The 57,671-nt window shown below is 55.1% G+C and carries 42 protein-coding genes (2 of these 42 only partly in view); 16 read left to right on the forward strand and 26 right to left on the reverse strand.

The annotated features are described in order from the left end of the window. The 3 genes from H5P30_RS16210 to H5P30_RS16220 form a co-directional block, all read left to right on the forward strand. On the forward strand, positions 1 to 1,924 hold the 3' portion of the coding sequence (locus H5P30_RS16210; protein ID WP_185693959.1) for a vitamin B12-dependent ribonucleotide reductase. 971 nt of this gene lie to the left of the window's left edge; only the last 1,924 of its 2,895 coding nucleotides appear in the window; its start codon lies beyond the left edge, outside the window; its stop codon occupies positions 1,922 to 1,924. 514 nt (positions 1,925 to 2,438) lie between these two features. After that, the gene (locus tag H5P30_RS16215; RefSeq protein WP_185693960.1) at positions 2,439 to 4,013 is read left to right on the forward strand and encodes an FAD-dependent oxidoreductase; all 1,575 of its coding nucleotides are present in this window, start codon (positions 2,439 to 2,441) and stop codon (positions 4,011 to 4,013) included. Between the two features lie 65 nt (positions 4,014 to 4,078). Then, positions 4,079 to 5,134, forward strand: coding sequence for a hypothetical protein (locus H5P30_RS16220; RefSeq protein WP_185693961.1), 1,056 nt, complete (start codon positions 4,079 to 4,081; stop codon positions 5,132 to 5,134). Here the strand turns inward: H5P30_RS16220 and H5P30_RS16225 are convergent. The 9 genes from H5P30_RS16225 to H5P30_RS16265 are packed head-to-tail and all read right to left on the reverse strand — an operon-like array spanning position 5,085 to position 16,913. Then, a complete protein-coding gene (locus H5P30_RS16225) occupies positions 5,085 to 6,341 on the reverse strand; it encodes a lipopolysaccharide biosynthesis protein (RefSeq protein WP_185693962.1) in 1,257 nt (418 codons plus the stop codon). The genes H5P30_RS16220 and H5P30_RS16225 overlap by 50 nt on opposite strands. Further along, positions 6,338 to 7,567: a glycosyltransferase gene (locus tag H5P30_RS16230; protein WP_185693963.1), complete on the reverse strand. Its 1,230-nt coding sequence runs from the start codon at positions 7,565 to 7,567 to the stop codon at positions 6,338 to 6,340. The genes H5P30_RS16225 and H5P30_RS16230 overlap by 4 nt, the downstream gene beginning before the upstream one ends. 5 nt (positions 7,568 to 7,572) lie before the next feature. Next, positions 7,573 to 8,904, reverse strand: coding sequence for an O-antigen ligase family protein (locus H5P30_RS16235; RefSeq protein ID WP_185693964.1), 1,332 nt, complete (start codon positions 8,902 to 8,904; stop codon positions 7,573 to 7,575). Then, a complete protein-coding gene (locus H5P30_RS16240; protein WP_185693965.1) occupies positions 8,901 to 10,133 on the reverse strand; it encodes a GumC domain-containing protein in 1,233 nt (410 codons plus the stop codon). The genes H5P30_RS16235 and H5P30_RS16240 overlap by 4 nt, the downstream gene beginning before the upstream one ends. 20 nt (positions 10,134 to 10,153) lie before the next feature. Next, the gene (locus H5P30_RS16245; RefSeq protein WP_185693966.1) at positions 10,154 to 12,760 is read right to left on the reverse strand and encodes an SLBB domain-containing protein; all 2,607 of its coding nucleotides are present in this window, start codon (positions 12,758 to 12,760) and stop codon (positions 10,154 to 10,156) included. A gap of 15 nt (positions 12,761 to 12,775) precedes the next feature. Next, complete coding sequence (locus H5P30_RS22545; protein WP_185693967.1) at positions 12,776 to 14,857, reverse strand: glycosyltransferase; 2,082 nt, start codon at positions 14,855 to 14,857, stop codon at positions 12,776 to 12,778. A gap of 34 nt (positions 14,858 to 14,891) precedes the next feature. Next, positions 14,892 to 15,704: a WecB/TagA/CpsF family glycosyltransferase gene (locus H5P30_RS16255; protein ID WP_185693968.1), complete on the reverse strand. Its 813-nt coding sequence runs from the start codon at positions 15,702 to 15,704 to the stop codon at positions 14,892 to 14,894. After that, positions 15,701 to 16,378 carry a sugar transferase gene (locus H5P30_RS16260; RefSeq protein WP_185693969.1) on the reverse strand — a complete coding sequence of 226 codons (678 nt, stop codon included), beginning with the start codon at positions 16,376 to 16,378 and terminating at the stop codon, positions 15,701 to 15,703. Before H5P30_RS16260 ends, H5P30_RS16255 begins: the two co-directional genes overlap by 4 nt. Before the next feature lie 28 nt (positions 16,379 to 16,406). Next, complete coding sequence (locus tag H5P30_RS16265) at positions 16,407 to 16,913, reverse strand: response regulator (RefSeq protein ID WP_185693970.1); 507 nt, start codon at positions 16,911 to 16,913, stop codon at positions 16,407 to 16,409. A gap of 221 nt (positions 16,914 to 17,134) precedes the next feature. On the opposite strand from H5P30_RS16265, the gene H5P30_RS16270 reads away from it, so the two are divergent. Genes H5P30_RS16270 through H5P30_RS16280 form a run of 3 tightly spaced genes read left to right on the forward strand, consistent with a single transcriptional unit; the run spans position 17,135 to position 22,410 of the window. Then, positions 17,135 to 17,680, forward strand: coding sequence for a heme NO-binding domain-containing protein (locus H5P30_RS16270; protein ID WP_185693971.1), 546 nt, complete (start codon positions 17,135 to 17,137; stop codon positions 17,678 to 17,680). Between the two features lie 3 nt (positions 17,681 to 17,683). Next, entirely contained in the window at positions 17,684 to 21,013 is a 3,330-nt protein-coding gene (locus H5P30_RS16275) for a PAS domain S-box protein (protein ID WP_185693972.1), read from the forward strand. Beyond that, a complete protein-coding gene (locus tag H5P30_RS16280; protein WP_185693973.1) occupies positions 21,010 to 22,410 on the forward strand; it encodes a sigma 54-interacting transcriptional regulator in 1,401 nt (466 codons plus the stop codon). The genes H5P30_RS16275 and H5P30_RS16280 overlap by 4 nt, the downstream gene beginning before the upstream one ends. Before the next feature lie 96 nt (positions 22,411 to 22,506). On the opposite strand, the gene H5P30_RS16285 is transcribed toward H5P30_RS16280, so the two are convergent. Genes H5P30_RS16285 through H5P30_RS16305 form a run of 5 tightly spaced genes read right to left on the reverse strand, consistent with a single transcriptional unit; the run spans position 22,507 to position 29,902 of the window. Further along, positions 22,507 to 24,072, reverse strand: a complete 1,566-nt coding sequence (locus tag H5P30_RS16285; RefSeq protein ID WP_185693974.1) for a serine hydrolase domain-containing protein — start codon at positions 24,070 to 24,072, stop codon at positions 22,507 to 22,509. 57 nt (positions 24,073 to 24,129) lie between these two features. Continuing rightward, a complete protein-coding gene (locus tag H5P30_RS16290) occupies positions 24,130 to 26,391 on the reverse strand; it encodes a hypothetical protein (RefSeq protein ID WP_185693975.1) in 2,262 nt (753 codons plus the stop codon). A gap of 4 nt (positions 26,392 to 26,395) precedes the next feature. Then, complete coding sequence (locus H5P30_RS16295) at positions 26,396 to 27,034, reverse strand: SGNH/GDSL hydrolase family protein (protein WP_185693976.1); 639 nt, start codon at positions 27,032 to 27,034, stop codon at positions 26,396 to 26,398. 37 nt (positions 27,035 to 27,071) lie between these two features. Further along, complete coding sequence (locus tag H5P30_RS16300; RefSeq protein ID WP_185693977.1) at positions 27,072 to 28,418, reverse strand: alpha-L-fucosidase; 1,347 nt, start codon at positions 28,416 to 28,418, stop codon at positions 27,072 to 27,074. Then, positions 28,415 to 29,902, reverse strand: coding sequence for a GntR family transcriptional regulator (locus H5P30_RS16305; RefSeq protein ID WP_185693978.1), 1,488 nt, complete (start codon positions 29,900 to 29,902; stop codon positions 28,415 to 28,417). Before H5P30_RS16305 ends, H5P30_RS16300 begins: the two co-directional genes overlap by 4 nt. Positions 29,903 to 30,101: 199 nt before the next feature. Here H5P30_RS16305 and H5P30_RS16310 point away from each other — a divergent pair, with 199 nt between their 5' ends. The 6 genes from H5P30_RS16310 to H5P30_RS16335 all read left to right on the forward strand — a co-directional run bounded on the left by H5P30_RS16310 (position 30,102) and on the right by H5P30_RS16335 (position 39,465). Next, a complete protein-coding gene (locus H5P30_RS16310; protein ID WP_185693979.1) occupies positions 30,102 to 31,007 on the forward strand; it encodes a PEP-CTERM sorting domain-containing protein in 906 nt (301 codons plus the stop codon). A 24-nt stretch (positions 31,008 to 31,031) separates the two neighbouring features. Beyond that, complete coding sequence (locus tag H5P30_RS16315) at positions 31,032 to 31,733, forward strand: prepilin-type N-terminal cleavage/methylation domain-containing protein (RefSeq protein ID WP_185693980.1); 702 nt, start codon at positions 31,032 to 31,034, stop codon at positions 31,731 to 31,733. Between the two features lie 15 nt (positions 31,734 to 31,748). Next, positions 31,749 to 32,327: a hypothetical protein gene (locus H5P30_RS16320; protein WP_185693981.1), complete on the forward strand. Its 579-nt coding sequence runs from the start codon at positions 31,749 to 31,751 to the stop codon at positions 32,325 to 32,327. A gap of 56 nt (positions 32,328 to 32,383) precedes the next feature. Beyond that, the gene (locus tag H5P30_RS16325) at positions 32,384 to 35,680 is read left to right on the forward strand and encodes a sugar-binding protein (RefSeq protein ID WP_185693982.1); all 3,297 of its coding nucleotides are present in this window, start codon (positions 32,384 to 32,386) and stop codon (positions 35,678 to 35,680) included. Between the two features lie 143 nt (positions 35,681 to 35,823). After that, on the forward strand, positions 35,824 to 37,503 hold the full coding sequence (locus H5P30_RS16330; RefSeq protein WP_185693983.1) for a B12-binding domain-containing radical SAM protein: 1,680 nt from the start codon (positions 35,824 to 35,826) through the stop codon (positions 37,501 to 37,503). A gap of 339 nt (positions 37,504 to 37,842) precedes the next feature. Then, positions 37,843 to 39,465, forward strand: coding sequence for an FAD-dependent monooxygenase (locus tag H5P30_RS16335; protein WP_185693984.1), 1,623 nt, complete (start codon positions 37,843 to 37,845; stop codon positions 39,463 to 39,465). Between the two features lie 35 nt (positions 39,466 to 39,500). On the opposite strand, the gene H5P30_RS16340 is transcribed toward H5P30_RS16335, so the two are convergent. The 9 genes from H5P30_RS16340 to H5P30_RS16380 all read right to left on the reverse strand — a co-directional run bounded on the left by H5P30_RS16340 (position 39,501) and on the right by H5P30_RS16380 (position 49,640). Then, complete coding sequence (locus H5P30_RS16340) at positions 39,501 to 40,100, reverse strand: acyltransferase (protein ID WP_185693985.1); 600 nt, start codon at positions 40,098 to 40,100, stop codon at positions 39,501 to 39,503. Between the two features lie 109 nt (positions 40,101 to 40,209). Further along, positions 40,210 to 41,433, reverse strand: coding sequence for a lactonase family protein (locus H5P30_RS16345; protein ID WP_185693986.1), 1,224 nt, complete (start codon positions 41,431 to 41,433; stop codon positions 40,210 to 40,212). A gap of 714 nt (positions 41,434 to 42,147) precedes the next feature. Next, positions 42,148 to 42,918: an SDR family oxidoreductase gene (locus H5P30_RS16350; protein ID WP_185693987.1), complete on the reverse strand. Its 771-nt coding sequence runs from the start codon at positions 42,916 to 42,918 to the stop codon at positions 42,148 to 42,150. 43 nt (positions 42,919 to 42,961) lie between these two features. After that, entirely contained in the window at positions 42,962 to 43,762 is an 801-nt protein-coding gene (locus H5P30_RS16355; RefSeq protein WP_185693988.1) for a GxxExxY protein, read from the reverse strand. A gap of 113 nt (positions 43,763 to 43,875) precedes the next feature. After that, a complete protein-coding gene (locus H5P30_RS16360) occupies positions 43,876 to 44,898 on the reverse strand; it encodes a zinc-dependent alcohol dehydrogenase (RefSeq protein ID WP_185693989.1) in 1,023 nt (340 codons plus the stop codon). Positions 44,899 to 45,043: 145 nt separating this feature from the next. Continuing rightward, positions 45,044 to 47,125, reverse strand: a complete 2,082-nt coding sequence (locus H5P30_RS16365; RefSeq protein WP_185693990.1) for a heparinase II/III domain-containing protein — start codon at positions 47,123 to 47,125, stop codon at positions 45,044 to 45,046. Then, entirely contained in the window at positions 47,122 to 47,826 is a 705-nt protein-coding gene (locus tag H5P30_RS16370; RefSeq protein ID WP_185693991.1) for an SDR family oxidoreductase, read from the reverse strand. The genes H5P30_RS16365 and H5P30_RS16370 overlap by 4 nt, the downstream gene beginning before the upstream one ends. Before the next feature lie 50 nt (positions 47,827 to 47,876). Further along, entirely contained in the window at positions 47,877 to 48,584 is a 708-nt protein-coding gene (locus H5P30_RS16375) for an RraA family protein (RefSeq protein ID WP_185693992.1), read from the reverse strand. A 15-nt stretch (positions 48,585 to 48,599) separates the two neighbouring features. After that, positions 48,600 to 49,640 (reverse strand): glycoside hydrolase family 88/105 protein, encoded by a 1,041-nt coding sequence (locus H5P30_RS16380; RefSeq protein WP_185693993.1) that lies wholly within the window; start codon positions 49,638 to 49,640, stop codon positions 48,600 to 48,602. Between the two features lie 564 nt (positions 49,641 to 50,204). Between H5P30_RS16380 and H5P30_RS16385 the strand changes: the two genes are divergently transcribed. After that, the gene (locus H5P30_RS16385; RefSeq protein WP_185693994.1) at positions 50,205 to 51,116 is read left to right on the forward strand and encodes a helix-turn-helix transcriptional regulator; all 912 of its coding nucleotides are present in this window, start codon (positions 50,205 to 50,207) and stop codon (positions 51,114 to 51,116) included. Positions 51,117 to 51,128: 12 nt separating this feature from the next. Here H5P30_RS16385 and H5P30_RS16390 read toward each other — a convergent pair whose 3' ends face one another. The 3 genes from H5P30_RS16390 to H5P30_RS16400 form a co-directional block, all read right to left on the reverse strand. Further along, positions 51,129 to 51,902 carry a prepilin-type N-terminal cleavage/methylation domain-containing protein gene (locus H5P30_RS16390; protein ID WP_185693995.1) on the reverse strand — a complete coding sequence of 258 codons (774 nt, stop codon included), beginning with the start codon at positions 51,900 to 51,902 and terminating at the stop codon, positions 51,129 to 51,131. A 46-nt stretch (positions 51,903 to 51,948) separates the two neighbouring features. Next, positions 51,949 to 52,725 (reverse strand): endonuclease, encoded by a 777-nt coding sequence (locus H5P30_RS16395; protein WP_185693996.1) that lies wholly within the window; start codon positions 52,723 to 52,725, stop codon positions 51,949 to 51,951. Positions 52,726 to 52,855: 130 nt separating this feature from the next. Beyond that, positions 52,856 to 54,601, reverse strand: coding sequence for a right-handed parallel beta-helix repeat-containing protein (locus tag H5P30_RS16400; protein WP_185693997.1), 1,746 nt, complete (start codon positions 54,599 to 54,601; stop codon positions 52,856 to 52,858). Between the two features lie 250 nt (positions 54,602 to 54,851). On the opposite strand from H5P30_RS16400, the gene H5P30_RS16405 reads away from it, so the two are divergent. The 3 genes from H5P30_RS16405 to H5P30_RS16415 all read left to right on the forward strand — a co-directional run. Further along, the gene (locus H5P30_RS16405) at positions 54,852 to 56,426 is read left to right on the forward strand and encodes a helix-turn-helix domain-containing protein (protein ID WP_185693998.1); all 1,575 of its coding nucleotides are present in this window, start codon (positions 54,852 to 54,854) and stop codon (positions 56,424 to 56,426) included. After that, positions 56,427 to 56,888 carry a helix-turn-helix domain-containing protein gene (locus H5P30_RS16410; RefSeq protein ID WP_185693999.1) on the forward strand — a complete coding sequence of 154 codons (462 nt, stop codon included), beginning with the start codon at positions 56,427 to 56,429 and terminating at the stop codon, positions 56,886 to 56,888. A gap of 382 nt (positions 56,889 to 57,270) precedes the next feature. After that, positions 57,271 to 57,671 carry the start of an autotransporter outer membrane beta-barrel domain-containing protein gene (locus H5P30_RS16415; protein WP_185694000.1) on the forward strand. It continues 2,020 nt past the right edge of the window, so 401 of the gene's 2,421 nt are visible here — the first part of the coding sequence; it begins with the start codon at positions 57,271 to 57,273; its stop codon lies off the right edge, out of view.

Below are 57,671 nucleotides of genomic sequence, written 5' to 3' on the forward strand. Positions count from 1 at the left end.
GGACGATTTCATGAAGGCCGCCAGTGGGGAATCGGAGCCGACTTGGTGGACGAAGCGGGTTTCGGACGGATCCAAATGTGAGAAAAAGGACGCCAAAGCCCTTTTCCGAAAGATTGCCGAAGGGACTCACCTCTGCGGCGACCCCGGCCTCCAGTTCGACGATAGCATTGACCGTTGGCATACTTGCAAGGGTTCCGGGCGACAGAATTGCACCAACCCGTGCAGCGAGTATCTCTTTCTCGACAATTCCGCCTGCAATCTGGCGAGCATCAACCTGATGAAGTTCATGAAGGATGGAGAGTTCGACGCTGAGTCCTTCGCACGAGCCTGCCGGATCTTCATCATCGCTCAGGATATCATCGTCGATCGCTCCTCCTATCCGACGGAAGGTATTGCCTACAACTCCCATTGGTTCCGCACCCTCGGGCTCGGATATGCCAATCTCGGGGGTCTGTTGATGAGCCTCGGATTGCCTTACGACAGTGAAGAAGGTCGTGCTTACGCGGCGGGCATCACCGCCGTGATGACCGGAGCCGCCTATAAGGTCTCCACGGAAATTGCCCGGGCAAAGAGTCCCTTTGCCGGATACCACGATGCTCGTCATTACGGAGTCCCAAATCCGCCGATGGCCGATAATGTGGAATCGATGCAGGAGGTGATCGAGATGCACCGTAGTCATGCGGCGTCAATCTCTCCCCGTTGCCCGAAATCGATCTCCGAATTTGCGGTCGACCTCTGGGATGAGGTTAGCCGGGAAGGGGCAGAAGTGGGCTATCGAAACGCCCAAGTCACCGTTCTGGCTCCAACCGGAACCATTGGCTTCCTGATGGATTGCGATACGACCGGAATCGAGCCAGCGATCGGATTGGTGGCCTACAAGCAATTGGCCGGCGGAGGGATGTTGACCTTGCCGATTCAGACGGTCCCCAAGGCGTTGAACAAGCTTGGCTACGACGAACCTGCAATCGAACGGGTTCGCGATTACATCAAAGAGTATGGAACCGTAGAGCCGATTCAGAAAGAAGGAGAAACCCTCGAGAGTGGCATCCGCTCAGAGCATTTGCCGGTTTTTGACACGGCTTTTCGTTCGGGGCTTGGGGAAAGGTCGCTCTCTTGGCGTTCGCACATTCGGATGATGTCAGCGGTTCAACCTTTCCTCAGTGGGGGGATTTCCAAGACGGTGAATATGCCGAACCAGGCAAACATCGACGATATTCGCGACGCTTACATTGATGCTTGGAAAATGGGCATCAAGGGCGTGGCGATCTATCGTGATGGGTCGAAGAGGAGTGCCCCGATCCAGACTCGGAAAGAGGAGGTGAAGGAAGAAAAGGCGGTCCAGATCGTCACTGAACCGTATCGTCGCCGTTTGCCGGATACGCGGGAAGCCGTGACTCACAAGTTCAGCATCGGTGGTTCCGAGGGGTATTTGACCGTTGGCAAATTTGAGGATGGCAATCCGGGAGAAGTCTTCCTGCAAATGTCGAAGGCCGGAAGTACGGTTAATGGCTTGATGGACACGATTGGGATCCTCCTCTCTCTCTGTCTGCAATATGGCGTGCCGCTGGAGACGCTCGTTCGCAAGTTCTCCCACGTTCGCTTTGAGCCGGAGGGCATGAGCAAGAATCGCGATATTCCCATGGCCAAGAGTGTGATCGATTATCTCGGTCGCTGGCTCGGCATGGAGTTCGTTGACGGCTACCGTGCGAAGATGTCTCCAGTCGCTGCCGAGGAGGAGCGACTCGCAAACGATCAAGTGATCGATTCAGCGCAAGAGGATTCTGAGCCCAGTCGCCAGCAACTGGAGTTGTTGACGGAGAGTGAGGGAAATCTCACCTGTCCTGAGTGCGGAAGCCACCGGGTGAAGGTGACGGGCACCTGCGCGTGCTGCCTCAATTGTGGCACCTCTTTGGGGTGTTCCTGAGCGGATCGTTGTCAGGAGATCTGTAGAAATGGCTATCGCCATTCCTCTCCGAGTGTGATCTGGAGCGGAAGCGCGATAGCGATTTCGAGGGATTACTGAGGAGTTCGTGCTTTGGCAGGAGACTGTAGAAATGGCTATCGCCATTCCTCTCCGAGTGTGATTTGGAGCGGAAGTGCGATAGTGATTTCGAGGGATTTCTGGGGAGTTCGCGCTTCGGTTGGGGACTGTAGAAATGGCTGTCGCCATTCCTCTCCGGGTGGGAATTGGAGCGGAATCGCGATAGCTATTTCGATGGATTTCTGGGAAGTTTGCGCTTTGGTCAGGAGATCTGTAGAAATGGCTATCGCCATTCCTCTCCGAGTGTTAATCGGAGCGGAAGCGCGATAGCGATTTCGGGAGATTTCTGAGGAGTTCGCGCTTTGGCAGGGGACTATAGAAATGGCTATCGCCAATCCTCTTCGCGACATGATCTGGAGCGGTTGACTGGATCGTATTCTGCGGTGATTCTTGCGGGGTGAGTGAAACCTATGACGCGATTATCGTTGGAGGCGGGCATAATGGCCTGATTACGGCGGGTTATCTGGTGAAGGCCGGATGGAATGTGGCGGTTTTTGAGCGTCGTCCGATTATCGGAGGAGCGGTTTGCACGGAGGAGGACCGGATCCCCGGCTACAAGATCGACGTCGGTAGTTCGGCCCACATTATGATTCACCAAACGCCCGTCTTGGGCGATTTGGGGTTGGAGCGGTTTGGGCTGGAGTATTTGGAGATGGATCCATGGGGATACGCTCCGTCGCCGAATGGCGGGCCGGCGATTCGTTTCTACAAGGATCTCGAAAAAACTTGTGAGAGCATCGCTGCGGTCAGCCCGTCGGATGCGGAGGCTTATCGAAAGTTTGCCGATGCCTGGAAGGGGATCAATGAGGGGGCCTTGCGGGCTTTTCTGGGAGAGCCAAGCCCATGGAAGCTGTTCAAAGCTTTCTTCGGTCGCTCGATCAAGGGATGTGGACGTATCGAAATGTTGCGGAAGATATTTGGTCCATACGGTCAGCTGGTGGAGGAGACTTTCGAGAATGAACAGTTGAAGACGGCGATCCTCTGGCTGGCCGCGCAGTCGGGACCTCCCCCGGGGGAAATCGCCAGTGGTAATTTCGCCGGTTGGCACGCGATGTATCACCAGAGCGGGATGAAGCGAGCGAAAGGCGGAAGTGGTGCGCTGACGCAGGCCCTGAAGAAGATGATTCTCGCGGGCGGCGGCACGGTCCGCGAGGACGCGCCGGTGCGCCGGATTCTGACGGATGCGAGCGGCAAAAAGACCACGGGGGTGGAATTGGAGTCGGGAGAGCAGTTCGAGGCGAAGACGGTTGTCGCTGCCTGTCACATCAAGACGACGGTGGAGACTCTCCTCGCCGACGCGCCTCTACCCGAAAGGATTCGCAAAGGCGTGGCGAAGCTGCGGATTGGCAATGGATTCGGCATGATTGTGCGATGTGCGATGAGCGGATTGCCGGAATATGCCGGAGAACCACTGAACGGGGGAGCCGGGGATTGTCACCACGGGCTCCAGTTGCTTTGCGGTTCACGGGAGGAGATCGACGATGCCTATGGGGACTTCATGCGGGGGAGACCTCCTGAAAATCCAGTGCCACTGGCGATGACTTTTTCAGCACTCGATCCGACTCTCGCCCCGGAGGGAAAGCACGTCCTCTTCGTTTGGGGGCAGTATCATCCCTATGAACTGCGCAATGGGGAGAACTGGGACGACATCGCGGAGCGCGAGGCGGACAAGCTACTTGCGGCAGTGGACCGCTACGCTCCAGGCACCTCGGAGAAAGTGATTGATCGATACATCCAGACTCCTTTGGAGATCGAGAGACTCCACGGTCACCATCGGGGAAATGTCATGCACTTGGAGATGAGTTTGGACCAAATGTTTTTCTTCCGCCCACTCCCTGAGCTCTCGCGGTATCGTGTCCCGTCAGTAGACGGTCTTTATCTGACGGGTGCCAGCACCCACCCCGGAGGGGGAGTTTGGGGCGCTTCAGGACACAATACGGCGAAGGTAATGTTGAACCGCAAAGGACGCTAATCGGGTCGGCGGAGGGTGGAGCAGCAGTTGCATTTTGGCCACGGGTCGGCTTTGATTTTTGAGCGATGCGCGTCCTGTTTTTGAGCCTGATGAGCTGTCTTACCCTTTGGGGTAGTGATGCAGTTGCCGCAAAAAGCCATCCTCTGCGGGCTTCGGACGTCGATGGCATTGAGAGAATTAACTATAAGGGTTGGGAGGATGCGTATCGTCTCTCCAACGGCACGGTCGAGTTAGTCTTTGTTCCCTCGATCGGTCGCATTATGCGGTACGGCTATATCGACGGAGAGAATTGTCTCTGGGAGAATCAGGAGCTTTGGGGACAGCCTCCGGCCGGAGTCGGGGAGGACTGGAGGAACTTCGGCGGCGACAAGATTTGGCCTTGGCCGATGAGCCGTTGGTTTGACGGCATAACGTTTCTTCCTCCGCGGTCTTGGGACGCAGAGGGATACACTGTGGAAGTGTTGGGTGATCGGAGGCTCTTGGTCAGATCTCTCGGGAACTATGAGGGGAAGTTTCGAGTGGTACGAGAAATCGCTTTAGCCGCGGAAGGATCTCAGGCTTTGGTGAGGTCGCTCTTGGTCGGTCCCGAGGAATCTGTGACGGAACCGATTGCGCTTTGGTCGGTCTCGCAGGTCCCCGTGCCGGAGTTTCTGATCGTTGAAGCGGGAATGGAGAGCGGTCAGTTCAAGCAAATGGAGGTGGATCCCTGGAAGCCGAGCGAGGCTTTTGGGGACGACAGAATTTTCGTTTTTGAATCACCGACCTCGGAGACCCGCGTAAAGGTCGGTCTGAATGGAGACGCGGCTTCAGCGGTCCTCGGAAACACCTTATTTTTTCAAAAACAGGTGGAACCTGAACTTGGGGAAGATGACTGGGAACCCTTTGAACGGCTACAGGTTTTCTGGGAAGGGACCCCTCCACTGTTCTACAGCGAAATTGAGTTTACCTCACCCCGGGTGAGACAGGTGGGGCAGGTCGCTATGACCACGGTTTGGAATTTGCGATCATTTGACGGGGACGTTCCGGATCGAGCCGAGATGATCGCCGAGTTCGAGAAATTGGACGGAGAGATCAACTCATCGACGGTTGCTGTCGATGAAGCTTTCGGCTCGAGAGAATGATGTAGAGCGATTCGACGATGAGCAGGGCACAGAGCGCGCCCATCGCCCCGAAATAGTAACAGGCCGGAACCAGGAGGGCTAGGGAGACGATTCCGCAAACGATACGCAGCCGGGCCGTAAACTGGGCCCCGTCCTCGTCGCGGACCTGAATGGCTAAAGCTTGGATGCTGCTGGTGGTATCGAGGATCGCGTAGAGGATTGCCGGAATCAGGAGAATGGCGGCCGACCGGAATTCCTCTCCGAAGAGGAGGACGAAGGTGAAGCCACCGGCAAGGAGAGTGTAGAGGATACCCGCTACGCCGATGCCGCTGATGAGTGCGTAGCTCAGGCGCAGGTTTCTATAAAAGCGATCGCTCTCTCCTCGTTTCAGTTGAACGGCCAGTCGCGGTCTAAGAATGTTGCTGAAAGCCACGGAGAGAAGTCTCATGGGCCCGATCAGTGTCCACGCGGCCCCGAATTGGGCGACGGTGAGAGTGGTGCTGAAGGTGGCCAGGCTGATCGGCTGCAGACGGGAGCATACAGAGTTGGCGATGGAACCCTTCAGCATAGCGCCGCCTTGTTTTCGAGCCCGCTGGTCCAACAGCTCGACCTCCTGATCTTGGGGACAGTCCTTGGGATTAGGCTGGGAGAGCACCCGCGCCATCCAGAAACTACCGAGAAGGCTCGCGATGAAGAAACTCCACCAGTAGGCGGCATGAGCTTGGTCGCCGATTTGCCAACCGATCAGGATTGCGGCGGCGACGAAGACGATGATTGTGACATCCACGGCGAGCGCCTGAAGCATTTGGAAACGTGCCATCAGGAGGCTGCGCCGGAAGTTTAGCTCAAGACTGGCGAGGCAGGCCCCGATAAACCCGAGATAAATGGAGAACGGAACCTCCTCGCGAAGTACGACCGGGATTGCGACCACCGCAACCACGGTTCCCCAGAGGTAATATCGGCGGAGCCTTGCGTGAGACTTTGCGAAGAAGACTTGGCTGGTCGCCCGGTTTGTGCCCGCTCCCAGGTGAATGAGAGGAGTGATGATAGAAGCCCCCGGAAGCGTCTGAAAAATGACGAGAGCGGAAGTTAGAATGATGTAGTGGGCAAAACTCTCCGCGCCCGCCGTCTTCGCGATGACGATCCCGATCCCCAATCGAAAGAGGGAGAGGAGGGCGCTGTCTGCAAGTGCGAAGAACTTGTCCTTATTGGCGAGAAAGGCTTTCACTGCGAGGCCCTTTGGCTCTGGGGGTGCTCTTTCAGGGTTTTCTCGAAGCAAGAGAGGAGCTGCTCAGCATGGGCTTCGGGAGTGAAGTTCGCTTCGTAATGCTGCCGGGCTGCCAGACCCATTTGTTCCCTCATTTCACTGTCGCTCAGGAGGAGCGTCAGTTTTTCGGAGAGGATCGGCGCGGATCCAACGGGGAAGTGAAATCCCTGCACCCCATCTTTGATGATCTCGGCGGGGGCACCGCAGTTGGAGGCGATGACCGGGCAACCTGCGGAAAAGGCTTCGATCATCCCGAGGCCGAAAGGCTCTGCCCAGCGACTGGGGAAAATCAGAGCTTTCGTACTGTGGAGGAACTCGGTGACCCGCTCTCGGGGTTGTTGGCCGCAGAAGTGAATGCCTGGGATGTTTTCGGCAAGGGTTCTCAAACGCTCTTCATCGGGTCCTTGTCCGACAATTCGAAGAGTCGGAGGTGACTCGGGCGGGAAAAGTTTTGTGAGTATGCGCCACGCTTCGATGGCTACGTCCGTCCCTTTTTCCGGGGTGAGCCGACCGACAAACAAGGCGTCGCTCACCGAGTCCTGATGGGAAATCTGCGATTCCCGGACCGGTCTCTCGCAACCGTTCGGGATGATCGTGATCTTCTCATCGGGAAGACCCATCTTCCGGTGTTGATTGGCGACCTCCTGACTCGGGCATATGTACCGATCGACAGTTTGGGTGTAGGTTCCGTTCGACCAAGCCCTATTGACGGTCCGCATCCATGAGAGACTCCCGATCCGGCTGTTGCGGTAGCATTTGTGCCGGACGGACGGAAGAGTGTGCCCGGGCGTGCAGTCGTGGCAGGATTTTTCTTCCCGTCGAAACGTTCCGCTGGCGCAGCCGATCCGGTAGTTGTGAAGGGTTTGCACGACCGGAATTCCGCAGTCGTGGTGGGCGTCGTAGATGGCAGGGCTGAGAATGGGGAACCAGTTGTGAACGTGGCCGATGTCCGCCTTGTTTTCCTTGAGGAATTGAGAAACTTCTCGGTGAATTTCTCGATTGTAGGGAGTCCTCCATGCGTAACCGATTTTCTGAAAGGCACTTGCCTCGCCAAAAACCTCTGAGTTGCGAACCACAAATGGGAGGACCGTATGGCCCATCGATTCGAGAGTTTTGCACTCCAGCTCGAAGACGACGTCTTCTCCTCCCGGCAGAGCGTAGTAGTTATGAAATACAGCAACGCGCACGATTCTTAATTTCCTTGGCTGAATTCGTAGTTGAGGTGATTGCGGTCAGGATTCGTGAAGATCAAAGTGATCCAGCAAATGGCAAAGAAGGGGAAGGCATCGAACCGCAGAAAGAAACTCTGGCTCATGGCGTAGATGCTCATATAGCTGATGACGACCGCAAGCATGGCGGCAGAACAATTTCGCTGACGGCTTCCGGGGCTGCCGGAAACGAAGGTCCAGCTCAGGAAAATCCGGAGAGGGAAAACGATGAGAACCGCGATGAGCCCGATGATTCCCAAGTCGACCAGAATGTCCAAATAGGTGTTGTGACTCTGCCTTGGATTCCAGGTCTGGACGAGTTCTCTTCCTTTTCCCTCTGTCCAGAAAGCTCCGTATCCATTGCCGAGAAGGATATCTTTCTTGGCCTCGATCCAAACGGCGTTCCAGAGTTCGTCTCTTCCGGAAAGAGACTCGTCACGACCGGTTGCGTCGAAGAAGGCGGACTTGAGGGTGTCGACCCCGATCAACGAAACGAGGACGATGCCGGTGAGGATGCAGATCTGGAGAAAGCCGCGCCGATAGTTCGAAGCGGAAAAGAACAAGTAAGCACCGCAGCCGATGAGGGTGGCAGTCCAAGTCGTGACCGAAAAGGTGAGAAAAAGGCCAAGGGCGAGGATCCCACGGGAGCCGAGGATCAACCAACGCTCCATTGTCGATTGAGGAGGCATGCCGAACGAGAGCAAGAGTCCGATGGAGAGAAAGGGAGCCAGGGTGTTGGGGTGGTTGGAGATGCCGGCGAGACCCGGACGAGCCGGATTGACGGTGATATTGGCGGGGAGGGCTACGTAGAAAGCCAGAGAAAGTAGGGCGGCGGCAGTGCAAAAGTAGACGAGGATCCGCATCATTTGGCGCGCTGGGTGATCCGTAGAGTGGACCATGACAAGCAAAGTAATGATCCCAAAGGCATAGATGATTCCACGCTTGATCGTCAAAGTGGCTTCAGCGGACCAGAGGACCGAGCCGAGGATCAGTCCCAAGATTCCCAGGACCGGCAAATGCATGATGACAACCGGACCCAGGCTTCGACTGAAGAATAGGCGGGTGACGGCGAGCATTCCGGTTCCAGCAAAAAGGAGTTGCCGGATAGCCGACCCACTATTGCTGTCGGAGAGGGTAATGGGCTGTGTTGGCGGTCGGAAGTTGGAAGCCAGATAGAGTAACCAGAGAAGAACTGCCCCAGTAAGGAGCAACCCTACCCAGGATCCTCTCAATGGGGCTATCTGGTCGAGCAGGGCATCCCGGTGGTCGCGGGAAGCGACGGCTTCTCCTGTGACGTTCGGGCTTAGCTCGCTCATCGACGACGGAACGGTTTGAGAGATTGAATAACTTTGTCGATCTGAGCCGACAGAACCGGGTCTTTGCGGGCGATCTGCCACTGCTGGGCTGCCAATGCCCAACCGATGGCGATCACGATGAAAAGGCCAAGGATCAGGCCGATCTCTTTCTTTTTGCTGGGGCCGGCCGGGAGAGACGGTTCACTCGCCGGACGGATGACGGCGAGATTGCCGGTGGGTTGCTCGGCCCGAATTTCATAGATGTCGACCTTGGTCGAGAGGGTGGCAACGAGGTCCCGCTCGAAACGAATCCGTTCTTTCAGACTTTCGTATTCGACGATCAGCTTTCCGTATTGGCTAGTCGTTACGGAGCCGACGATGTTGCTTTCCGCATTTTTCAGCTGCTTCTCGATTGAGGCAATTCGGGTTTGAATGGACTGAATCTCGGGAGATTTTTCGGCGTAGCTGAGGCGAAGATCATCGAGCTCGGTGTTGAGTCGATCTCGTTCGACCTGTAGTTCGCGGACATTCCGCAACTTATTGCTGACTTGGAAATTGACGTCGACGATCTCGAACTCGGCTGCAAATTCTGCGAGCTCTTCTTCAGTTTCCCGCAATTGTGCCTCGGCGATGACGAGAGCATCTCGCAGGTGTCCGGCCTGCGTCAGAATCAGCGAACGTTCGATCTCTTTGCTGGCGCGTTCACATTCCAGGAAAAGGAGGTTGGCAATCTTTGCGGAAAGGCTGGGACTAGAGCTGGTTACGGTAACCGTGATCAAGCCGTCTTCGGTCGAAGTAACGGAGATCATCGATTTGATTTGCTGGTAGACTTCGACGGAGCGGTCGTCTGGAGATAGTCGATCGCCTAGGTCATCTTTTAATCGTTGGCCGATTTCCTCCAGCACCGACCGCGAGTTGATCAAGGTCGTGTAGAGCGTTGGATTGGGCGGGAGCATGAGGGTGCCAGTCGCACTGCGACCAGCACTATCGTCGCTGGACTCCATTGAGCTCGTTTCGATCGCGGCGTCGAGGATTGGTTTCTCCCGAGGGAGGAGTACGGCGACGGCTGAAGCCGTATAGGTTGGCGGCATTCTTGACCAGCGCAGCACTCCGAGGATCAGCCCGAGTAAGATGATGGCCGCCACGATCCACTTGCGCGAAAGGATTGCGTAGGCGATGTCGAGAAGAGGGGCGGGCCAGGTAAGTTGAGGGCCCGACCGCTTCGACGGATCTTGTTCCGGTGGTTGCATATTCAGGACGCTAGGGGGGATCACTCGACGATCTCTTCAGAGACGCCCTCAGGGCCTTCGTAGATCAAGGGGCTAACAAGAGTGGTGTCGGAGCCGCGGGAGATGTTTGAGCCGATCAGGCCGATTTCAGCAAGTTGGCGGGCGACGATGAGAATATCCTGAATCTGGCCACCGATGGTACGTTCCTGGACCGATTCCGGGGCGATGAGAACATCACCGGGAAGGAGCCTCGAGCGCATCGTGAGGTGGTGTCCGGGTTGGGAGACGCTGTCGACGCTTCCGTCCGCACGGACCACGTAGAGTAGGTCTTCATCCCCTTCATCCGTGAGACCCCCAGCTTGATCCAAGGCTTCCTTCACTGTCATGTAGTCGTCGACTACGAGGCTGATTGGATTGTAGACAAACCCAGCGATGCTGATGGTCGAATGGTAGCGGGGGATTTCGAGGGCGTCTCCACTTTCGAGGGTGAGGTTGTAGGGGGTCTCGGGGAAATTCGATTTGGCAAAAGGGATAACGATCCGGCCGTCTGCCTGCATCTTTCGCATACGGTTGATACTGGAAAGGTTCTGCCGGAGGGCGAGTTTCGCCGAGATGGCATCTTGGGAGTTGCCTGTCTGAATGAGGTTGGTCAATGCCTCCTCGTTGGCACGTCGGGATGTCTCGAGCAAGTGCTCAAGACGGTCCTGTTGAAGCCTTTTGGTACTGAGTCGGGTAAACTTCGCCGCCCGCAAATCGGCGTCGGGAAGGACGCCTCCGGCAGCGGAGATGAGGTCGGTGATGCGAGAGCCGGAGGGGAAAATATAGGTTCCGGGGAACCGAACGCTCCCGGAGATCGAAACACGGACCTGCGCTTTCTGGAGAGAGCGGATGATCAATTTATCGCCGTTGGCCAGAAGAGGGTTGTTCTTGTGCTCGTCTCCTTCGGTCGATTCGAGGGCCTCATTCAAGTTGAAGCGAAATCTTTTTACGTCCATGCGCCTCGTTTCCGGGTCGAAGACCTGACGGATCAACTCCGCCTCATCATAATAGACATCACTGTTGGGATTTCCGGCGATGGCGACCAGATCGGTGACGCGCATGTCTGGGGTGAGTTGATACTTTCCGGGGTTGAGCACGGAGCCGATGATTTCAACCGAGGCGTAGATGTTGGATTCTTTCTGACTGCGGACGGTAACCAAATCGAGCGGCATGAGCTCAATATCGTGGAAGGGGTCGCCGACCAGGGCTTTGCTGAGGTCTTTGACGATGATCCGGTTCGACTGGAGGTGTCCGGTGCGCTCGGTAATCGTCCCAACGGGGAGGGCTGGACCGATCTGTCTCGAGATAAAGACTTGTGGCAGGAAGGCGTCGATGGAGAGTCCATCGGCATTCTCAACGAGGTCACTCAAACGCATCCCCTGAGAGTAGGCGTAGTTTCCGGGGCGGACGATGCTTCCCTCGATCCGGACGATGGCTTTGCGAATCTCATCGACGGCGCTGACGGTAAGCAGCTCGCCGTTGGCCATCTTTGTTTGCATCCCTTCCTCATCGAGCGAGATGTCGATTCGCTCGCGTCCGCGTCCATCCAGAGTTCGCTCCAGTTGGGCGAGCGGGGTGAACGAGAATGCGGTAAGTCCTCCGGCAAGGTTGACCACTTGTTCGATGGTTACCGGAGATTCAGGGATCTCGTAAATGGCGGGTTGCTGAACGTAGCCAGCGACTCCGACAGTCGGCCCGATGCTCGGAACATGGAGGGTGTCCCCGTCCATCAGTTGAGGAAAGTCGAATGATTCCCGGTTCCCGAGGAGGAAGTCGTAGAGATCGATGTCGGAACGTGTTTGGTCGGGATGGACGAGGCTGATGTTGCGGAGGGATCCATCCTTGGTGGGGCCTCCGGCGGCGACGAGGACATCAAGGGGAGTACTGAGCGACGAGACCTCGATTCGCCCCGGCTGGGCGACGCGTCCGATCACGTTGATCTGGATCTGCCGAAGCTGACCTAGACTGACTCCGAGATCGTATCCGACCCGACGTTCTTGGAGAAAGGAGTCGATGCGATCGGCCAGTTCGCCGAACGCAACCCCGGAAACGGGAAGGGTGCCGAAGTTGGGGATCTGGATGTTTCCGTTCCGGTCGACGGTGAGTTTGTGGTAGGCCTCGACGTTGCCGCTCAGGCTGATGATGACCTCATCTCCGGTTCCAATCCGATAGTTCGAGGGGACTGGGCCCACGCTGGCAGAGCTACTTCCGCCGGCGCGGAAATAATCGTATCCGAACTGGGTGAGATCGTCGGATGGAGCTTGTTCAAAGTTGCCTTCGTAGAGATTTTCCAGCCGGGAGGAGTTGGGATTGGATTTGGGATTGAGCGCCTTGCGCCGGGCATTTTCGGAGGCGTTGATATTCTCGACGGTTTGGGTGAGGTCGATCGGTTGGCCGGCGGGCCGATTGAGATCGAGATAGCTCTCGTCGGTCGGGCTTGCCTGCTTTTGAAAAGGGGCTTGCTCGACATTGGGAACTTGGCTCGAGGGTTCGTAGATGGTTTCGGCCCAAGCGTATTCGCCCGGGCCGGGATTGTGGGGATGGTGGACGCAGCCTGAGATGAGTCCAAGAGCCGGGAGGAGAAGGTGGACGGGTTTAATGAAACGCATGAAAAAATGGATCGTCTAGGCGGTTAGCGTGGCTTTGCGAAAACTCTCTGCGAGGTTGTCGAGGCTGAAGGGGGCAATGGTTGCCTTGGCCGCTTGTCCCATTGTCTTGAGCCGCGGATTGTCGAGGGCGTCGATCAACTCACGACTGGCCTGTTTTTTCTGGGTCGGATCAAATTGGAGGCCATCGAATTCGGAATGAATCAGATTGTCGCAGCAACCGGCATGAATGGAGCAGAGGGAGGGGGTGCCTACTTCACTGGCCTCATTGACTACGAGGCCCCAGACGTCGCCACATGTGGGAAAAATATGGAGATCGGCTGCCTTATACCAGTAAGCCATTTCTTCGCTGGGGACCGGGCCTTTCCAGGTGATCGATGGGCAGTTGGCCTCGGTGATGAGTACGGATAAGGGACCGTCACCAATGAAGATCAGTTGCCATTCCTCAAGGATGTCATTGGGAAGATCTTTCCAAAGGTCGAGAAGGTATTCTACTCCCTTGAGGGGGATGAGACGCCCCACAACGATGGCCATCTTTTTGTTCGGAGCGTTCTCGAGCGAGATTTGGGAGACCTTTTCTTGCGCACCGGGAGCGGAGAGCTTTGCGCGAAGCGTGACGTGATCGGCGGCGTTGAGGGCGTCGACGATTTTTTCGTCGGGCACTCCCCATCCGCGGAGAACCTCACGGGCTTGAATTCCCATTCCGACGACCTTCTCTGCCTGGCGCAGCAGAAACTTTCTCCACAGCAGGCGGGATTGGCCCTGGGTGCCGCTGATCCGGGATTGATAGGCCCAGATGATCAGTCGCTTGCGGGCAAGCCTGCAGTAGAAGGCGGCGATTGCCGTCCGCAGCCCGAGCTCGAGACTGATCACGATGTCGGGCTTATCCGAGAAGAGGTTTTTCAGCAGTCCGAAGGGGATGTGGAGAGTGATCGTCTGTTCGAAGGGGACGGGTTTCTGGCTCCGCACCTTTCGCTTCCAGCTGAGACATTTGGGGTGAACGATTGTTAACCCGTTCGAGTCCACCTCCCACTGCCGGTCAAACTCTCTTTTGGCATCGGCGTAGACGGTAAAATCCCAGTTGGGAGTTTGGCTCAGTCGCTCGAACACGGGCTTGCGGTAAGGGCTAACGATATTGGTGAGAAAGGCGACTTTCGTTGTCTCCTTCGCTCCCTTGTAGGCAACGTGCTTCGAGGTGGCATCCGGGCGCATCGCTGCTTTCAACCCACCCATGGCCAGAGGGATCTTCAGAAGTCCCCGGAAAAATTGGGATGAGTCTCCGCGAAGAACTCCGGGAATGCCTTTGGTGGAGAGAATTACGGCAGCTCCGAGCCGGCGGAAGAATCGCTTGGTGGAAGAGATTTCATCGTCTCGGCGGGAGGAAATGCGCTCGTAGATCAAGCCATTCCGATAGGCACGACCCCAAAGCCAGCGGAGTGAGGTGCGGGACTCCGGGGCATGCTCGTAGACCTCGGCTTCCGCGCAGGAGACGAATTTGCCTCCAGCAGCAGAGATGCGGGAAAAGAGGTCGCTGTCCGACCCTCCACTGCGGCCGAGCTCGGCGTCGAACCGAAATTCATTTGGGCCATTGAACCAACTCCCGCGCACGAGGGTGTTACTGGTGCGGGTATTCTTCCAATCGATGTCAGTGCCAGTGGGGGGAACGAGCTTGTCGAAAAACTGGCCCTTGACGATCCAGCGGGCAGTGCCAGGGGTGCAGATCCCGTAAACGGGGCCGAAAACCGAGTCGGCCTTGTAGTCCTCGGCGGCTTTGATCAATTTGACAAGCCACTCTTCGCAGACCCACTCGTCATCGTCGACGAAGATGAAGAAATCTGCCCCCCCCATATTGATCGAGGCATTGCGGGCGAGGGCGATGTTTTGAGCGGGTTCGGAGGTGTATCTTATTCCGGAAAATCGGCGAGTGCTATGTCGGAAGGCATCAATGACCGGTTTGCCGGAGCCTTCGCTATCGTTGTCGACGATTCGCAGCTCGACTTCGCAGTCTTCCGGGAGGGTGATTTTTGCCAAGCTCTCAAGGAGGGTCTGGAGCATCTTCGGCCGGCGATATGTGGCGATGCAGAGGGCAATGGTATACACGGTTGGTTAAGCGTTTTGGTTGGCCGAGAAAGGATCAATGAGCGGTGTTCTGACGTTTTGCAGAAAACGAGCAGTAGTGCCGGATGAGCTGCAACGTGGCTTTGTAGATAAAGATGGGATTGGTCGTGAGGTAGCGTTTGAAGAGGCGTTTGGGTTCGCGGTAGAGCCGGTAGGCCCATTCCATGCCGATTTTTTGCAGGTAGCTGGGGGCTTGGGCGACGGCCCCGGCGTGAAAGTCGAAGGCGGCTCCAACACCGAGCATCACGGCGGGGATCCGTCCACGGTGCTGGCGCATCCAGTCTTCCTGTTTCGGGCATCCGATCCCGACCCAGAGAATCTGGGCTTCGGACTCGACGAGACGGCGGGTGTATTCCTCGTCCTCCTCGGCAGTAATGGCGCGGAAGGGGGGACTGATCGCTTCGACGATCTTCAGCTCGGGAAACTTCTCTTTCAGCTTTTCCAAGAGGATCGGGAGACGATCTTCATGCCCGCCGTAGAAGGCTACCTTGAGGCCCTGTCGCTCGGCTGCGGCAAGGGTGTGGAGCATCAAGGTCGGCCCGTAGACGCGACTGGCGTCCTTGTAGCCGAGGAGTTTCTGCATCCAGACAATGGGCATGCCATCGGCGGTGTTGAAGTCGGAATGAGTCAGCGCCTCTCTGAGCTTTGGAGTCCACCGGGAGGAGATTACGGAGTGAACGTTGCAGACTCCGATGTAGCGGCTCTCGTGATTGCGGGCCCATTCGGTGATCTGGGCGACGGATCCGTCGTAGTCCAGGTTCGCGATGGGGGTGTCGACGACCTCGGTTGAGGTGAAGGATGAGGAAGTGGAAGGGGAGAGAGTGCTCATTTTTCGAGGAATTTTTTGAAGACGTAGAGAGAGGTCATCGCGATCATGACGAAGTCGTAGAGAACGGAGCGGTGACGCATGTAGTGAAGTTCCCCCTCGAAGCGGATTTTCCAGTCTTCGACCAGCTTGTCGTCGAGCGCGTTGTCGTTGACGCAGATTTGGCCGATGCTGGTGAGGCCGGGCCGGATCTGGTAGCGCCGGGAGAAACCGGGGATCTTCTCGCAGAGTTCTTCATTCAGCTTGCTGGGGATGGGGCGGGGGCCGACTAGGGCCATGTCTCCACAGGCGACGTTCCAGAGTTGGGGGAGCTCGTCGAGTTTCAGGGTGCGGAGAATGCGGCCGATCGAGGTTACTTGGGGGCTGTTGTTTTGAACCCCGAGAGCCGTCGCCTTTTCACTGCCCACCTGCATCGTCCGGACTTTGAAGATTTTGAAGGTCTTGCCCTCGATCCCCGGACGCTCCTGCGTGAAGAGGAACGGTCCCTTTGAGGTGCCCTTCACCAGCGCCCACATCACAAAGATCAGCGGAGAGAGGATGCACAGGGCCAGCATGGCGATCAACCGTTGGCAAAAGATCCAGCACCGCATGGAAAAGGTGGTCCGCACCACGCGATGGCGGGGAAGAACGAAATGCCGATTGTGAAGCTGAAATCCGTCGTTTGAGATGGTATTCATCTTGGACTCTCCTTGAGATCGATTTCTTTTATTTGATGGACGAGGCATTTTGAGCTAATCGATGGTTCCACTCGTTGAGGAGTTGTTTGATTGAAGAAAGCAGGCTTCGAGCGCTGCGCTTTCCCGGATTGTTGTAGTAGTCTTCGCAAACGGCGAGATAGTTTGTGATAACCTTGCGGGCTTCGTGGGATCCGGAGATGTCTCCTTTGTCGTAAATCACATTGCAGCCGTTATTTACGAGGTTCGAAACCAAATCGAGATCGAGGGTGTTGGAAAGGGCTACCACAAGAGCTTGAGGTTCGAGAGCGCGAATCTGACGTAGGAGATTTAAGGCCATTTCCTGTCCGTTGAAGTTGTTGTCTACAAAATAAACATCGTATCCCGGATGGACGACTGGATCGCTGCAAGTGTCGACGATCGCGTGGCTAAATTGAGACTGAATGTGTCTTTGAACGACTTTACCTACTATGAGATCGTCGTCGATCACAAGAAACTTCGGAGTGAAGGCGGAGGTTGGTTTGTTTTCGTTTTTCATTGTGTGAATTCGATAGGTTGATTTTGGAAATAAATTCTTTTAAACATTCCTCGTGCCAATTCTTTTGTTGTTTTTTAAGTATATGATTTGTAGGTAGATATAAAATGAAAAATAAATTTACATGATTTTAGCGAACCGGGATCCTGTAAGAATTACATGGTTTGAGAAAGAAATGCTGGTTGGGCTTGATGCAATTTGTAAACTTTACATAGTCTTCGTTTATGAAAGGGATCATCTTCACCGAGTTTTTAGATATGGCCGAAGAAAAGTTCGGTTTAGGAGTTGTCAACCGAATCACCTCTTTACCTTCTTTATCGACTGGGGGTTCTTACTCATCTGTTGGGAATTACCCCCATGAAGAGATGCTGGCGATGATCGATGCTCTGCAGAAAGAAGTTGATATTTCTCAAAAAGAATTAATCCGAGCGTTTGGTCATCGACTCTTTCAGGTCTTTTTAGACGGTCACCAGAGTTTTTTTGTAGGCTCTACTGATCCTCTCGATTTTCTTAGTGGAGTCGAGACCGTAATTCATGCCGATGTTCGCAAGATCTATCCCGATGCGGTGCTTCCTGATTTCGATTGTTTTTGGATTTCAGATAATGTTTTGGTTATGGATTACAGCTCTCCACGACCGATGGCGGACCTCGCTCAGGCTTTGATTGAAGTATCGATCAAGCATTTCGGAGTGGACGTAAAAATGGAACGATCCAACGGTCCTACGAATGACGCGCACTCAGCTCGCTTTACCCTGACCCGCGTTCGCTGAACAATGTCTCAGAACGAACAGTCCGAATACCAGATTGGCTACGCGCGGGAAAAGAAGGCGAGGAAAGAAGCAGAGCGACTTCTCGAAGAAAAATCGTTGGAATTATTTAAGCTCAACGAAGAGCTGAGGATTAAGTCCTCGGAGTTGTCTTCCTTAGTGAAAACCCGGACGGAAGAGCTCGAGAAACAGCGCAGTGTGACCATGAATACCTACGCCGATCTCGTCGCGAGCGAGAGGAGGTATTCGGATATTGCCGAGGTGGTGGGCGGATATCTTTGGGAGATGGATGCGGATTTCCGTTTTCTCAGCGTGACCAAACAGGTGTCCGAGGTGTTCGGCTACAGTAGCGGGGAGTTGGTAGGTCATTCCTTGTTTGAATTTATTCCGGAGGAGGATGTATCCAGGCTGCAGGCTGTCTTTAAAAACAATCTTTCCCGGGGATATTCGTTCAAAAACGTTCGGTCCAGGACCTGCCGGAAGGACGGCGATATCGTCTGGCAGATGTTTGGGGCTGCACCGACCTTCGATCAGCAAGGCCACTTTACGGGCGCCCGCGGCGCCGGAGTAGAGATTCCGGAGCGAGGCACATCTTCGAATCAGCTGAATCTTCTCTACATCGCCCTCACCAATGCCAGCGAGGGATTTGCGGTCACGGACAGAAATGGCCGATTTACCTACCTCAACCCCGCTCATGTGGAAATGTATGGGTATGATACGATCGACGAGCTGATTGGACAGCACTGGTCCATGCTCTATCAGCCGGAGGTGATTCAGGAATTGGAGGAGAGGATCGGGAAATCACTCGCGGAGACCGGCCTCTTCCAGACGGAGACAACGGGCTTGCGAAAAGATGGTTCGACCTTTCCTGAAATTTGCTCACTGCGGCTTCTTCCTGATGGTGGGATACTTTGTATCTGTAGAGATGATACGGAAAGGCAGAGATATGTGGACCGATTGGCTTCAAAAAATCAGTTGCTGTCCTCGCTCCTGGATAATTTGACGACTGGCATTCACTTTGAAAATCTTCGGGTGGGCAATACGGTCACGAATCAGCACCTCTTCGAACTCTTCCCCGTCCTCTCGGAAGATAGCAAAACCACCTATGAAACGGCGGAAGGTTTTTTGAACTGCGTCCGGAAGAAGATTCTCGACGGTGACTCCTTTGTGGATATAGCCAGTAAGTCGATTGAGGCGAGAGAGCCCGTCCGGAATCAGGAGTGTGAGCTAGTCGATGGAAGGTTTGTCGCCTTTGATTATGTCCCGGTGGTAGTCTTGGGCGAATTTTTCGGGCATTTTTGTATTTTTCGCGATATCACCGAGTCGAAAGAGCACCAGAGAACGCTGGAGCTGGCCCGTCAGGAAGCCGTTTCCGGGGCGGAGGCGAAGTCTCTCTTCCTCGCCAACATGAGCCACGAGGTGCGAACGCCGCTGAATGGGATTGTCGGGATGAGTCGTCTGTTGATGGGGGAAAAGCTTTCTGACAAGCAAATGATGTATCTGCGCTCCATCCAAGCGAGCGCTGACTCCCTGATGCAGGTGATTAGTGATATTCTCGACTACTCGAAACTGGAGGCGGGAAAGATGGGCTTGGAGCCTGTCGACTTCTCGCCCACGGCGATGATCGACTCGGTCGCTTCAGTCTTTTTGTTGAGGCACGTTCACTCTGACCAGGTGAAATTTTATATCAACTACGAGCCAACTCTTCCCCCGTTGATCCGAGGAGACGACGGTCGGATCAAAGAGATTTTGCAGAATCTATTGAGCAACTCATTCAAGTTCACGAAAGAAGGTTTCGTTGCCCTGGATGTGAGATTGGATCGGTTTGAGCACGGAGAATACTGGGTCGATTTTCTGGTCGAAGACACTGGTATCGGGATCAGCGAAGAGGCCAAGAAGAAGATCTTCGAACCGTTTACGCAGGCGGATAATTCCGTGTCGCGGCGTTTTGGCGGAACGGGTCTGGGGCTCACGATTTGTCGGAATTTTGTCTCTCTCATGGGTGGAGAGTTTTCTATGGAGTCTGAAGTTGGAAAGGGAAGTTGCTTCAAGGTCAGCCTGCCGTTCCCGCCTGCTTCCGCTCCTCCGAAGAAGAAGGTGAGAGAACAGTTGGAAGAGATCCTCCATGTCGAAGTCGTCGCGACAGATGCAAGACTGGAGAAGTCCATCGTCTCCATGATTGCCGTAAATGGGGTGTCCGTCGCCTCGAACTCGAATCCCAAGGCCGCCTTTGCGCAGATTCAGGAGGAAAAAGATGAAGGGCCGTTGGTTTGCGTCATAGCGGGTAGTGTTCTCACGAAAAACAACGCACGATTGGTGCAGCAACTGGTCGACGAGATTCCGGAACTCCGCTTTCTCTTTGTCGGGATCGAAGGGGAAATTCCGTTGGAGATCGATAGTGAGAAATTTATGCGTCTGGACTTTCCGATCAGCCGTGATGTTCTGCTGAATGCAATTTTCCGGACATCTCAGCACTATCCAGGGGAGAACTACTTGGAAGATCCATTGGCGGAAGGCGAAGAGTCGCTGCTCTTGAAGGGAAAGAACTTTTTGTTGGCCGAGGATAATCGCATTAATCAGATGGTCGCTAAATCAACTTTGGAGCAAATGGGAGCTTCCGTGGATATCGCGGCTAATGGCTTTGAGGCGGTGTCGATGCATCAACAGTTCACCTACGATCTTATTTTGATGGATGTCCACATGCCGGATATGGATGGGATTGAGGCGACGCGGACGATTCGGAGCACGGGCTCGAAGATTCCGATCGTGGCCCTGACTGCTGACGCCAAGCCGGATAGCAAGGAACTCTTTCTGAACGCGGGGATGGATGACTATCTCAGCAAACCACTGATGGTGAACGATATGATCGAGATACTGAGATCGACGATCGGTGTTTCCAGTGCCTCAAGCGTTAGAGCTCCGAAGGAGGATTCGACAGAAGAGATCGTAGATTCCGAGGAAGCGTCTCAAACAGATTCGACTCATTCTGAATACTTGGACTTGGAGGCGTTGGCAGCTGTCATTGGAGGGGATTTCGAGGCGGCCCGATCGATCGTTTCCGATTTTCTAGAGAAGACTCAGGAGGAGATTGATTCCGTTCTCGAAGTGATTGAACAGAAGGACTGGGGGGCGGCGAAGTCTCTCTTCCATAAGATTGCCGGTAGTTCTTTCACGGTCAGGGCCGAGAACTTGGCCCATCGGGCCCGCGAGGCGGAGTTATACGTCCAGGAGGATGAGATCGATGAGACTCAGGTGTCTGGTATGGTCGACCGGGTGACCGAAGCCCTGCAGGAGACGCGACGGGTCTTTGAAGAGTTGAAATGGGAGGGCGCGTGAGTCGTCCGAAAAGGAGGACAAGGCTTCTCATTGCCGATGACGATTCGATCACTCGCAGAGTTTTGAGCAATGCGTTTGAGTCCGCTGGTATCTCCAGTGAGCTTTACGAAAATGGCGAGGATCTTATTGGATCAATCCACGATGAGGCACTCGTTTGCCTATTGGATTTGAATATGCCCGGTAAGGGAGGTCTCGATTGTCTTTCGGAGATCAAGGAAACCTATCCGATGATCGAAGTGATCATGCTTACCAGCGTGGATCGGGCGGCGGAGGCATTGCAGGCGATCCGTAATGGTGCTTTCGATTACCTCACTAAGCCTTTCGATCCCAACGAGCTGATACACACGGTTCAGTTGGCAATGCAGGCGAGTCAGCAGGCGCGGGAGAATCAGGATCTTCGTCAGGCGATATCGATGCCTTCACAGATTCTCGATGTGAAAGGAAGCTCCCCGAAGATGAAGCGGGTCTTTCGCCTTCTGGATCGATTGGGAGGGAGTGAGGATCTCGTCTTGCTGACCGGCGAAAGCGGAACCGGGAAGACTTTATTGGCGAAAGCGATTCACCAGAAGAGCTTAAGGAGGGATGCCCCCTTTGTGAGTGTGAGTTGTCCTTCGCTCCCGCGAGAGCTTTTGGAGTCAGAGATGTTTGGACACGAGAAAGGGGCATTCAGCGGGGCGATAAACCGGCGCCTCGGTCGTGCGGACTTGGCTGACGGGGGAACTTTGTTTCTCGATGAGATCGGGGATATCCCGCTCGAGCTACAGGCGAAACTGTTGACCTTCATTCAGGACAAATCCTATTTCCGTGTCGGAGGTGAAAAATTGGTCCACAGTGACGTTCGCCTCGTGGCTGCGACCAATCGCGATCTACGCGAATCAGTCGAGAAAGGAATGTTTCGGGAGGATTTGTATTATCGGTTGAATGTTCTGCCCCTTGAGATTCCCCCGCTCCGGGAGCGCTTAGAGGATCTTCCCGATTTGTTGGAGCACTTTGTCAGCCGATTTGCCCAGCGCCAGAGGGTGAAGCCTCCCCGGGTCGATCCTTCCGTTTTGGTCAAGCTTCGACAATCCTCGTGGCCTGGAAACATCCGCGAGTTCGAGAATGTAGTGATTCGGGCTCTGACACTACGCGAGCGGGAGGATATTTTGCTTCCGGAGGATTTTGATGTTCTGTCGGGAGTAAAGTCAGAGACTCAGATGCAGGACGACGCCGGAGTCAGCTCTTTGGCCGGTAAACGATTGGACGAGATAGAAAAGGCTGCCATCGAACAAACTCTTGCTCTTTGCGGCAACAAGAAAAGCGCGGCTGCCAAGATGCTCGGGATCGCGGAAAAGAGCATCTACAACAAGGTCAAAAAGTATGGATTAGAGACGGATGAAGGCGGGGCTTCATCTTGATCCGTCTCGCACCAGATTCACGAGTAGGCCTGAGTTGACTCCGGGATAACGATAGCCCGGTTCGATTTTCGGGATTGAGGGCCTTGCCCTATTTGATCACTCGGCGTTGCCTTGCCGACGAAACTCATATCCGTCGAAAGTGAAAGAGGTCGCTTCCTGGTCGCCCTCTATGGTGAAGTCGACTTCTTCGATTGCGCTAAGAACGATGGGGAATTTGACTCCGAGTTTATTCTTTCCGAGGAAAGTGACGTCCGGCGTGTATTCCGCAGGTCCGCAATGCATGATGAGTTTCGAAGGGTCCTTAGGATCCAAAGCAATTTCCCAAAGACCATAGAGATCATTGTTGTACTGTCCGACAAAAGCTTTGATTTGGGCGGCGGTCAGATCGACGTCCTTGGGAGTATCGTCGGAGCCGAAGAGCATTTCATCAATCTGGTCGGCGCGGTGACGGATCTCGGGCTGAAGGTCTTCTTCTCCCGTTTCACCGAACATCTGTTGGAGGAGGCCGGCACGAACCGCTTCTGGGAGAGCTGTAAGATTCATGTTGCTAAGAATGGCGATGCCGAACTTTTCTTGGGGGACGAGGACCAGAAGGGTGCGAACCCCGTCGAGGGCTCCACCTTTTTCGAGAACCTTCACCCCATTGTAGTGGTAGACGCCCCACCCGGGAGAATAGTCGAATCCGGAATTCTCATCGATAGGAGGGAACTCGGAAAAGCCGACTTCCGAGGTGATGACTGGCTCAAAGATGGTTTCCAGGGCTTTCTTGCTCACAACGGTCTTTCCTTCAAAGGATCCATCGGTGACCAGCATTTGCACGTAGTTGGCGAGATCGGTGGCGTTGGAGGCGAGGCCACCCGCCGAGACGAAGACTTTGCTGAGGTTGTGGGGGACGACGGCGAAGGCGTCGTCCTTCCAAATATGGGCAGCGGCAAAGTTGTCGGGATCTTGTTCCAGAAGGGTTTCCGCCTTTCCGGTTTCCTTCATCTGGAGCGGAGTGAGGATTGTCTCTTCGAGAACGGACTCGAAGGAGTTACCTCCGGCTTGTGCGACCATTTCTCCGGCGAGGAAGAAGCCGATGTTGGAATACTCCGGATGGTCGCGGAAGGAGTAGCCGGGTTCGACAAAGCGGAGGCGGTGCCGGATGTCAGCCCGGGAGTAGCCAAGGTGGTCAAAGAGGTCTCCGAAGAAGCCGGGAAATCCCGAACGATGGACCAGGAAGTCTTTTCCATTGACCCACTCCGTGGCATAGGGCGTGTGCATCTCGAAGTTGGGTAGAACTTTGCTGGCGGGTTGCTCCCATTCGAGTGTGTCCTGATCGACGGCCGCACCAAAGGCGGAGGCGGTGAAGGTTTTCGAGACACTGGCGAGTTGGAAGAGGGTGTCGTCATTGACTGGCTTCCCGGATTCCGTGTTTCGAATTCCAAACCCTTCCGCGATTAAAATCTCACCGTCTTTAATCACGGCGATGGAGGCACCGGGGGTCTTGTAGGTTTTCAGTGCCCAATTCATGATATCCTCAACGGACTCCTTTGTGATGCCTGTTCCGGGTTGATATCCGGGAAGAGCAACGGATGGAGTATCGTCCCCGTGGACGACTGCAGCGGAGAGAAGAAGGCTTGTGGTAACGAGGAGTGAGCGGAAACGAGACTGAATTTGCATGAACTTAGAGAGTATAAATCTCGAAAGGGTGTCAACCTGCAGGAACCCGTCTGTTTCTTAATGGATTGCGAGTAAGCGGGCAGTGGAGGGGAGGAGCGCTACCTCTGTGACTGGGAGTTCTGTCTTGAGATCTTCGGCATTTTCGCCCGGAGAAAGGATGTTTTCCAGCGACAAGGTTCCTGCTCCGGAGCCAAAATTAGCCATGAAGAGATAAGTCAGAGCATTTTGCCCCAAAATCCGCACGACTCGCCAGTCGGGGATCGGACACTCAACCGCTTGGGCGAGGCGGTTTTCGGCTAGTTTACGGGTTTCTTCCGAAGATTTTCCGGAGATCAGAGTCCATCCGGAGTCGAGAATCGTCTCGCCTGCTTCGTAGCGGAGAGGACCCTCCATGAGGGGATAGCTCAGGATTTCCGTTTGAAGGGTCTTCATGATGCCGGCATTTCGACTGGCTGACCGCTGCAGGGAGAGGCTCGAGGCTCCATATAGTCCTACCACTCCGATTTTTCCCGGTAGCTGGGCCCAGTGGCTCTGAAGATTCACATCCTCGTCCTTGTGAGCCGGGGATCGGAGGGAGATTTTTCCGGAGGCCGTGGTAAGGGCTAGCTGGTGGTCTTGGTAGAGGTCGTTCGGAAGATTCAGGTGAAGACCTTTGATGGAAGCGACATAGCCACGGCGGTCTCCCATTTGTGCAAAATGGAGGCCGACGACGGTATGGTCGTCCGGAAGGGCGGCAAAGGCTGTTTGTAGTCGGGCGGAGTCGGTGCCGCACCAACTCTCGGCGAGGTTGATATGGGTTCCCTCTACGATCGTGCCGCAGGTGTAGAAACCGCCGGGAAATTCTTCTAAATGGTAACGATCGATCTCACGGTGGGGCTTGGCTGGGCCGAAATGATGCGGATGGGGGTGGTGGCAAAACTCGACGCGACCCCCGAGGTTGTATTCCCACTCTGCGCGATGTCCATCGGAGGGCGGGAGGCAGAGTCCTTGGCCGAGTTCGAAGGCTCGCCAAGAAAATGAGGCAAATCGGGTAGGGCTTCGATGGATTGCGGCGCCGTGTTCGGGCTCGATCCAGCTCCCGGCGACCGACTGCTCGAAGTTCTTGGAACCGGGAGCTTCTGGAAACTTCGTCGAGTCGAGGTGGGTGGCGAGCATGGCCAGGGCGCTGGCGCGATCGCTTTCGAGACGGGTGTAGTAGAGAGGGCTCTGTTTTCTCAGGTCAGCTAGCCTTCGGGAGTAGAAAGCGCCGTCGGCATTGTAGCGGGTTTCTTTCTCGATGAATGCGAGCTGATGGTTCACCAAATCGAGGCCGAAGGGCTCTCCGAGCTGGTCTGCGGCGTAGAGAAGGGAAGGAAGCAGGTATTCCTGGCAGTAGCCGTAGCGAACGCGAGTGTCTCCGCCGATGCGAGCGAGGCGTCCATTGGAAAAGATCATCTTCCGCAGGACTTGCCAGAGGTCCCGCTGGTGATGGTGCAAACTCTCGGGAGCAGGCAATCCTTCTGCTTTCAAGTCAAAGTGGAGCATGGCCGCATTGCTCATGCAGATGACCATGTATCCCACGTTAAGATAGCCATGGTGGTCCAGGGCGTAGTGGGGAAAAAAGTTGGCGCCTAGATGGCGTTCACGAATCGGTTTTCCGGCGATAATGGATTCGTCGTTCGCATCGGCCTCAACGCTGACCCCGTTGATCAGGAATCGGTGGGCTTTCTCTTGCCAGGCTCCAGCGTCAGGATGGTCCGGATACATTGCCGCCGCGCGCCAGAGATGCGCGCCATTCCAGAGGTTAGACTCCGGATCGTTCCCTTCGCTCGCCCATTTTTCTGCCCAAATCCCTTTGCGCCCGCCGCGATGGTAGGAATTCAGAATCCAGTCGGCTTCGCTGCAGAGAACACCCCGCATGGATGATTGGTCCTCGTCGGAGAGCCAAGGTTTGAGGAGGTGCCAGGCGAACATCATCCTCTCGGTCCCGAGGGCACTAATCCAGGTGAGGCCCCATTGGTCTCCGTCGGTACAGGAGAGCTGGCCGGACTTATGGCTGGCGAGGTTGAAGCGGAGTGCCGCCAGAGCGCGCTCGCGGGCCCAATCCGGATCGCATCCCGGAATCTCCGTGCCGAAGACTGCGAGGGTGGCGAGAGCTCCTGCGTACTTTTGCTGGGTTTGCGTTCCCCAGCCATCGTAGCCTGTGCCGTAAACGCCCAGCGAAGGATGGTTGGGCAATGTGCTCCAATCATTTTCGGCGGACTTGGACCACTCGTGAAGCAGATGGAGGGCTCTCTGCCGAGCTGTGTGGTGAGTGGGAAGAGAGGGGGAGGTGTTCATGGCTTCAGGTGGAAGCTGTGTGGGCAAGAAGTGGGTTCAGTGTTTTGATCACGCAACTCGCCTGTAGTTTTTGGCCTTCTTCGCCGAAATGGGTGGCGTCTTCACTGTAGAGATCAGAACGATCCGCCATCAAGGAATAGAGGTCACTGACTGGCAGGCCTTCTTCTTGGGCAAGATCGCGGAGGATTCCGTTGCGAGCAACCACCCGAGGGTTGGTTTCGCGGAGGGTGGAGAGGTCCCCCTTGGTACGGATGGGAGTTGAGGTGGCCAGAGCCCAAGAGGCATGCGGTGTCAATTCGCGGAGATGGGCGACGGCCTTTGTCAGGTGTTCCCGGTATTCTTCTTCCGAATAGCCAAATCCATGGAGACCATTGTTGAAGTGGATGATGTCGAAATCGGTGTGACGGAGGGGCAGGCTGAGCTCATCGAGGAAGGCTGGGTCCGCGGGGAATCGGGAAGTACAGGCCCAGGCAATGGAAGCCTGGTCTCCGACGATCTCGGCAACTTTGGGGCCATATCCGTTGGTGATGGAGTCTCCGATCAGGAGGACCCGCGGACGTTCCAGTTCAGCCTGGTCCGAGTCGGGGACCCAAATGCGCAGCCACTCGATTTTTTCTCGAATGGGAATGTAGGGGTTTTTCATGACGGATCTCCAGTAGACTCCGATCCGGTGTCAGGGGTCAAGCTCCGGGAGTTGCAACTTCTTCTACGGTTGAGGCCATGACCGAGTTTCCTCGTTTTTGCGCCCAAGAAAGTAGGCGGGAGGGATCTCCTCCCCAGAGTCCGGGGTGATAGCTTTCTAGTGTCTCAGGTTCTCCGTCTAGCTCGAGTTTAATTACGGAGAAGAGCGGATGCGGTTGTTTCTCGGGAAGACCTGAAATGAGGATTCCGTATGAGTCCCGCTCGATGGAGAGGGGGCGGCGGTCTCCAAGAAGGGTTGCTTGTTTCACGCCAGTCGCGAGACCTTGTAGGCGCAACTCCTTTCCGGGCCAGAAGCGAATGATGAGGTAGACCGTGTTTCCCCGGCGGCATTCCCGACCGAAGAGCACGCATTCTCCTACGTCAACCGGCTCGGTTCCGTAGACGGCCTCTCCGTTGACCTTGAGCCAGTCACCAATCGCGTTGCTGCGGTTGATAAAATCTTGAGGAATGCGCCCTCCCGAATCGGGACCTACATTGAGCAGCAGATTTCCTCCTTTGCTGGAGGCTTCGGTCAGCATATCAAGAATGTGTTCGGCGCTGCGCCAGCGCTCTCCCGGCGTGTGGGACCAGAGGCGCCAAGTGCTTACCTGGCAGGTTTCCCAGAGCTTGCCGGGAACGGCTTGGATGCGGTGCTCCGGAGTTCCAAAGTCACCGCCTTCGTCCTCGTTGGCACCAAACTCGTCGGAGTTCTCGCTCTCCGGAGCGCGGTAGCCGAGCCGATTGTTGACGAGGATTCCCGGCTGCAGGCGTTTGATCTCGGAAACGAGTTCGGCGCTTCTCCAATCTTTGGCGCTGCCCGGCCAGACTCCGTCGAACCAAAGAATGTCGATCTTGCCGTAGCGGGTCATTAGTTCGCGAACTTGTTCGTGGGCGTATTCCCGGATCTGAGCCCATCCTTCCGGGTCTTTCTCCGGTCCGGCAAAAAGGGCGGGAAGGCGAAAGTCGCTCCAGGAAAAGTAGAGGCCGACCTTCAGGCCAGCCGCGCGGAAAGCGTCCGTATACTCGCGAACATAATCTTTTTTGGGAGCTTGTTGAGCGCTGCTGTAGTCAGTCGTGTCGGTATCCCAGAGGCAATAGCCATCGTGATGTCGGGTCGTGAGAACGGCGTACCGAAAACCGCCATCGACCGCGACTTTGGCCCACTCGTTTGCGTCGAAGTGCTGGGGGTTCCAGCGGCACGCCTGCTCGGCGTATTCTTCCTGATTGAGCAGTTCCCGCATGAGGACCTGTTCACCGCGCCCATGTTGGGAGTAGGGGCCCCAATGGAGGAAGAGGCCGTAAGTTGCCTGACGGAACCAAGAGTTGGAGGGTGTTTCGATTTTCATCGGGAAGATTCCGGGTTTTGCTGGGAACTCTGGCGGCTCTGAAGGGTAAAAACCTTTCCCAGTTGAAGGGCTTCCTCGACCGCCTGATCGACGCTGACGTGGTCGAGGAGGGCGTGCCAGAGTTCGTTGTTTAAAATGCGAATCGCGAGGTAGAAGAGCTCCGGCGAAGCTAGCCTCATCGGCCGGGACCGGGATAGAGTTTCGGCAAACCAGTCCGGTGAGGCCGTCGTTGTTGGGGAGAATTCAGGATTCAGGTCAGCTCCGAAGGCTCCGGTCTTTGCGAACGAAGCTTGGGCCTCGTCGGAGATCAGGAAGTTGAGAAAACGAAGAACCTCGACGGGGCTCTTGGAGTGGCTAGAGGCCGCTCCTACCATAGGCCAGAGGAAGAGGGTGTCATCACTCGAGAGCATCGGATAGGCTTGGATCGGAGTCGTCAGTTTCTCTTCGGTGAATCGCCAGAAGTCGACGCTGTGACCGAGGAAGAAGGGGATCTCTTTCCCTCGCAGGAAGCGGTTGCGATTCTCTTCGGCAATCGGGTTGTTGACTCCGGGCGCGCGCTGACAGGAGCGGCAAGTTTGGAGGACCTCTCCGGTCGCCCGGATGAATTCCTCTCGTTCGGATGGGTCGGTCTTTTGATCGTAGACCAAGTGAAAATAGCTCTCAAGGTGACGGGAGCCGAGCAGGGTGATGGGTTGTTGGACAGAGTAAGGAAGAGGATCAAAGCCTTTGGCTTCGAGTTTTGGAGCTGCTTCTTGGAGGAATCGAAGTTGCTCAGAGAAGGTGCGATAGGCGGGAGGTTCGATTCCGCAGCGTTTCAAAAGCTTTGGATGATAGAAAAGGAAGTTGCTCCGATGATAAAGGGGGATGAGTCCCTCCGGGGTGCTGCGTTTGGCAAGATTTGCGGGGGCAGATTTACTGAGATTCAGGAGGTTCTTGTCGTCTCCGGCCCAGTCTTTGTTCCAGTCGAGTCGTTCGTAGGCGTCTGTAGTTGTGGACGGGTTTTGGCCATGCTCGATTTTTGGAGAGGTATTGGGGTATTTTTGGCAAAATCTCTGTATCAAGTTCTCCCATAAAGGTTGTTGAAACTGTTCCTGACTGCCGGTTCCAAAGGTAAACGAGCTTTCAAATACGCCGGGAGTGCGGGTAGTCCCTTCTTTGGGGTAGCTCTTTCGCAAAGGGGGTTGTTTGGGAGTGGAGCGGTCCGCGACAAAAACTCCGGAACGAGGACGGCTGTAAAGGACGCCGTCTTGAATGAGCTCGGTTACAATTCGCTGGGCGGTGACTAGAGAGATGCCCAATTGTTTTCCCAGGTCTCGGATCGGTGGGAGGCGTGTATCTGCTGGATAGTTTTCGACCGTATCCCGCAAGATTTTTTTGAAGGTCGGTTGGACGGTGCGCGGAGATGGCGGCGATTTGCGGCTTTCGTCACCGTGTGAGGTCAGGTCGGTGCGCAGAGAATTTTCGCTTTGGTTCGGTGACGTCATAAGGATGCTGTTATTGTTAAATGCTGGACTGTTATATTACAAGAAAAGAATTAAACATTTTCTGTTTTTGTTGACAAAAAGGATGTATGTGGCAGATTTGCGTCAATCTTGAGTTAAGCAGATTTATCTGTAATATAACAAAAGGCTGTTTCCCCCGCTCTTCGAGAGCTTTTCTTACTCACCTCAACTGAACAGAATTATGAAGCCCCTCTCTCTGAATCTTTTAAAAATTGGCGGAGTCGGTATGGTTGCCGGACTCCTTTCTTCGCAGGTCGCGTTTGGTGTCACTCTCCTCGATGAAGACTTTTCCGACGGAAATCGGAATGGTTGGTATTCGGTCGGAACTTCGGATCAGGCTACAGGGAATACGGTCTCCACCGTGTCGTCTTTTGACAGTGGGTATGCGCTCCGTTATTATAGTTCCTATTCAAACAATGCGGTAGTGACTTCGTTCTCTGGTGTAACTTTGCAGAACAATGGTGATTACGTTGAGCTGTCGGCGACTTATCGTTACTCTGCCCCGGATATAGCGGGTAATTCGACCACGGGCCCATTGTTGGGGTTGTACAATAATATGGGAAGTCCGATTGTAGAGGACTCATTAGGTAGTGAATCGGGGGTTGGCGAAGTTGTTCAATCATGGGATGGCTACAAGGCGACCAAGTATATCGAAGCAAGTACAGGCGATGGATTCATTTTCTCGCAGAGTCCGGTTGGAAATGTGGTCTCCGCCTTCTCTCGATTTTCAGGGAGCCAGATCGATAACTTCGATGGTGGATTTGTTCTGGTATCCGGAGTTAACTATTCGAATTCATTGCGGATCGAGCTGCAGAGTAATTTGACGGATGTCGAAATCACTTATTCGATTTCGGGCGGAGGAAATTCATTCTCAGAATCGACGATCGTCGCTGCGTCCAATTTGACATTCAATGAAGTTGCCTTGGCTGCCTACAGTGGTCAGGGAGGGGTTAATAGTTATCTTGGCGACATCTCTGTAACCTCCAATATTCCCGAGCCGGGCGTGGCCGCGTTGATCATAGCTGGCGGTGCGTTGGGCCTCGTGATGGTGCGCCGCCGCCGCTCGTCTTCGCCGCTTCAAGACTGATTTTTTCGCGGAGGAATTGGGCGTATGACGCATCGATCGTCATCGAAGACTCCGGGATTCTCCCTGATCGAGCTGCTGGTGGTCATCGCAGTGCTCGGGATTCTGGCCGCGATCTTGGTGCCCGCCATTCAGAGTGTGCGTGAGAATGCCAATTCGGCCAAATGTTCTCAGAATCTTCGGCAGCTTGCCATGGGCTCGCAGCTGTTCGGCAAAGACCACGACGGCATGATCGTTCCCTGGCGTTATCGTCCGAAGGGAGATAATGGTGGAACCGCCTATTGGGAGGAGTCGCTGAGTCCATATCTCGACATTCCCGTTTCCGAGTCTAAGGCCGAGGTTCCCAATACCTCCGTTCTCTTGTGCCCGACTGAGCAGGAGAATGGGAAGGGAGAGACCGTCTATTTTGAAGACGGTTATCACACAAATTACAGCATCAATCTTCACATCGCCTGGAATCAACCGGGTAATCCGGAGGGAAAATCGCATCCCGTATTCAAAAAGGGCTATTTTCATCGAATGACGGATCCTGCCAAAACCTATCTGTTCATCGATCTTTTTGGGTCCGGAGGTGGAGGCTTTTGGATGGGTCCAAATTTGGTCTATCCTCATCAAGGACGGGTGAATGTCGCCTATGTCGATGGCCATGTAGAGGCGAAGACAGAGGCGGAAATGCAGGAATACCTCGACGATCCCAAACACATCTTCTGGATGGGCACTAACCCCTAAAACAAAAATTTAGTTATGAAAAATTCAATTCTGTTTCTCGGTAGCATTGCCGCTGTATCTCTGTTCTCTACGCTTCACGCCGAGGCGAACCTTTTGTCGAATGGAGGTTTCTCGAACGCCCGCGGTAAGAGCGTGGTTTCCTGGACTCTGCCTCAGTCTGCGCTGAAGGGACATGGTGAAGACGCTTCCTTTTTTGAGTATGGAGTGGAGGAGTCCGAGTCAGGAGAAAAAACTTTGCGTTTGGCGGTTATCAAATCCGTGAAGTTCCACTTTTGGTGGCAGCAAGAAGTGAAAGCACTACCGGCGACCGAGTACGCCCTGACGGTTCGCTACCGCGGAGAGGCTTTGGGCAATGATTTCGATTCGGGCTATGGAGGGGAGGATGTGGGACTGTATTTTCTCGACGGTGACAAGAAATGGCTGGGATACGTCCGCTCTAAGGAAGAAGTGATACTTGATGGAGAATGGCATGAATTAGAGTTTTCGGCGACCTCACCGGATGATGCGGCGATGATTGGGGTCCGGTTGGGTGTCATGGGAAATCGGGCGATGGAGTTCTTTTTCGATGACGCTGTTCTGAATTACGCGAACTGATTCCAGGGCGTTCTTTCAGGGCACCGCACACCAAGAACTGAAATCTGAATTTTACTATGCATTCGACTTTACGACGTTTCTCTTTCTTTCTTTGCGCTTCCTGGCTCTTTTGGAGTGCCTTTTCTTTGCCTACATTGAGCGAAGCTGCGATTGAACTCTTCCCGGATGGTCGTACGGTCAACAATCCGAGGTTTCCCACTGTGAATCCGGTGGAGGGCGGAGAACGGGGCCACTTCATGGACGTTTCGGCGAGGTTTACCTATTCGTTCTCGCCGTTTCTCAGCTTTGAGAACGGAGGTAAGCTCGATCTCTGGATGCGCGACACGCCGCAGCGCCTCGAGAAAAAGGTCTTTTGGCTGAAAGGTGAAGGTAGCCGGGTCGGAGTGGTCATTGCGCCAGCAAGTGAGGGGAGGAGGGTTTCTCTGCAGATGCGGGAAGGGGAATCGGTAGTCGATCGTATGGAAGTCGCTTCCTCGTGGGGCGAAGATTGGAGGCAGCTAGGCTTCCGTTGGACCGATGAACAGCTAAGTGTTCTTATCGACGGCGCGGAGCAGGGTTCGGTCGAATTCAAAAAAGGGTTTTCTCCGCAGCAGATCGAATTCGATTGTCTCTACCTAGATGATATTTCTCTGGAGGGGGAAGGAAGTTTTTCCCTCGATTGGGAGAATGGATATGCGGCGGAGGTTGATCCGGCAGAGAATGCGACGGCAGCGGTTCTGCGTGCCTTTGGATTTGATTCCTTTGTGATCAGTCTAGATCCGGAGAGCCGGGAGTTTCCGATGATGCAGGTGTCGAAAGCGGGGGAACAGTCCGCGGAAGCTACTATACGGTTTCAGCTCAAAGGCGAACGATCCGGCCTCACCATGGATTGGAGTCAGAGCTTGTCGGTGGGTGGATCCGAATCGGCAATGGAACCGATCCAATTTCCGAAATTGTTGGTCAGTGATGTTTACCATCTGAAGATTGCGGAGGTAGGAACGGAATCCGGATTCTCGGATGAGAAGCATTTCTTCTATGTCGAACCCCGCGAAGATCTTCCCGGCCCGTCCAAGTTTGGTCTCCACGATAGCAATAACCGTACCTTTGGTTCGTGGCCGGATCCGCTGGGTATCGATTTTGCCCATGCGTATTCTTATTGGTCCTATATTGTTGGACCGGCTTGGATACGCGATTTTAACGGGGAGTATGGGCTGGATCCCGAGACTCCGCCGGAGGAGTGGGCGTGGAATCCCCGCGTAGATTGGCATATCGGGCATGGGCTCAAAGTGTACTTATCGCTGCAATCTGAGCCGTTTCAGGACTGGATGCGGGCCTACGAATACCCAGAGCAGAGGATGAAGGAGTATCCTTGGGGAATCCGGGGTGGATTTCCGAAGATGGATCTCTACCGGGATTTCGTTCACGAGGCGGCGAAGCGGTATCAGGGGAAAGTCGAATACTACGAAATCGAAAACGAGCCCAATGCTGGCGGGAAAAATCAGATTCCCCCGAAAGCCTATGTGGATATCGCTCGTGCGGTTTATGAAGAGGTCCATTCTGTCGATCCGGAAGCAATGGTTTTCGGAATCTGCGGAACAGGTAATTTTGTTCCTTGGATGGAAAAGGTCTTTGCGAACGGCGGGAATCGTTTCATGGACGGCGTTTCCATTCATACCTATGTGACTCCGAGTCTTCCCGAGCCATCGGGTCTTCCGGGGAAACTAGCCAAGGTGGAGGCTCTGATTGACTCGACGGGAGCGAGTATGCCCGTCATCAACTCCGAAACAGGGACCTACGTAGCGCTGCGGGAAGTTGTCGACGAGCCGATATCGGAAGAGCGATTGAAAGAGATGATCGATCAGGGCACGCGGAGTGTGTTCTTGAGCAGTGGCTGGCCCAACTATGCGGTTTCCGAGCGGCAGGGAAGTATTTCGATTCTACGCAATGCGGTTTATAATTTTGCAGCGGGGGTAGAACGCTTTGTCTTCTTTGGGTGGAATCCCGAGTGGCCTGGTCTCGAAAAAGGGGAAGACTGGACCCAAACTGGCAACGCGAATGGTTTTTCGTTGATCTCAATGTCCCGTGATGGAGTGCGGACGCCGAGCTGGCGAACCCTAGCCATTGGTGTATTGGTAGAGCAGTTGCGTTCAGCCCGTCTAGATTCGGTTCAGGCGATCAATCAGGGAGGTGTCCGCGGGGCGATCTTTTCAACGCAGGCTGGAGGGGAAACCGCCGTCCTTTGGTCTCCACTGGGAAAGAGGACCGTTCTTTTGAAGGTTCCGTCCGGAGAAATGGAGGTCGTCGACCTTTTTGGAGCTTCCCGTTCGGTTTCGGGCTCGGATACGGTTGCTCTCGAGCTGGGTGAAGAACCGCAGTATTTTCATGTGAACAAGCCTGGACTGAGTCTCGGAGCCTCACCCGTGTTGAATTTGACTCAGACCAATCGTCCGGATGGCGGGATTGACGTTAGCTTTTCCCTGGTAAACCGCAATCCGAGTCCGTGGTCGGGCCAAGTCCACTTCCCGGACCAGCAGGGCTGGACCTTTGATCCCGCCGAGCTAGATTTCTCTTTGGAGGCTCGGTCGATGGAGAACCTGCAAGTGGTTGCGAGTCCTCCCCGGACGGGAGGCGAGACGCAGGTTTTTCTTTCCGCAGAGCTATCTCTCCCCGATGGGGGGACATTCTCAATTCCGATGGCTCTGAAGCGACGCCCGGTTCTCGGGATCTCTGATATCCAAAGTGAAGGATTCGAGGAGCTGGTTTCTCCAAACTCCTCGGTCCAACGATATGTGCTGAACCGTCCCGAGCAGGTTGTGGTGGGGCGTCCGCCGAAGTTGACGTCGATTCAGGAGGATCAGTTCTGGAAGGGGCCCGATGAGCTGTCGGCGGCAGTCAGGCTTGGCTATAACGAAAAAGGGTTGTTCATCTACGCGGACGTTGTCGATTCCGAGGCATCCGTTCCGGAAACCTGGCCGGGAGTACGCGGTTCGGCAGTGGAGATTTTCTTCGACCTCCGTTCGCCGAAGGATGGATTTGGGGAGGGTGTCGGCGAAGGTGTCTATCAGGTTGTTCTGCGCCCCGCTCTGTCGGAAAGTGAATCGGTAGCGATTTGGAACACCCGGGAGGAGAAGGGAGTCCTTGAGGGAACAGTGGCCGAGGGTGGCCCAACCGAGGACGGCTATTGGGTCGGGTTCTATGTTCCCTGGGAGTCATTGGGGCGGAGCCCTGAGGAAATGCAGCCGTTCGGTTTTGACATCGGTTTCGATAGTCCTACGGAGGATGGTAAGGATCGCAAGAATCAGATTATGCTGTTTGGAACGGCCTCGAACAGTTCGGACGCGAGCCACTACGGCGTGGTGATTCTGGAAGAATAGAGCTTGGATTGCTCTGAAGTGCTCGGCGGAGAGAGGCGGGCCGAGCATTAGGATTTCGAATCCGGGCGGGATTTAAGGGTAATACCTGTCGAACTTTCCCCGAAAAGGATTGGGGTCGGGGCGGCGTGAATTAGTTTTCGCGGGTGAAACGCAAAGAAAACTCTCGTGAGATCATTCCGGTCTGCCCGATTTCCCAACCCGTCATTCTATTCAGCAGTGTCTTCGGGCCGTTTGCTCGCGACGACGAATACGGGAGCCGTGCCATCAATCCGATGGAGCTGTATCAGAATCAGGTGACGCGGGCTCAAGGTCCGTTTTCTTTGCGGATGTTTCATCGTTCCTGGGGATTGATGTTGATCCGCGAGAACATTGAGAGTCCGAGCACTCTTTTGGATTTTCCGAGCCGGGACCGGTTTATCGAGGAATTGCAGAAACACCCTTATGATATCGTGGCGATCAGTGCGATTCCCCCGAACTTCTTGAAGGTGAAGGAAATGTGCCGACTCGTGCGGCTCTATCTGCCCGAGGCCAAAATTATTGTTGGCGGCCACATTACGGGCATTGCCGACCTGAAGGCGCGAACTGGAGTGGACTATGTGTCCCGTGGGGAGGGCGTTCGGTGGATGCGATCGTTCCTTGGGGAGAAGGTGGATCGGCCGATTCGGCATCCGCGAATCCTTTCGGGAATTGGCACGCGGACCATGGGAATGAGGTTGAGCGAAAAGCCTGGCGAGGTGGCCGCTACGCTCATCCCGTCGGTGGGTTGTCCGATGGGCTGCAATTTCTGCGCGACCTCGGCGACTTTTGGGGGCAAGGGACGCTTTATTGATTTCTATAAAGACGGTGACGAACTGTTTGAGGTGATGGTTGAGCTGGAGCGTGACCTGAAGGTGCAGTCGTTCTTTGTGATGGATGAAAATTTCCTCTTTCACCGTCGTCGGGCTCTCCGGCTTCTCGAGAGAATGAAGGAGGGGCGGAAAAGTTGGTCCCTCTATGTCTTCAGTTCGGCCAACGTTCTGAAGTCCTACAAGATCGAGCAGCTGGTTGGCCTGGGGATTTCCTGGGTCTGGATGGGCCTTGAGGGAAAAGCGAGCCAGTATGCCAAACTGGCGGGGGCAGACACCCGGGCGCTGGTTCGGGAACTCCAATCGCACGGGATCAGCATCCTGGGCTCGACGATCATTGGATTGGAGGAGCACACGCCGGAAAATCTTCCTGAGGCGATCGAGTATGCGGTCAGCCACGACACTGAATTTCATCAGTTTATGCTCTACACACCCGTTCCCGGGACTCCCTTGTTCGAGGAACATCGCGAGGCGGGAACTCTACTGGACCCGGAGGGAGAGCAGTTGGCCGATGCGCATGGGCAGCTCAAATTCATGCATCGGCATCCTAATATTCCCGCGGGAGAGGAGTCGGGGTTTTTGTTGAGAGCGTTTCAGCGCGATTTTGAAGTCAATGGCCCTAGTGTTCTCCGAATGGCCCGCACCCTGTTGCAGGGTTGGAGGATGTATGGAAAGAGTGAAGACGGGAGAGTCCGAACAAGGTTGCGTAGAGAGGCGCGCTCACTGGCTTTTCAGTATGCGGCTGCCGTGGCCGGCGCGCGCCGATGGTTTCGTAAGGAACCCGAGATCCGCGCTAAGCTGGACACTCTCCTACGGGAGATTAAAAAAGAGTTTGGGCTTCGGGCCAGGCTCGCCGCGGCAGTGGGGAGGGTCTGGGTATACCGTTCCTTGAAGGCCGAGTCCCGTCGACTCGGGTCGGGTTTCATTATGGAGCCGCCCACCTTCCGGGAGAGCAGTCTGAGCTCGGCCGGGGCTTGAAGGATTTAGGTGGGGCATGGCTTCAGCCTTGCCCGCGTAGTCCTGGCGATTCTCGTCGTCGGTTCGTTTTCGGCGACATTTCGCAGCTCGGTTTCTTTTTCGTCCGTTTCGGTGGGCGCTAAAGCAACCCACCCACAGAGTGGGGCATGGCTTCAGCCTTGCCCGCGTTGGTCCGGCGGTTCTCGTCGTCGTTTCGTTTTCGGCGACATTTCGCAACTCGGTTTCTTTTTCATCCATCTCGGTGGGCGCTAAAGCAACCCACCCCACAGAGGGCCCGTCGTTCCGATAGAGGTTCGAAGTCTCTTGAATAATCTGGAGGTATGGGATTGGGTTCGCCGTATGAATACCCCAGTTGCGATTATCGGTGGTGGCCCTTGCGGTCTTCTCTCTTCCCTCTACCTTTCCCGTCTCGGGGTTAAGAACGTCGTTCTGGAAAAGCACCCGGGCATCTCCTTTCATCCCAAGGCGATGGGAACCAGTCGAAAAACGGCGGAAATCTTTCGTCAGCTCGGACTGCTCGATGCGATGCTGGAGAAAGACATCGTCGATGGGGTCGAGAATGTCCAGGTCTGGCTACGAAGCTTGGCCGGAGAAGAGTTTGGGAGGTCTCCTCGCGTCAAGGAGGAGGATGGGTCGACTCCTTGCAAGCGTTACCACTGTCCGCAGCCTCACACGGAATCCGTTTTGAGGAAGGCGGTTGAGCGGGAGGAGCATTCGGAGTTGCGCTTTCACTCTCATGTGACCGCGTTTGTTGATTCTGGAGAGGACGTTTCTTTGACGGTGGAGAACCGGGAAACCGGGGAGGTAGAAACCCTTCGAGCCCGCTGGGTGATTGCGGCTGACGGTGCAGCCAGCGCTGTGCGGGAGAAACTGGGCATCGAGACCTACGGACCGGGTGATCGCGGGCATTTTCTCAATGTTTATTTCCGAGCCGACTACTCCGAACTCATTAAAGGCCGGGAATCCCAGCTCTACAGCCTGTTGGATGACGAGTATTACGAACTGATGGTCGCCGTGAATGGGAAGGATGAATGGCTGATGCATCATTTTCTCCAGCCCGGTGAGTCGCCGGAGGACTACTCGGCCGAAGCTTTTCAGGAGATTATTCAAGGGGTCTCGGGCGCTCCGGAGATTCCCGTCGAGGTCATCAGCATCAGCCCTTGGGTGATGAGCCCCAAAGTTGCGGCCCAATGGCGTTCAGGACGGATTTTCCTGACCGGGGATGCCGCAGCGCGACTCTCGCCTGCAGGAGGCCTGGGGATGAACAACGGTTTGCAGAGTGCGGCCAATCTCGCCTGGAAACTGGCCGCAGTGGTGCATGGTCAGGCGGCGGAAGGCCTTCTCGACACGTATGGGAGGGAACGCTCAGACGTGGTGAAGTACATCTTCGAGAATGCCGAAGGCAATGCGGATGAGGTTTTTGAAATCGTCGGCATGGCTATGTGTGGAAACTGGGACGGGGCGAAGGAGAAGATTCGACATTCACGCCGCAGTGGTAGTGGTGCCGGAGTCGACCTCGGTCTCGCCTACGGCCAAGGAGCGCTGGTTCCCGACGGGACGGGTGCCCCACAGCTAGAGGATCCGGCCAACGAGTATATTCCCACAGGTCGTCCGGGGCATCGGGCTCCGCACATCCCTCTCGAGGGACCGAACGGAGAAACGTCATCCATCGATCTGTTTGGCTTGAGCTTTGTGCTTCTCGTCGGTCCGGATGGAGGGCCTTGGCAGGCGGCTGCGGAAGATTTGCAATCCAAGTATTTTCAGGGAGTGTCCCTGAGGGTCGAAGTCATCGGGGAAAGCCTCGATGTCGATGTGAAAGCAATGCTCGACCTGTACGGCATATCCTCGAAAGGCGCTATCCTCGTCCGTCCGGATGGCTACGTAGCCGCCCGCTGGGCGAAGGGAGAGGGCGACGAATTCGAGTCGCTCGAGGCGGCGGTTGCGACGATATTTGGTAGGTAACGTCCCTTAGGTTTCGACCGCCCTCGATTCTCTATTCAAGAGGCTAACCGTCCCTTAATCACTTTCGCCGGAATACCCGCGGCGATGGACATCGATGGAACATCTTTTGTCACTACCGATCCGGCACCGACGACCGAACCTTTTCCAACGTGCACGCCAGCGGTGAGGTTGACTCGACCTCCGATCCAGCAGTCGTCTTCGATGGTGATGGGGGCGGGGCGGAGGCCCTGGTTGTGGATCGGTTTGTCTGGATCGTCGAATATGTGATTGGCGGCGATCATCATGCCGTGAGAGGCGATGCGGACTCCGTTGCCGATGGAGATCTGGCCGGATGGGTCTTCCCGGGTTCCTCCTCCGACGAGAATCGTATAGGCTTGGACTGAGCAATTGTCTCCGAAGGACACGTTACCCTGGATGATCGCTCCTTCGGCGATGATGCAGTTTCCGCCGAAAACGATCTTCCCGTTGCGTGGATGGATCTTGGCACCGGGGTGGAAAAGGCAACTCTTCGGCGCTTCGACGTTCTTGTGACGCAGCGCGAAATGACGGCCAATTCGGTAGAGGAGCCGTTCTTTACAGTTTCCGGGCTTCTTCGGCATGCTGTAGCCGCGATCGAGTAAATTCCAGAGGCTCATGGGAAGGGGAGGTTTAGACGTTAAGAGGTTTGGAGGTTAGGACGTTCTGAGGTTAAGAAGTTGTGACGTTTTGAGGTTGAGAGATTAGGGAGGTTTGAGGTTGGGAAGTTTAAAGGGTGAGTTCGACCATTTCAGCGTCTGAGGCCGGTAGGCTGTTGCAAAGGATGCGTGATCCGTCGTGGGAGAAGACGGGATGGTGGCAGACACGATTCGGATTGCGGCCTGGATCTTCCTTCTCCCCCCGGTATTTGGGAAGTTGGACGCGGTGAACGATCTCACCGGTTTCGCGGGAGATGAAGACGACCGCACCTCCGTCGCCGTAGGATTCGTCGGTAACGATCAAATTGTCGTCCGCCGGGCTGACGCTCGGATGGCCTCCGCTATGGTGGTCACTCAGTAGGCGGTACCCCGAGCCGTCGTAGCGAACTTCGGCCAAGGCGGTTTTCCCTGGGTTCTCGGGGCGGGGACCGTATCCGATCAAACGCTCCCCATCCGGTTGCCAGGCCCAGTGTACTCCCCGGCGATCGAAGCTGATGTCGACGGCTAGGTTTATCTCTTTCAGTTCCCGGTCTGCTGTGAAGACGGATGTGATCTTGGGTTCTTCGCGGCGCGGGTCGACACAATGGTTCCCGAAAAAGAAGAGGCAACGGGTTCCCTGGCGGTTCCAGCGGACGCAATAAGTCATGAGGGTGAGCCCTTCTTCGGGGCCGAGTCGTTCCTTTATGCGTTGGTCCTCTTCGAGGATACGTTCCCGTTGAGGATGATTTCGAAGAATCTCCTCCGTAGAGAGCACTAATTCGGAAGAAGAGGGAGGGCCGAAATCGATTGAGGAAATCCCATGCTTCTGGCGTTCCTGAAAGGGAACGATGGCAAGTTCCGGACGGTAGAGTTTCTCGGGGTGTCCGTAGCCCGCCGCGTAGAGCAGGCTATGCGAACAGGAGAAACCGGGTTCTCCGGAAGGGGGAAGACCCTCCATGTCTCCGGGAACGACTACTTCTTTTCCGGTGGCGAGCTCCCGGCGGGTTGTGCTGGGACGTAGATCGTTGCCGGATTGGAAGTAGACGAAGCGGGCGTCGGGGGACCAGCTTTGCCAGAACCCGGTGTGCCAGAAGCTGGGAGTGACCGGATGGCGGCCAAAACGGTCGAGGATTTCGCCTTCAGCGGAGAGGACGATGACTTCCCCCTCGCCGGTTTTCCGATCGGCTCCGGCGATGAGCATGCGACCGGAGCCGTCCGGCGCATACGGGCAAAGACTGTAGTAGCTGTGCACACACCAGCGGTCGGGAACCGGAAGGGTGCGAAGAGTCGGGGAGAGGGTTGTTGGAGAATTCATAAATTATCTAAAGACGACTAGAGGCTTTTTGTGGCTGGGTTGCTTCAGCGCCCAGCTTTCGAATGTGCGATACGTCGAAACGGCTGTCGCCATTTCGCTCCGTGGGAAATTGACGGAAGTTCGGTAAAAAGTTGGTATACCGGATTGTCGGTTCGGTCATCGGTCTCACCCAGCCTTCGCCCGAGGCTACGGCGGGCTGGCTGACCGACGCTACGGCCCGGGCGAATGTCATTCGTTGAGGCGGTGTCATTCGGTTATTTTCGGAAGATAACCTTGGGGCCGAACCCCTCCATCCCGCGTCCGCGGAATCCCCCTCTCCAGCAACCCCCGTCGCCAAGGCTATGGAGGTCAAGAGCAGGGGATAAGTTTCAGGGGACTGTTGGTTGTTCTTCGAATCAAAAGTAGCTCTGTGTTTTGGGTGAGGACTTTCTGCCTTGCCGAGAAGGGAAGAGGCTTGGACGTCGATTTTGACTCCCCTCCTCCTCGTAGGAGGGGGGGACCAGCGCCAGCTGGTGGGGAGGTCCTGCCGGAACGGATAGATCCGCAAACTCCGGTCGTTCACAGTAGGCACGCCGCAGAATAGCGAAACGATCAGTCTCTCCAATCTGGGCCTTTGAATCGGAAACTGAAAACCAGAAAACATCCAAACTTCAAAACCTCAAAACCTCAAAACGTCTTAACCTCTAAACGTCTGAACCTCTTAATCTCCCAAACCTATCGTCCCATCCAGCCTCCGTCGACGGTCAAGATGGAGCCGTGGACGTATTTGGATGCGTCTGAGCAAAGGAAGAGAGCCGGGCCTTTGAAATCTTCGGGATTACCCCAGCGTCCGGCAGGAATACGGTCGAGGATCTGTTGGCTGCGGACGGGGTCATTGCGCAGCGCTTCGGTGTTGTCGGTGGCAATATAGCCGGGAGCGATGGCGTTGACGTTGACTCCTCGGCCGGCCCATTCGTTGGCGAGGGCTTTGGTGAGTTGGCCGATTCCTCCTTTACTGGCGGCGTAGCCCGGGACGGTTATGCCTCCTTGGAAAGTGAGGAGAGAAGCGGTGAAAACGATCTTCCCTGAACCCCGTTCGACCATTTCTTTGCCGATCTCGCGGCTGAGAACGAACTGAGCGTTGAGGTTGGTTTCGATGATGGTGTCCCAATATTCATCAGGATGCTCGGCTGCAGGTTTACGGAGGATATTGCCCGCGTTGTTGATCAGGATGTCAATCTGCGGGTGGTCCGCTTTTACCGATTCGATAAAACGATAGAGGGAATCGCGATCGGAGAAATCTGCCTGGTAGGCCGAGAACTTTCGACCGAGAGTCATTACGGATTTCTCGATGGCGCTGCCGGATGATTCGAGCGAGGCGCTGACGCCGATGATGTTGGCACCGGCCTCGGCGAGGCCCTCGGCCATGGCGAAGCCGATCCCACGCTTACAACCCGTAACGAGTGCGGTTTTTCCGGAGAGGTTGAATCGTTCAGGTGTTTTCATAAGCGGTATAATTCGATGATGAGCAGAATGATTGACAGCAGAATCATTTTCGAAGTGTTTTCAGGGTTACGTTGAGATTGTTCAGATTTATCCAGTGTATTGCCTTGAGGCGGGTGAGTTGGAGCAGGCGTAAAATATGGTTTTCATAAGATTGAAAGTGTTTGTGGATAGCGGATAAGTGCCAGGCTGTGGTCGGTGTGAGAAGGCACATTCTCTGTCTTCCGGATAGTCGGCCTTCGATATGGATTTCTACTGGAACTAATCCTCCATCTGGAAATTTGAGTAAATGGAGCAGGGCTTCGCGATACAGGTTGGCCTCAAGGCAGGTTCCCCAATCGTCCAGTAAAGAGCATAAGGTGTTTTTGAGAATTTCACCGAAGTCATCGATATTTATCCAGTTCCGTTGATCGATTGAGTAGGAGCGCCTCTTATTTAGGTCCAAGGTCGTTGAGACAAATTTTGATTCCACCGATCCGGGTCGGAAATTTATAATTTTTCCATGGCGCAGGTTAGCCAGTAAAAGGTAATGGATCGTTTGCTTGTGGTGATGTCCATTCAGTGAGTCCGCAGTCTTGAGCTCATAAATCGAGCTGCGGTTGACAAGCAGGTCTATATAATAATCTTTTGAAAAACTTTTGTGAGATGCATGTAAGGAAACTTCTCTCATCGCATCGAGATTACTACGTGTTACCCGTTCAGCTAATTCTGACTGGTAAATCTTTTCATCTAAAAAACGTCCAATCTCATTGTGGATATCAAATGCGTGCCCCATTATGCAGTTGTCGATTTGATGGAACGAATTCTGACCAATTGGGGACAACTCTACTGAACAAGTGATGGGCATGGAGATGCTAAGATTCCAAGGTGAAAAGTGTCCCGTTTATGGCATCTGCCATTCGAAGCGTTGTTTCCTAGCAGGCATCAAAAAATCATTCTGCTGTCAATAATTCTGCTTGCTTAAGATGTTGCACGGCAATCGATGAGGACCTTCATCGCGTTCGGATTCTCGTCGAGTTGTTGGAATGCTTGAGGGAGATCGTCCAGTGGCTTTACGTCGGTGATCAGGGCTTCCAAAGGTAGTTTCTTCTCCGCCACCAGCCGTAGAGCTTTTTCGTAGTCTTTGGGTTCGTAGACGCGAGCTCCGATCATATTCAACTCTTTCCAGAAGAAATGGAAGAGGTTGATTTCAATCGGTTGCGGGTAGATGGCGACGACGACGATTCTCCCGCGAATGGCGAGTAGATTGGTCATGGTCGAAGAGGCGGCTTTTGAGCCGGACACTTCAAAAACGATATCTGCACCACTTCCTCCCGACTTCTCACGGCAGAAGGCTTCCAAGTCGACTTCGGTTGGATTGACGGCTTCGAGCCCGAGCTTGCGGGCAAACTCGATGCGGAAGGGGTTGACCTCGGATAGAATGACTCGGGCTCCCGCTTCTTGGGCGACGAGGGCGACGAGGATCCCGATCGGTCCGCCGCCGAGGACGACTGCGAGTTCATCGGGCTTGAGGTCGCCCCGGTTGACGTCGTGGCAAGCCACGGCCAGCGGTTCGCAGAGAGCGGCGAGCTTGAGATCGGTGCCCGGAGGGGCCTTGTGCAGTGTAAAGGCGGGAACAGTCCAACTGTTTTGAAATGCACCCGGAGAGTCGATCCCGATAAACTTGAGCTTCTCGCAGATGTGGCTGTGACCCCGGTCCGCCGGGGTTTCCAGGCGATTGTCGAGTGGCCGAACGACGACCGGATCGCCTGGGGCAAAGCCTTCGACGCCCTCGCCGACTTCAGCTACGGTGGCCGAAGCTTCATGTCCGATGGTCTGCGGCATCGAAACCCGTTGATCCATGGCACCGTGATAGATATGCGTATCGGTGCCGCATATTCCACAGAAGGCTACGTCCAAGCGGACTTCGCCAGGGCCTGGGGAGATGATGTCTCCCTCGCGGACGGAGAACGTTTTGTTACCTTCGTAATATGCGGCTTTCATGGTTTTGGGGGAGGTTTGGAGGTTTGGAAGTTTAGAGGTTAAGATGTTTTGAGGTTTAGAAGTTCCCAGTTCCCAGTTCCCAGTTTTTCGGTTTCCGGTTGGGAGGTGAGGGGACAGAAAGGTTGCCTTGGTGTTTTGGGGAGTTTTATCCGTCGTTTGCGATTCGCCATTTGCCATTCTCGCAGTTTAGGCTGGTGGTTGTGTTCGTGTGCGACTCGAGGACGGAGATCGTCTGTTTGTCTTGGTCTACTCCCAGTTTCCAATGGAATTGGTGGGTTGGATCTTCGATGATCCCGAGAAAGCCGTCTTCCTTCTTGAGGTGCCAAGCAGCGATTGCACCGGGAGTGTCCAGACAGATGGCGTGGGCCATGACTGAGGAAGGCTTGGGTTTGTCCTGATTCCATTGGACCAGGAGTCCGCTTCCCGGCTTCCCTTCGGTGGGCTGATTGGGAAGAGGATGATAAGCGTCATGCATGAAACCGTAGACCGGTCCAGAAAAAGAATCTTCGGTTAGGTTGAAGATCTTCATTCCTGCGTAGCCTCTGCGGGCTACCAGGCGATCCGGCTGGACAATTTTAAGATTCAGGTGTCCGTCGCGGTTGTTCAGGAGCCAGGAGCAAGAGGTTTTGACGGGCATCGAGGCCTCGACCCAATCCAGAACGAAAACCGCGTGTTCTCCGCACAGGAACCAAATCCGGGTATAGGAATCGATGGGGAGGCCGTAGGTGGCCGCGGCTTCGGAAGCAATGGCGGTCACGTCGCCCCGTTGCTCGGCGAGGAGAAGACGAGCTTTTCGGTCGATGGGTTCTCCACATCCGGCTTCGGTGGAATAACTGCGACTTCCGGAAAAGGTTTGTTCCAAGTGGCGTAGTTTTTTCGGCTCATCCTGAGGACCCAATGGATCCGGGGCATTCACCAGAAAAGAACAGGTGTTGTGAGTCTGGCTCGAGGTCTCAAGAGAGTGGATGAGATTGCGATAGCAGCTGTGCCCGGGATCGACCAAGAGGCGTTCCTCATTGTGGCTGAGAATGAAGCTGTTGAGATCTCCGTGAAGGTGGGCGATGGCGTGTAGGGGATCGCTACCCGTTCGAGTGGCGAGGACCGTTTTGCCCTCAAGCGAATTGCGGGCGATGACGTTGCCACAACTGAAGGTTTCCAAGGGTCGGATTCCGGCCTCTTCAGGACGGATCGCCTCCGCGGCCTGGGGAAGGAGGACCATCGTGAGGAATCCATAGTCGTTGATGAAACCGAAGCTGGCCCGGTCGGTCGGAAACCGATCAATGCAGGGAAGGTAGAGGGTGTCGAACAGCCATCGCGCCAAGCCGGCCATCTTGGGATGGCTCTCCTTCGCATGGACAGCGAGATGGAGAAGATTGTCTGCCGAGGGGCGATAGATGGCGGCCGAGTCTCCGAAATTCGCACTGCGGGGCATGGGGAAGGCCCCCAGCCCTGCCAATGGTTTCTGGTAGAGGAGCGAGGCGGCGTCCCAGCGCGGTTTCAATACGAAGGGTTCCAGCGGAAGTTCTGACTTCCAGTCGGGGCGACTGCGGATCAGGGCCTCGCGGGTGAGAACGAGCCCGGTCATGGCGTAGTTTCCGTATTGAAGAGACTCGCCGTAGGAGCCGTCGGGTTGGAAGAAATCGACGCATCGGCGATAGTCGTCGGCAGCGTAGGAGATTGCTTCGGAATCCTTCAGCACCGCTGCGGCGACCGTATATCCAGCCAGGAGAATGCAGCGCCAGTTGTTGGCGTGGGTGTTCTGGTCGAGCCAAGCGCGGCAGAGATCCATTCCCTTGGATCGGAGAGCTTCGAGGAGTTCTTCTCGTTCGGCTTCGGTGAAGACGTCTCCGGCAAGATCCAGAATGACTGCGAGAGACCAGCTCAGGTGGGCCGTCTCGAGATGTCCTTTGGGGGCTTCTGCTCCCCCTTTGCGAAACGCGGGTCCGACCCAATCGTCGACGGAGCGCCGGGCCACGGAGAGGGTGATGTCCCGGAGCCAGATTTTTACCGTTTCGGTAGGCTTGAGCGCGTAGGCAATCGCCGCGGTGGTGAGATACTCGGAGGAGAAATGCCACCATTCGCACGTTGCCTTCGTGTCGGCGAGGCCGGGGGACTGGGCGCGCCGGTCCACCCGGTTCAGCAGATCCCAGAAGAGGTTTCGGTAGGGTTCCTCTTTGCGGGCCTGTTGAACCAGGTCGCGCTCCCGCGCATCGAAGAAGAGGCTCATCGCAAGGCGGTCAGGTCCATGTCTTTGATCAGGACTCCGTCGGGCTGAGAAGCGACGAAGAATACCGCGGAGGCGACCTCCTCGGCTTTGAGGAACTTGCTGCGGTCGACTTCTCGGCCATCCCAGTAGGCCGTGTCGACCGAGGAGGGGGAGACTGCCGATACCCGGATCTTGTCCGCGGCAACCTGCTGCTGAAGGCCGGAGGTGTATCCGTTGAGCGCGAATTTGCTGGAGCAATACAGTGGGGCGGTCGGATTGGTGACCTTTCCGACGACCGAGGAAACGTTGATGACGTGTCCACTCTTGCGTTCCTTCATGGACGGCAGAACGGCCCGGCTGCAGAGGAAAACGCCTGTGACATTGGTGTCCATGATCTTGCGGAAGTCTTCCACCGAGCACTTGGAGAGATCGGTGGCGAAGCCAACTCCGGCGTTGTTGACGAGGATGTCGACCGGTCCCAGCTCATCGGCGATCTTCGCGAAGGCAGATGCGACGGAGGATTCGTCGGTGACGTCGACCGGGAGGGCCAGCGTCGGGGATCCACTCGACTGAACGGCCTTTTCGGCCTCTTTCAATCGTTCGGGGTTGCGGGCGAGCAACGCGACTTTGCATCCAGCTTGGGCGAAGAGTTTTGCCGCTTCGAGGCCGATTCCGCTCGAGGCTCCAGTGATGGCTACGGTGAGATTTTTTAGGTTTTTCATGGTGGGAGGTTAAGAGGTTAAGAGGTTGAGAGGTTGGGAGGTATTGGGGATCAGAAGTACCCGCCTCGGGCGACGATCTCCTGGGCTGACATCCCTTCGCGTATCCATTGTTTGAGTTCGGATTCGCCATTGGCGATTTCCTCGGCGCGGATGAGGATCTCAACGCTGAGATTTCGCGGAACGCAGAGAGCGCCATCGATGTCGGCGAAAATCAAGTCCCCGGGGCGGACGATGACATCACCCATCTGAATCGGTGTCTGCCAGGAGCTGATGCGGAAACGTCCCAGCATGCCGTTGGAGCTGCGGTAACGAATCCAGACGGGAAAGCCGAGGTCGAGTACGCGGTCGGTATCGCGGACACCGCCGTCGACGACGGCGCCACGGCAGTTCTTGCGTTGAGCCGCCATCGTCATGCACTCGCCCCAGTGAGCGGACTCGCGGTCGAGAGAGGTATCCCAGACGACGAAGGAGTTCTCGGAAATGTCGTCGAGCATCTTGGCGCGCTCAGCCATCTCATTCTTGAGAGTAAGGTTCTTGGCGCCCTTAATGGTAAAGGCAAAGCCGGCGGCTTTCATTTCGTCGCGTAGCGGGATCAAGCCGTTGGGCAGCGTCTGGTTGGTGAGTCGCTTTTCCCGGAGGGCGTCATTGACGGCGGCCGAAAAGATCTGTTCGTAGCGATCGCAGATTTCTTTTTCCGGGATCGGCAGGGGGGAGGTGGGGTTTACTTCCCGGTCGGCTTCGAGGTCTTCGAGTTTCATGGTAGTGGGCTTGGGTTAGATGGATTGAATGCCGAGCAGATGGGCTTGTCCCATCGCGAGAACCACCGGACCAAAGGCATGGTGGTCGTTGACTTTCGCGGGGTGGGCCCGGTACTCGAGCTTTGTGCCCTGCCCGGGGCTGAGGCATCCGCAGCAGGTGTGGAAGATGTCCGTATCCTCGGTGATGTAGGCGTTGAGTCCTTTGAGTCCCCGTTGGAATCGTTCCATCTCCGAATCGGGAATCAGGCCCGCTTGGATGCCCGCCCCGAGGGCGTAGAGCATAAGGCCGGAACCGGAGGTTTCGACGTAGGCGAGGCGGAGATCCGTCATCTCCTGGTGCCAGAGACCTTCCTCGTCCTGGAATTTTGCACAGGCTCGGACATGGTCTTGGAAGAGCGAGATGGCTTCGGCTTTGCGCGGATGGTCGTCGGGCAGGTAGATCGCTACATCGGCGAGGGCCAGGGCGGCCCATCCATTGCCGCGACTCCAGTGGTCCTCAGTCTTGTGGCCGGCACCGCTGAAATTGTGGGCTTGGATAACGAGTCCGGTATCCTCGCGGTGGAAGGCTTTGACCATTTTAGCCGTTTGTTGAAAGGCTTCTTCCAGGTAATCGTCGTTGCCGAGCGCGAGACCGGTGAAGAGGAGAAACGGGCTGACGGCGAAGGCGACGTCGATCCAGATCTTTTGTTCTTCCGGATTGTTGGGGTGGCAAAGGATTCCTGCGTTGTCGCGGGGAGCCTCGTTCATGATCTGCTCCGCGTATTGGCGGGCGGCCTCTTCCACTTCGGGGAGCTTTCCACGCCATAGAAGCCAGGCGGCACCGTTCCCCCCGCAGAGGTAGTTGGGGAAGTTGGCGGGAAAAGATCGTTCGCCGCGAACATAGGGCATGATCTCGCTGCGAATCTCTTCGAGAAGATTCTCGTCTTGTGTCTCGGTGGCCAAACGGGCCATTCCGTGCATCGAGACGATTCCCGGGTAAACATCATAGGAGCCTTGAACGGCTTTGTGCTTCCGGAAGGCCGCTTGGGCGAGGAGGAAAGGGGAGGTTTGTTTCATGGGTCAATCTAGGGTGGGTATTAGATCATTTTAGGGGGAGTTTCGTCTATAGAGCGGCTTGATAATGTTTGCACTATTTTGACTTGGGTGAAGTGGGTCGATTGGGGCTTGCCATGCGGCTTTGAGGGGGAGGTGAATTCTGGAGAGATTAATGAACCAGCTGGGCAGGCACACGCCTAGAGTCATGCCACTACAGCGGGAAGAGAGAGAGTCGTGGGTGCATTTCTGTTTTGGCTCTGTGAGTTTCGTCAACGAGGCTTGTTCCCGCTCGGTTTAGACGGAGCGCTGCCCTTCACGAGATGCAGCCTTTAAAGTTGAGAATCTCATTTTTGTCGATCTTCCCCCGCATCTCATCCTCTGGAGAGGAATGGCGAGAGCCATTTCTACGGGCTTGGGGAGAAGTTGGAATCTCGCGGGAAGTCACTGAAAACTGAGGTTTTCAGCTCCGCACCGTTCCGCTCCAGCGGGGCGGGAGAGTACTGAATCATTAAGGCGGGCGGGAAACTCATAGGATATTGTATTATTTTGATTCTATTGGGAGCCGAAAGAAGGTAGGGTGGTTTTATGGGCCAACGTTCGCATTCGGTGGAAATGTTCGGGGAGCCGTTCGTTCTCGCAGATGAGATGATCTTCCTCCTTCCGAAGGGAGGCAGTGTGACCATCGAGAAAGATCAATTTAAGCTCTTGTTCGTGATCCAGGCAGAGGTTCTGCATGATCTCGATGGAATGAATGGACCGCGACCGCTGCGCACGGGGGATATTCTTGTCTGCCCTCATTTCCGCTGGCACCGCTTCATCAATCCGGATCCTCATCGCGTGGCTCAGCCTCACATAATGCGCCTGTTCCTAGACGGAGAGGCGATTCGCCGCAGGGCACGGGTGCGAAGGCGCAGGCCGGAATCCAATCTCTCCGATTTCGTTTTTCATCATTTTTCGCAAACGGTCCAGTGTGAGGGGGCGATCGATAGCCACATCAACGGTTGCCTGACGGCGCTCCGCCGGGAAACTGAGGATCAGGATGTTGGTTTCCGCCACCGGGTGCGGAATATTTGCACGGATTTGTTAGTCGCAGTCGCTCGTAAAGTGGGTGATGGAGCCGGGCCCAAAAGCCCTTCTCCTGAAAAGGGTGGGCAACTTTTAGTCGTCGCGGCGAAAGAGTATATTTTGAAAAATATTGAGACTCCGCTGACCCTTGGGGAGATCGCTTGGAATACTGGAAAGGGAGAGGAACACCTTGCCCGCACCTTCAAGAAGGAGACTGGCCAGAGCGTCTTCGATTTCGTCCGGGAAGCCCGGATTAACCGATCCAAGACCTTCCTGCTCGATACCTCTTTGAACCTAACCCAGATCGCCGAGAGATCGGGTTTCAATTCCCTCTCGTTTTTCAGCCGAAGCTTTCGGGATCTGGTGGGGATGGCTCCGTCGGACTATCGGAAGCACATTCAGTCGGAAGTCACTCCAGGGCCTCGCCGTTGACCGGGGGACAGGTTACTCCGGTGGCTCGTTGTAGCGCCAGAAAGGGATGTACGCTTCTGAATATTGAGCGACCATCACTTCTTTGCTGAATCGTTCCACGTGGCCATCGACAAAGACGACATTCATGGTTCCGTCATGTGGATAGGATAGGACGGCTCCGCTGCCTCCCGAATCGACTTGTGTGTTTTGGGCGTTGGTCCAGTAGGACCCCGATCCAGGAGAGACGGTTCCGTCCATAAACAGGGCCATCCGGGCCGGGTGAGCAATCTGGTGAATGCTTGCAGGATACCAGCGATCCGACCGGACCTTCCCTTCCGACGTAGAGGTTGCGTGGTTGTTGATGCTGTAGGTGCGGTCCCATTGCTGGGTCGACGGGGTTTCCGATTCGGAGGCGGGGCATCTCATTGCGGAGGCGATTTCTCCGGGATCGTCTCCTATGGACATGTTTTCAAAACCCAGGTAGGGGGCGAGTTGATAGGGATAGGAATTGCTGCCGGGCTCGCCGTTGTAGGCCCAGAAGCGATTGTCCGGCATCCGGTGTTTATGGTCGGCGCCCCAGAGGGTGGCGGCGGCGTGTAGCTGCTTGAGATTCGCCGCGCATTTGGATGATTGGGCAAGGGCCCGAATGTGGGAAACCGAAGCGAATACGATGGAAGCGAGAATACCGATGATCGTGATCACCGTGAGAAGTTCGATGAGGGAGAAGGCTTTGCGTTGTCGACTTCTGGAAAGCCACGAGGTGTCCCGTGCGCATGAGGGGTATCTTCTCTGGGGATATCGTTTCATAGGGGTTGGGGTAGCGGAGGGAAAAGACCAGGAAGATCAGAGGATTCTACCGCCTCGATCTGCGGACCAGAAAGAGGAGAGGGGCCAAGAGGAGGAAGAGCCCGCTCATTTCCGGCTCGGGGATGGCGCTTACTGAGAGGTCGTCCAATCCGAAACCGCCTCCGTTCTGAGGTTGATCGTTGGTCCATCGTAGCCATAGGGAGTCTCCTTCCTGCCAGTTTAGACCTTCGATCGAGAGGTCGAAATCCGTTTGGTTTCCTGACCAGTCCCCATTTGCTCCACCCGCACTGGCGGATGTGGTTGAAATCGAACTACCGGTAACCGTCGAATATCCGTTTGCGGCGATTTCATTACTGGTTGAGGAAGTTACGAGGTATTCCAATGTCCAAGTGGTTTCGTTGACGTCGTTTCGCCACTTTTCGATGACATACTCAAGACTGACCCCGGAAATCGATGCTCCGGAGTTGTTGACCAGCTGAACCCCGAAATACTCCGTGTCTCCACCGTAACCATTTGAGTCAAACGTCCCCAGGGCGCGATTTGCATTGCGACCCCAGTTGTAGATGCTCCCGGTGCTGGCTGCGGAACCGCCGCTGGAACGGCCTTCGTTGAGTCCGGATCCAATGGACGAATACCAGCCCTGAAGCGTCGAGTTGTTAGTAAAGTTGAACGTTTCCGTTCCCGAGGATCCTTCGAAGAGGGGAAGGGAGTTGAAATCTTGTTCGTAGGTCCCATCGAAGGAAACCTGAGCGGCGAGGGAAAGAGGGCCGAGAACGGAGAGGATCAAGGAGAGGGGCCGAATATTTGGGGTCGTTAATTTCATAGGGTGATCGGATGTGTGAGTTGTTTTTTTTGGAGTAGATTAGATAATTTTATATTTATCTGTTAGTGTTTGTTTATGAATTATTTATATAAAAAATTAGATTTCTATAAATAGATGATTTAACAAAAAATTATGAATCTGTGACATCGTTGTTCTGGTTGCTGGCAGGATCGACGGTCCAAGGAAGATAGGGATCCTGATTGGGTCCGGCTTGTAGCCTGGGTGCACCGAAGGGAACTGCACCGGCGTCGGGTGAACCGTCGGTTTTTTCGACCGAGTCCGGCCAGCCGTTCTCTTGAGGCCGGATCGTGCCTTGGTTGCGGGCGTCGCTTTGTTCGCCGATGCGGAGGTCTGGGAACGCTTGGGTCGAATCGATGAAGTCCGGATCGCCCACGATACCCGCTTGCGTGTATTCATCTGAGAAAGTCGTGAGCTTTGCGATCTCTTCCTCTCGGATGAAAAGGTTGCCTTCCCAGACGATTCCTTGAGAGGGAGAACCCATCCCTTCGATTCCGAGGGCCCCGTCCTGGGTTCGGCTGAATATGTTGTTCACCCATTCGATGTTTTTCCATTTCTCGGGGTTGGAACGTCTTTGGACGAAGAGGCTGCGTCCCTTCGAATCGAAGGTGTTCTGGTAGATGAAAATATTCTCGGCACCGGGGCCCCAGTCGCTTCCGAATTTGAGTGGATAGCCGTAGCGCCAGGTATCCTCATACATGCGGGAGAAGAGCCCTGTCTGAACCCAGTTGCGGTAGATGTAGATGGGACCTCCCCGGTTGGAGACGAGGCTGAAGCCGACAAAGACCTCATAGCCGATGTTCTCGTAGACTTGAATATTTCGTGAGTTGTTCGACTCGAGTTCCATCATGTCGTCTTTGATGTGGTGGAGGAGGTTGGCGTACACTTTGACGTTGCGCCCTTGGATGCGGATTCCGTCCCATTGGCCTGCTATTTCGCATCCGTAAATTTCGCTGTCGTGGGCACGCAGGTGAATTCCTCCTCCCCGCATTGGGGCTTCTTCATCGCTGCTCGAGGAGGCGCCATCCCGGTAGCCATCTTTCCAAGGCCATTCGAAATCCCAGAAATTCAATATGCGGCAATTCCGAATAGTGATTCGATTGGAGAATCCCACGCCGTATTCTTCGGTAGAAATTCCGCGGTAGGAGCTCATGATCGTAAGATTCTCAAGAATGATGTCGCGGGCGGTCGGACCCTTCAGATGAACCCCGGTGAATCCCGCGTGTTTGAGGTCCAGTCCCCGCACGACCCATCCGCTACTGTTGTAGAACTGAAGAATGCCTTCGGAAGTGCCGATATTGATCGAGTAGTCGTTGGGATTTCGATCTCCTTGGAGTCGGAGGTGGACTTTGTCTTCAACCCTCCAAAGAGCGTCGCCTCGGTTGCCGGCGAGGAAGCACTCGCGATCATGATGGGAGGCGATGAGGCGTCCGTCATCATAGGAGGCCCAAGTGAGAAGGGCTCGGGACTGTCTCCCCTGCCAGGGGACCTCTGCAATCCATGCCTGGTCCTCTTCCGACCACTCCCAGCGGTCGGAATGGGGTCGCTGCAAATCTGGATCGGCTCCGTCGAGAATGACGGTTTCGCCTTCCGCAGCTTCAAGGACGAACGGATTTTGAGGGGCTGCGTTTTTTCCGGAAATGACAACACTCTCGTGGTAGACGCCTTCGCGGACGCGGATCGTATCTCCCGGATCTGCCGCGTTAATTGCCTCTTGGAGTGAAGGTGTACTCTCAATCAGCTTCTCGCCTCTCCAAATTTCGATGGGTGGATTCGCTGAGATCATGCCTGCTGCCAAGACCAAGATCGAAATGAAGAGGAGGGAAATGCGTCTTTTTGCAGCAGGGGGAACAAGCATGGGAGGACTATGCGCGATACTTCGAAAAGCATCTATTATTATTTTTGACAAAAATAACGAATCTGAAATGTTTCCTGGAGGAACAGGCGATTTTTAAAGAAGACCGCCAAGAGAGATGGAAAAAAGTGGTTCGACAGCCTCGGCAGATCTTCTGAGCGACGGTTTTCTGCATCCCAGGATCAGGAAAGCGCGACGCCTTCGCGTCCCCGCGCGCAATCTATTTCTCCCTCTCCATGGAAATCGGGAGGAAGTGCGGATTTTATTGGTCTTAGAAGGGGAAACCTTGATCGAAGAGAGTATGGGGCATCTCCTGTTGCGCCGAAATACCGTCCTGCTCTGTCGGCCGGAAGAACCGATTCTTCTCAGAGCGGGAGGTCAAAAGCGAACCGAGGTTCTGGAGCTAGTGCTGGCCGGTTCTCTAGTCCGGGATTACGCTCATCAGCTGGGAAAAATATACGGTCGGGTTTTGCGACTTCCTGAGGATCGTGATTCTCGCGCGCTTTTGAAAAAGTTGGTGAAGCGGGGAACAGAGCTCTCGGCGATGGACCTTTTTCATTGGATCTCAGGGCTCCATGAAGTGGCAAAAATTCAGATACAGAATCTCGGGCAATTGCTGGAGGGTGGGTCTAGTCTATTGGCCGATATTGCGGAACGGAATGCTTTCTCTGTGAAGTCGATTGCATTGGAGTTGGGCTGCACTGTGAATCACCTTTCTCGCAGCTGGACTCGCTATGGGCATTCTTCGTTAGTTCGTCAGGTCCGTGATATGCGGTTGGCATTGGCGAAACGTCTCCTTGAGGATTCCGACTTGCCTTTGGATGCGATTGCCGGGCGCTGTGGCTTTTCCTGTGGATCGGCTTTCTGCGCCTCTTTCAAGAAAGAGGCGGGCAAAACTCCCGGAGCCTGGAGGAAGCTCCATCGGAGTTCCAGAAGCGTTTCGTCATCTGCACATCAGGGTCGACTTAAGCCCTTCAAAGACGAGCTCCGAATGGAGGAAATTCGAGGTCATGACGAGCGACCGGTGTGTCTTTGGAACGGGCCTTTTTTTCAATTCGATGGAGGGGAGGTGAGTTTTCCCTATCACGCCCCCTATAACCTCGCACTGAACAGTATCACCACAGCATTTACTTGGGTTTGCACGCTTGAGGGCCGGGCCGAGTTTGAGATCGATGGCAAGCGATTGCAGGTCGAGCCTGGGACGGTGGTGATTCATCCCAAACCATTGAGGGCGAAATGGCATACGCCAGATCAACAACCGTGGAAAAGGGTTTGGATCCACATGAGAGACGATTGGTCCATTCGGTTGATCTCCGAGTTGTCGGCGAGCTATGCCTGGGCCTTTAAGATTCCATTGGACAGTGAACCGGTTTCCTTCGCCCGTAAGTGGGTGGAGCGTTGGAATGCCGGGCGGGGGATCCCCTCAATTCCGCGATCCCGTTCGGCCTATAAATGGCTTTGTAGTTGGGAAAGTCTGGTGAGGGACGGAAAAGCCGTTCCGCTGGCATTGCCAAATCTTCTCGATTTTCAGACGGAATCCTTCTGCGGACGGATCGGAACCATCTCCGATTACGCGGAGGCCATTGGTTTCTCCCGCGCGTATTTGTCCCGCCGATTGGGAGAGCAGTGGAATGGAGGAACGCCTTTCCAAATCGTTCGCCGTCATCGGTTGGCGCAAGCGGCGCACGAACTCCGTAGCCAGAGGAATGAGAAGATTCGGGTGATCGGCGAACGGGCACTTTACGCAAATACCAGTGCTTTTATAGCGGCTTTCAAAAAGGAATTCGGAATGACGCCGCTGGCCTATCGTCATCGCAATTTCGAATGAATGGAAAGTAAGGAGAGGTCGTGGCGTCCGTTGCAGGGCAAGGATTTGTTAGTCGCAGTCGCTCGTAAAGTGGGTGATGGAGCCGGGCCCAAAAGCCCTTCTCCTGAAAAGGGTGGGCAACTTTTAGTCGTCGCGGCGAAAGAGTATATTTTGAAAAATATTGAGACTCCGCTGACCCTTGGGGAGATCGCTTGGAATACTGGAAAGGGAGAGGAACACCTTGCCCGCACCTTCAAGAAGGAGACTGGCCAGAGCGTCTTCGATTTCGTCCGGGAAGCCCGGATTAACCGATCCAAGACCTTCCTGCTCGATACCTCTTTGAACCTAACCCAGATCGCCGAGAGATCGGGTTTCAACTCCCTCTCGTTTTTCAGCCGAAGCTTTCGGGATCTGGTGGGGATGGCTCCGTCGGACTATCGGAAGCACATTCAGTCGGAGGTTACTCCAGGGCCGAGGCGCTGAACCAGGGCAAGAACCTTTTTTGGGGGGCACCGTCTCGGTGAATTTCCCGGCCTGGTTTGGAAAATGCGATGCGGTTCGGGCTGGGGCTCTGGCCTGTCAGTGGTCTTTCGAGAGTGAGTATGAGCAACGGTTTAACGTATTGCGTGCGCATTGGCTCCCGCTTGCTCCGTTTAATTAGCTTTGGCTTTTATCTTTGCGGACCCTCCGCGGCTTTCGGTGAAGGTTTTCTTCCTTTTACCAGGTCCCCCCCCGAAAGAGGGGTAGGGAACAGAAGTAATATTCGTTACTATGATTTGTCCTTCTTCTTATTTTATCTCGGGTCTTTTCTGCATTTTGAGAGAGGTAACTATCATGGAGAAAGCCCACTTTTCGCGTTTGCATTATGAGAATCCATTTCATCCTTTGTTTTTGTCTCTCAGCGTTCGGGCTATCCGTTCTCTCTGCTCAGACCGATAAGGTTACGACGACTCCGGCGTTACTTCAGCAGGGATTTGGCCCGGGTGGGGCTCTGCTTCCGAGGGATGGTTCTAATTACTGTGCGCCGACTTCGAGTGCGAATTCGGTGCTTTGGTTGAACAACAACGGCTATACCCGACTTTACGAGACGCCGTTTGCTTCGGCCTCTGATAATGAAATGAACTTGGTCCGTGCGCTGGGAGGATTAATGGGGACTGAGGCGCAAGGGGGAACCGGTTCGGAGGGGATCGCCCAAGGATGGGAGACCTATCTCAATCTGAAAGGTTATGGAGGGTTTACGGTTACGGGCTTTGAGGCGGGGGAGAA

This window comes from Puniceicoccus vermicola, from assembly GCF_014230055.1.
In the GTDB taxonomy this organism is placed as follows: Bacteria; Verrucomicrobiota; Verrucomicrobiia; order Opitutales; family Puniceicoccaceae; genus Puniceicoccus; species Puniceicoccus vermicola.

Bases quoted from the DNA above. Each gene is read 5' to 3' on its own strand.
- H5P30_RS16325 (WP_185693982.1), top strand. From the start codon at position 32,384: ATGCATTCGACTTTACGACGTTTCTCTTTCTTTCTTTGCGCTTCCTGG.
- H5P30_RS16320 (WP_185693981.1), top strand. From the start codon at position 31,749: ATGAAAAATTCAATTCTGTTTCTCGGTAGCATTGCCGCTGTATCTCTG.
- H5P30_RS16380 (WP_185693993.1), bottom strand. From the start codon at position 49,640: ATGAAACAAACCTCCCCTTTCCTCCTCGCCCAAGCGGCCTTCCGGAAG.
- H5P30_RS16300 (WP_185693977.1), bottom strand. From the start codon at position 28,418: ATGAAAATCGAAACACCCTCCAACTCTTGGTTCCGTCAGGCAACTTAC.
- H5P30_RS16235 (WP_185693964.1), bottom strand. From the start codon at position 8,904: ATGAGCGAGCTAAGCCCGAACGTCACAGGAGAAGCCGTCGCTTCCCGC.
- H5P30_RS16360 (WP_185693989.1), bottom strand. From the start codon at position 44,898: ATGAAAGCCGCATATTACGAAGGTAACAAAACGTTCTCCGTCCGCGAG.
- H5P30_RS16285 (WP_185693974.1), bottom strand. From the start codon at position 24,072: ATGCAAATTCAGTCTCGTTTCCGCTCACTCCTCGTTACCACAAGCCTT.
- H5P30_RS16275 (WP_185693972.1), top strand. From the start codon at position 17,684: ATGTCTCAGAACGAACAGTCCGAATACCAGATTGGCTACGCGCGGGAA.
- H5P30_RS16265 (WP_185693970.1), bottom strand. From the start codon at position 16,913: ATGAAAAACGAAAACAAACCAACCTCCGCCTTCACTCCGAAGTTTCTT.
- H5P30_RS16240 (WP_185693965.1), bottom strand. From the start codon at position 10,133: ATGCAACCACCGGAACAAGATCCGTCGAAGCGGTCGGGCCCTCAACTT.
- H5P30_RS16350 (WP_185693987.1), bottom strand. From the start codon at position 42,918: ATGAAAACACCTGAACGATTCAACCTCTCCGGAAAAACCGCACTCGTT.
- H5P30_RS16400 (WP_185693997.1), bottom strand. From the start codon at position 54,601: ATGCTTGTTCCCCCTGCTGCAAAAAGACGCATTTCCCTCCTCTTCATT.
- H5P30_RS16270 (WP_185693971.1), top strand. From the start codon at position 17,135: ATGAAAGGGATCATCTTCACCGAGTTTTTAGATATGGCCGAAGAAAAG.
- H5P30_RS16345 (WP_185693986.1), bottom strand. From the start codon at position 41,433: ATGAATTCTCCAACAACCCTCTCCCCGACTCTTCGCACCCTTCCGGTT.
- H5P30_RS16390 (WP_185693995.1), bottom strand. From the start codon at position 51,902: ATGAAACGATATCCCCAGAGAAGATACCCCTCATGCGCACGGGACACC.
- H5P30_RS16385 (WP_185693994.1), top strand. From the start codon at position 50,205: ATGGGCCAACGTTCGCATTCGGTGGAAATGTTCGGGGAGCCGTTCGTT.
- H5P30_RS16365 (WP_185693990.1), bottom strand. From the start codon at position 47,125: ATGAGCCTCTTCTTCGATGCGCGGGAGCGCGACCTGGTTCAACAGGCC.
- H5P30_RS16220 (WP_185693961.1), top strand. From the start codon at position 4,079: ATGCGCGTCCTGTTTTTGAGCCTGATGAGCTGTCTTACCCTTTGGGGT.
- H5P30_RS16310 (WP_185693979.1), top strand. From the start codon at position 30,102: ATGAAGCCCCTCTCTCTGAATCTTTTAAAAATTGGCGGAGTCGGTATG.
- H5P30_RS16395 (WP_185693996.1), bottom strand. From the start codon at position 52,725: ATGAAATTAACGACCCCAAATATTCGGCCCCTCTCCTTGATCCTCTCC.
- H5P30_RS16335 (WP_185693984.1), top strand. From the start codon at position 37,843: ATGAATACCCCAGTTGCGATTATCGGTGGTGGCCCTTGCGGTCTTCTC.
- H5P30_RS16375 (WP_185693992.1), bottom strand. From the start codon at position 48,584: ATGAAACTCGAAGACCTCGAAGCCGACCGGGAAGTAAACCCCACCTCC.
- H5P30_RS16315 (WP_185693980.1), top strand. From the start codon at position 31,032: ATGACGCATCGATCGTCATCGAAGACTCCGGGATTCTCCCTGATCGAG.
- H5P30_RS16355 (WP_185693988.1), bottom strand. From the start codon at position 43,762: ATGCCCATCACTTGTTCAGTAGAGTTGTCCCCAATTGGTCAGAATTCG.
- H5P30_RS16260 (WP_185693969.1), bottom strand. From the start codon at position 16,378: ATGAATACCATCTCAAACGACGGATTTCAGCTTCACAATCGGCATTTC.
- H5P30_RS16410 (WP_185693999.1), top strand. From the start codon at position 56,427: ATGGAAAGTAAGGAGAGGTCGTGGCGTCCGTTGCAGGGCAAGGATTTG.
- H5P30_RS16295 (WP_185693976.1), bottom strand. From the start codon at position 27,034: ATGAAAAACCCCTACATTCCCATTCGAGAAAAAATCGAGTGGCTGCGC.
- H5P30_RS16340 (WP_185693985.1), bottom strand. From the start codon at position 40,100: ATGAGCCTCTGGAATTTACTCGATCGCGGCTACAGCATGCCGAAGAAG.
- H5P30_RS16255 (WP_185693968.1), bottom strand. From the start codon at position 15,704: ATGAGCACTCTCTCCCCTTCCACTTCCTCATCCTTCACCTCAACCGAG.
- H5P30_RS16290 (WP_185693975.1), bottom strand. From the start codon at position 26,391: ATGAACACCTCCCCCTCTCTTCCCACTCACCACACAGCTCGGCAGAGA.
- H5P30_RS16370 (WP_185693991.1), bottom strand. From the start codon at position 47,826: ATGAAAAACCTAAAAAATCTCACCGTAGCCATCACTGGAGCCTCGAGC.
- H5P30_RS16305 (WP_185693978.1), bottom strand. From the start codon at position 29,902: ATGACGTCACCGAACCAAAGCGAAAATTCTCTGCGCACCGACCTGACC.
- H5P30_RS16245 (WP_185693966.1), bottom strand. From the start codon at position 12,760: ATGCGTTTCATTAAACCCGTCCACCTTCTCCTCCCGGCTCTTGGACTC.